Here is a 56,464-nt window from a genome sequence, read left to right as displayed (position 1 = left end):
TCAGCGCGATGAGGTGTTCGGCCGCGTGCAGGCTCGCAACCACACCGGCCTTGTCATCCGTGACGCCCGGGCCGCGGCCATGCCCGCGCTCGTCCACCCGGAAGGGGCGCGCGGCTGCGTCACCGATCTCAAACACCGTGTCCATGTGGGCAAAGAGGACAATGCGTTTCGTCCCCGTGCCTCGCCGCGTTGCGACGAGCGCGTCGCCCCACACTCCCGTCGGGTCGGAGTGGCGCACCACGCGGAACTCAAGCCGTGCGAGCCGGGCTTCCACCCAGTCCGCCACGCGCTTCACCCCTGCCGCATCGGTTGATCCCGAATCAATCCCGACGAGTTCGGCGAGGTCACGCTCGTAGTCCGGCTGCGCGGCGAGCGCTGACTCGGCGAAGCGTGCGGCGAGCGCGGCGGAAAGCTCAGGTGCGGAGGTGTTCATTGCAGATCTCGTTCCAAGTGCCGGGGAGGAGCCCCGGTCCGAGCGGATCGCTCAGACCTCAGGGGCGTGTGGGAGCAGACGGTGGTGGTGTCCCCCGGCCTGGCTCAACGATGAGGCGCTGCGGGGAACGTCACCGGCACGAGAACACTATCCCGAAAAGACGCATTTATGAAATGAATGTTGCAGTTCTTGCAGCGAATGCGAATTTATGAAATGATTTCGATCACTTCATCGACGAGGCCTCGGAAAGGGAAACCGTGAACACGCACGCTCCAGCTGATCCACACACGGCTCCCGATCTTCCAGGCAACGACGCATCCGGCACGCTCGTACTGATCGGCGGCGCACTCGACGAGAGCACGGAGATCCTGTCACGCATCGTGCGGCTCGCGGATACTCGCCGACAGAGCGGTTCCCCGCGGATCGCAATCTTCACCACCGCCTCCGAGCCTGCGGCGTCGTCGGCAGCGGCAGCGGACCCGAGTCTTGAGAACGACGAGGCTGACGGCCGGTACTACGTCGAGCTGTTTGCGCGCCATGGCGCGGTTGGCGTGCCCATTCCCGTGGGCGTGAACCCGACCCCGCCGTACCCGGGGGCACCCTACTTCGCGGATCGCGCGAACGATCCCGCTGTCGCGGAGCTGGTGCGAAGCGCCGACGGCGTATTTCTCGGTGGCGGCGATCAGAACCACTATGTGCGCGCGCTGTTCCGCGACGCGTCGGGCCATGGCGCCGCAGACGCGAAACGCACGGAGACCCCCGTCCTCGTTGCGCTCCGCGAGGTGCTCGCGCGAGGCGGAGTCGTTGCAGGAACCAGCGCGGGGCTCGCTGTGCAGCAGGGTGCACACATGGTGAGCGGGGGTGCCGACATCCACACCGCGTGGACGCACGGCGCAGCACCCGGTTCCGACCTCAGAATCGCGGGGTACGAGGCGCTGAGCTACGACCTCGCGGGCGGGCTTGCACTCTTCCCAGAGGCTCTGCTCGACTCGCATTTCGCTGAGTGGGGGCGCCCCGCACGCGCGATTCGACTTGCCTACGACACCGGGCAGCCCGTGTGCATCGGCGTCGACGAGCACACCGCGCTTGTCTACGATCGCGCGAGCCGCCAGTCCGAGGTCATCGGCGCACGGGGCGTCTCGTTCCTCAACCTCGAGGGCGCCACGGGCCGCGGCGACGCGGTGCAGGGCGTGCGCTGGAGCTACCTCGTTCCGGGCGACCAGCACGACTTCTCCACGAGTACGACGGCGCGCGGAGACCGTTCGGCTGAGCTCGAGCTCACCCCCACTCCGCACAACGCGCAAACCGACCTCTGGGCAGACGACGGAAGTCGCCCGCTCCTCGCGCTCGCTCAGCGCCTGCTCGCATCGCGAGCGCGCACCGCAACCGGCGAGAGCGCCCGCGACCGCACTCCTCTCTACCGCACCACCCTGCAACGTGATGCGCGGACAACCGCGCTTCCCACCGGCGGCTTCGCCGATCTCATCATCTCCATTACTCCCACCCACCCGACTCACTAGGAGCCATCAATGACCTCTCCAGCACCCTCTCCACGCCGCGCACGCGTCATGCGCCGCGTGGGTAGCGCAACCGCAGCGCTTGCGGTTGGCGCGCTTGTGCTTTCCGGCTGCGCTTCCGGCGATGCCGGCGGCGGGGACGAGGCGAAGAACATCGTCAACCTCGTCACCCCTGCACAGCCTGAAAGCCTTGATCCCCAGATCTCCACGGATTCGATCATGGGCGAGATCACCGGCCCGATCTTCGAGACGCTCGTCACCGCCGACGAGAACCTCCAGGTCCAGCCGATGCTCGCCGAGTCGTACGAGGTGAGCGACGACTCGCTTGAGTACACCTTCCATCTGCGGGAGGGCGTGAAGTTCCAAGACGGCAGCCACCTCGACGCAGACGACGTGGTCGCCTCCATGAATCGCTGGACGCGCGTGTCCGTTGCGGCCCAGGAAGCCTTCGCTGGCTCCGAATGGACGAAGGTCGATGACTCGACGGTCAAGCTCACCGTCACCTCCCCGAGCTTCCTGCATCTGCTCTACCTGTCGCAGGTGTCGACCGCGTACCCTGCAATCCTCCCGACCGAGGTACTCGATAAGGTCGGCGACGGCCCCATTGAGGCGGTCGAGGACATCGTAGGGACCGGCCCCTTCCAGCTCACCGAGTGGGACGCTGATCAGAAGATCGTCATCACAAAGTGGGACGACTACCAGTCGGTTGACGCACCGTCGAGCGGCCGAGCCGGCGCGAAGGATGCGACGCTCTCGGAGGTGGTCTTCAACTTCGTTCCTGACGCATCAACCCGCACGATGGGTCTGCAGTCCGGACAGTATGACGCGACGACGGAGCTGCCGTTCGATAGCCTCGATCAGTTCGCTGACGATGAGAACCTGACGCTCGACACATACATGGTCGGCCCGATCAACCTCGTGTACAGCGACGACGCATCGAGCCCGTTCTCGAAGGTGGAGAACCGCCAGGCGATCAACACCGGCCTCGACCGAGACCCGATCATGCTCGCCGCGGTGGGGTCGAAGGATCTCTACGATCTCGTGCACCACAACATGACGCTGGGCCAGAAGGCGATCTGGGATACCGAGGTCGGCAAGGCCGACTTCAACACGGCAGACGTCGCACAGGCAAAGAAGATGCTCGCTGCGGGCGGGTACACGGGCGAACCCGTCACGGTGCTCGCGAACAAGGACTACTCCGAGGCGTACAACTCGGCGGTCGTAGTGGTTGAGCAGCTGAAGGGCATGGGCGTCGACGCCACCCTCGACGCGTACGAGTGGGGCGCGTTCAGCGAGAAGTACCGCGAACGCCGCGACGAGTGGGATCTTGTCGTCTTCCCGTTCGGCACCGAGCTCGATCCGACCCAGACCATCGGCTTCCTCCCGACGCGCGCCGGCTACTTCGATGGGCCCGAGCTGCAGAAGCTGCTTGCGGACTTCCGTGGTGCCCCGACGCAGGCCGAGGCAAGCGCGCTGTTCAGTGACATGCAGCAGTGGATCGAAGATACCCGCCCCATGAGCCGCATCGGCGACGCACACAACGTGTACGCCGCGAACAAGGATCTGGATCTCGCTTGGTTCGACGGCCACTTCGTGTGGTGGAACGCCCACTGGAAGAACTAGCGGAGCGCTCTTCCGCTCACGTGTGGCCGCGTTCTCCAGAGCGTGGCCACACGCACCCCCACACCCCACCTCGACACCGAATCCGGAACACCGATGCTTCGATTCATTTTCCGCAGACTCCTCAGCCTCATTCCCGTGCTGTTCGTGGTGTCGGTGGTGATTTTCTCCCTCATCCACCTCACACCGGGTGACCCCGCCCGCCGAATTCTCGGCGAGAAAGCGTCCGATGAGCAGGTCGCCGCACTGCACGCCACCATGGGACTCGACCAGCCCATCGTTATGCAGTACCTCAAGTGGGTCGGCGGCGTGTTCACCGGCAACCTGGGTGACTCGTATTTCCTTCGCAAGAGCGTCGTCGAGGCGATCAGCGACAACGCCGTCCCCACCATTCAGCTCGCCCTCATCGCGATCATCGTCGCTGTCTTGCTCTCCGTGCCGTTCGGCACCATTGCCGCCCGGTACCGCGGAGGCAAGTTCGACAAGATGGTCACCGGCTTCACGCTGCTTGGCATGACCGTGCCCAGCTTCGTGCTCGCCATCGGCATGATGCTCCTCTTCGGCTTGACGCTGCGCTGGCTGCCCCTCTCCGGGTACGTGAATCCGTTTGAGAACTTCGGCGACGGCCTCAAAACGCTCCTCATGCCCGGCATCGCGCTAGGCGCGATCACCGCAGCGCTGATCACGCGCACCACGCGCGCAGCCGTGCTCGATGTGCTCAACGCCGACTACATTGACGCGGCCCGCTCGCGCGGCGTTGCCGAACGGCGGCTCCTCTTCAGCCACACGCTCAAGAACGCGAGCCTGCCGATCCTCACGATTGTGGGCCTGTCACTCGGCGGGCTCGTCACCGGCGCGGCGGTCACGGAAACCATCTTCAACATCCCCGGGCTCGGACAGTTGCTCGTCACCTCGATCTCGCGTCGCGACTATCCCGTAATCCAGGGCGTCATCTTGTTCATCACCCTGATCTACTTGCTCACCAACCTGCTGATCGATGTGCTCTACGGCATCGTCGATCCGCGAGTGCGCGTCGGAAAGGCCTGAGCGCATGACCGCAACCAGTCCCCAGAACCCGCCAGCCCCCAGCACGACCGTACTGTCGATGCAGCCGGAGCAACCCAAGAACTCGGTGTGGCACCGCGTGCTCGCCAACACGGGCTTCATGGTGGGGCTTCTCATCATCCTCGCGATCTTCCTCATCTCGTACGTGCTGCCGCCGCTGCTGCAGCTCGACCCCTACGCGGTCGATCCCGCGAACCGTTTGGCGAAGCCGTCGGCCGAGTACATTTTCGGCACGGACAACTTTGGCCGTGACCTCTTCGCGCGCATTATCTCGGGCGCCTCCACCTCGCTGCTCGTCGGCTTCGTCGTCGCACTCGTCAGCGGGGTGATCGGCACACTGATCGGCATCCTCGCCGTGTTCAACTCGGTGCTCGACGCGATCCTGATGCGCATCTGTGATGGCCTGATGGCCATCCCGGCAATCCTGCTCGCCGTCGCCCTTGCTGCCGCGCTCGGCCCCAGCGTCACCAACCTCGTCATCGCCCTCGCGATCGTCTACACGCCGGGAATCGCACGCCTCGTGCGCGCACGCGCACTCGCTGTGAGCTCGGAAACGTTCGTCACGGCGAGCACCATGCAGGGTGGCGGAATGTTCCATATCATGCTGCGCCACATCCTCCCGAACGTCATGTCCGTCCTCGTGGTCCAGGCCACGTTTACGTTCGCGGAGTCCGTCATCACCGAGGCCGCAATGAGCTTCCTCGGCGCTGGCGTCCCCGCGCCGCATGCCAGCTGGGGCAACATCCTCTACGACGGGAAGTCCGTCATCATGCAGGCCCCGCAGATGATCCTCATCACGGCCGCGTTCCTCGTGATCACGGTGCTCGCTTTGAACCTCATCGGTGATGGGCTGCGCGACCTCGTTGACCAGCGCTCACGTTCCGCGCTCGGACGCCCCGGTATCTTTGCCCGCATGGTCTCCGTGTTCGCACCGGGACGCATGAAGAAGGAGTTCCAGGCATGACCGCCTCGACCGCCCCCACCGCCGGCCCCGGAACCGGCGACGCATCCGCGCTTCCGCTCGAGATCGACCGCTTGACGCTGAACATTGACACCCCGCACGGCACCGTTCACGCGGTGAACAATGTGTCGCTCAGCGTGGAGCCCGGCGAGATCCTCGCGATCGTCGGCGAATCAGGATCCGGCAAGACCCTCACCGCACGCGCGGTGCTGGGCCTCTTCCCGCCGCGCACCCGCCGATCCGGTGTGGTGCTGCTTTCCGGCGCGGACGTGCTGACCGCTTCCCCCGCCGAGCTTCGTGAGCTGCGCGGCAACCAGGCCGCCATGATTTTTCAGGAGCCGTCCACGGCGTTGAACCCCGTGTTCTCCATCGGCTGGCAGCTCGAAGAAGGGCTGCGCGCGCACGGCATGTCCGATCGCACAGAACGGCGCACTCGCGCGATCGAGATGCTCCGCGCCGTCGGCATCCCCGAGCCCGAGCGCCGCCTGCATCACTACCCACATCAGTTCTCGGGTGGCCAGAAGCAGCGCATCGTCATCGCGATGGCGCTCGCCCTGCGCCCCAAAGTGATCATCGCCGACGAGCCCACCACGGCGCTCGACGTCACCGTGCAGGCCGAGATCCTCGACCTGCTGCGCGAGTGCCGCGATCAATTCGGCGCGTCCATTGTGCTGATCACCCACAACATGGGTGTGGTCGCTGACCTCGCCGATCGTGTGGCCGTGATGTACCGAGGCGACCTGGTTGAGGAAGCCCCGGTTGCCGAGCTCTTCGCGAATCCGCGCGAGGAATACACGCAGCAGCTCCTCGCCGCAGTGCCGCGCCTCGGCGCCGGAGGGCGCCTGACGGACAGTGTCCAGGAGCCATCGGCCGCACCAGCGGTGGCCGCAGCGGCAGAACCCGAGCAGGCGGTCACACTCTCATCAGTCGACGTCGTGTATACGAGCGGTTTCGGCACGCACCCCGTCCGCGCCGTGCGCGGGGTGGAGCTCACCATCGCCCGCGGAGAAGTGCTCGGCCTGGTCGGAGAATCCGGCTCGGGCAAATCGACAATTGGCCGCGCGATCGGGGGTCTCGAAACCATCGGTGCCGGATCGCTGCGGGTGTTCGGCGCCGAGCTGACCCAGCTGAAGCGTCGGGAGCTCCGCGCGCTGCGGCGCCGCATCGGCTTCGTATTCCAGGACCCAGCGGCCTCCTTCAACTCTTTCATGACCGTCGAACAGTGCATTGCTGAGCCGATGCGAATCCATCGGGTAGGCGGCGGCAAGCGAGCACACCGAGCCCGAGCAATCGAGTTGCTCGACGCCGTCGAGCTTCCTGCCTCGTACGCCGATCGCCATCCATTCGAGCTTTCGGGCGGCCAGCGCCAGCGCGTGGGCCTCGCGCGGGCGCTCGCTCTGGGGCCCGAGCTGGTCATCGCGGACGAGCCGACGAGCGCACTCGACGTGTCCGTGCAGGCAAAGGTGCTCGACATCTTCTCAGGGCTGCAGCGGGAGCTGGGCTTCGCGTCGCTGTTCATCAGCCACGACCTCGCCGTGGTCGAGATGCTCGCGCATCGCGTGGGTGTGCTGCGGCAGGGCGAGCTCGTGGAAATCGGCCCGACCGAGCGGGTGCTGCACGAGCCGCAGCACGAGTACACGCAGCGCCTCATCGCCGCGGTGCCCGTGCCCGACCCTGCCGTGCAGCGCCAGCGCCGCGCGGCAAGCGCCGATCCCGAGCATCCCATCCTGCTGACCGAGGAGCCCGCATGACCGCCCCGACCGCCCCGTCACACCCCCACCAGGTTCGAGCGGACCTCGTGCTGCTCGGCGGGCGGGTGCGCACCGGGCTGGGCCCGACTGCCGATCTCCCCGAGCTGCAGGCCGTGGCGGTGAACGGCCGGCGTATCGCAGCGGTCGGCACGCGCGCTGAGGCGCACACCTGGGACACGAGCGACGCCACGATCGTTGAGCTCGGTGACGCCACGATTACCGCCGGCTTTGTCGACGCCCACGTCCACCCGCTCTCGGGTGCCGAGTCGCGGCACCGCGCGCTCATGCTTCATGAGTGCGAGAGCGTCGCCGAGGTGGCCGAGCGGATTGCCGCGTTCGCCGCGGATCTGGGGCCCGACGAGTGGGTGCGCGGCTTCGGGCTGTCATTCGACCTGTTCGTTGGCGAGGAACTCACCAACGAACCCTTCGCCGAAGCGTTTGGCGGCCGTCCCGGCTACCTGCTGCTCTTCGACGGCCACTCGGTGATCGCCAGCCCGCGCGCACTCGAGCTCGCCGGCATCGACGGCCCCCGCGACTTCGGCAACAACTCCTCGATCGAGTGCGACGCGAACGGTGTGCCCACTGGCTACCTCATCGAGTCGGATGCCGAACTGCTCGTCACCGATCTCTACCCACGCATGCCATTCGCTGAGCGCGTCGCCGCGGTGGGCGACAAGCTCGCCGAGTTCGCTGCATCCGGCTACACCTCGCTCCACCAAATGAACATGGAGGAGGGCGACATCGAGGTGATGCGCGCGCTCGAGGATGCGGGCGATCTCCCCGTGCGCGTGAGGATCTCGCCGCTCTGGCGGGCGAGCGAGCCCTGGGCCGAAACGCTGCGGCGCATGATTGATCTGCAGGGCGTCGGCGGGCGACGCTGGCAGATCGAGGGCGTGAAGTTCATGCTCGATGGCAGCATCGACAACGGCTCCGCGTGGCTCTTCGAAGCCGATACCCGCGGCGGCGGGCTCGAGCCCTACTGGGTGCCCAGCGAGCTCTTCACGCAGACCATCCACGCGCTCGCGGCGAACGGGGTGCCGAGTGCGACGCACGCGATCGGCGACCGCGCAGTCGAGTTCGTGCTCGACACGGTTGCGTCGATCCCCGAGCAGCACCGCGGGGTGACGCACCGCATCGAACACATCGAAACCATCCCGGATCACCTCGTACCCCGCTTCGCTGAGCTGGGAGTGCCGGCGAGCATGCAGCCGATCCACGCGTTCGCCCAGCGCCCTGACGGCTGCGACATGTGGACGACGCTGCTGGGCCGCGGTTCGGAGCGCGCGGCCAACGGCTGGCGCGTCGCCGACCTGGACGCCGCCGGTGCGATCGTTGCGCTCGGTTCTGATTGGCCCGTTGAAGAGTTCGACGCGCGACGCGTGTTCGCCGCGAACGTGACGCGCCGCAGGCACGGCTCGGATCGGCCGGCCGTCGACGCACACCAGGCGCTCTCTCCCGAGCGCACGCTCGTGGCGATCACGCAGGGGCCGTGGGCTTCGATCGACCGCCCCAGCGACGGGGTCATTGCGGCGGGGGCGATTGCCGATCTCGCGGTGTTCCGAGATGACCCGCTCAGCGCCGCGCCCGAACGCTTCGCCGAGTCGGAGGTGCTGCTCACAGTGGTGAACGGCACCGTCTCGCACCGAGTACCGTAGCGAGCATGATCTCGCAGCTTCGCTCTGTCCGTTTCCTCGGGCAGGATGCCCCAGTCGACGTCGCGCTTGAGCACGGACGCATCGCCGGAGTGACGCCAGCGGGCACGACAGCCGAGGCCCCCGCGGGGATCGACGCCGACGGCCGATTTCTCACCTCGGGCCTGTGGGACGAGCACGTGCACTTCGGACAGTGGGCGCAGCAGTCGAGCCGCTTCGACCTGGGTGCCGCGGAGTCAGCGGCAGAGGCGCTCGAGCTCCTCGCAACTGGGCTGCGCGCGGACGAGGCTGCGCGCGCAGCGGCGGACGTCTCTTCGGCGCCCGAGTTCGTGGCCGTACGGGCGCGAGCCGGCGCGTGGACCACAGGAATCACCCGCGCGGCGCTCGACGCGCTCGCGGGCGAGCGACCACTCGTAGTGATCAGCGCGGACCTGCACGGAATTTGGTTGAACTCGGCCGCGCTCGCCGCGCGCGGGCTGCCCGTCGAGGGCGACGGACACATCGTCGAGGACGAGTGCTTCGCCCTGCTGCGCGCGATTGACTCGCTCGCGCCGACCGAACTCGACGAACTTGTTGCCCGCGCGGGCCGTGCAGCGGCCGCGCGCGGTGTGGTGGGCATCGTGGACCTTGAGATGCGCTGGTGCATCGACGATTGGCTGCGTCGGGAGGCCGCCGGCTTCGATCTCCTCCGCGTTGAGGCGGGTATCTACCCGAACCAGCTCGAGCGTGCGATCCACGCGGGGTACCGCTCCGGTGATGCGCTCGGCAGCGCTGGGCGACTGACCGTTGGCCCGCTCAAGATGATCACCGACGGCTCGCTCGGCACGGGCACCGCCTGGTGCTGCGACCCGTACCCGTCGGGCGACCACGGGCGTTCGCTCGTCGCCGCCGACGAACTGCTCGCCATGATGCGCCGTGCCACCGCGGCGGGGCTGGGCCTCACCCTGCACGCCATCGGAGATCGCGCCGTCGCCCAGGTGCTCGACGCATACGAGGCGCTGGGCCGTGGGGGCCGCATGGAGCATGCGCAGCTGCTCCGCACGGCGGACATCGCGCGCTTCGCGGAGCTCGGCATCACCGCGAGCGTGCAGCCCGAACACCTCGTCGACGACCGCGAGGCAACGGAGTTGCAGTGGCCGGGCCGAGCCGAGCGTACGTTCCCCTTGGCTTCGCTGCACGCGACGGGTGCGCACCTCGTGTTCGGCTCGGATGCCCCCGTGGCGCCGCTCGATCCGTGGCGTTGGATCCAGGCGGCGGTGACCCGTGCCCGGCCGGGCGAGACACCGTGGACGCCGGCCGAGCGGCTCCCCGCCACCGTCGCACTCGCGGCGTCGATGCGGGGCGCGCTGCGCCCGGCGGTAGGCGATCCTGCCGACCTGGTGCTGCTCGACACGGACCCGCTGCGCAGCGATCCCGATCTGCTGTCCGAAACGCACGTGGCTGCGACCCTTCTGGGTGGCACGCTGACGCACCGCGCGCCGGAGCTCACGCAGCGCTAGCCCCAACGCCCGACGGACGCGGGCGGGCTAGTCGGTGACCAACGCCGCCGCGATCAGCTCCGCGATGAGCCCCGGGTAGCTCAGGCCACGCGCCGCATACATGCGCGGCACCTGGGACTGCTCGGTCATGCCGGGCGCCGTGTTCACCTCGTTCAGCACCAGCCCGTCGGCCGTGTGGAAGAAGTCAAAGCGCACCACCCCGCGGCAGCCGAGCGCGTCGTAGAGCTGTGTCGCCGCCTGCTGCAGCGCGGCCTCCTCGGGCTCGTCGAGCGGCGCGGGCACCGTGAACTCGGCGCTGCCGTCGTACTTCTCAGCCCGATCGAACACTCCGCCGGGCACCACGCCAATCTCAAGCGTTGCCCCCACGCGGAGCTCACCGGTGCGGTCGCGGAACACCGCAATGTCGATCTCGCGGCCGTGCACGTACTGCTCAATGAGCACGGGCTCCCCGAAATCGCGCGCCCCCTCGACCGCGTCGGCCAGCCCCGCGCGATCCGGCACCACGAACACACCGTTGCTTGACCCGCCGTTCGCCGGCTTCACCACGAACGGCGGCTCGAGGTCGCGGGCGGTCTGCGGGACCGCCCCTGCGGCGAGCGCTGCATCGCGTGTGGGGGCGAGCATGCCCGGCGCGACGCCGATTCCGAGCTCTGCCGCGAGGTGTTTGGTGGCTTGCTTGTCCATCGCGAGCGCTCCCGCGCGCACGGGCGACCCGGCGTCGGGCACGCCGCAGAGCTGCAAGAAACCAGCGATCGTGCCATCCTCACCGTTCACGCCGTGCAGCACGGGGAAGGCGACGTCGCACGCTGTGAGCTGCTGCACGACCTCGTGTGCGGGGAGCGGCCGGCCGGCGTCGTCGCACCAGGAACCCTCGGCGGTGACGGTGAGCGGCACGGGGATCAGTTCCAGTTCGCGCACCGCGCGCGCAACCGCGGCAGCAGAGGCGAGCGAGACGCTGTGCTCGTCGTTCGCGCCGCCCCCGATGACGGCGATGCGCGCGGGCTGTGGCCGGGTGCGGCCATCACGCGGGCGTCGCAGGGGTGCGGGGGTGAGCGGCTGGGTCATTGCGTGAGTCTCCTCAGAGTTGCGGGATGTTGACGGTGTCGCGGGTGCGGGCGTCGCTGACGGCGTTGGCGGTATCGAGGGTGCGGCTGATGCGTGACGCGCGGCTGCCGAGGCGGGTGACGATCTCGTGTTCGATGGTGTGCGACCACTCGGCCCACTCGGCGACCGTGGGCTCACCGGTGTCGCCCGGCCCGAAGAGCGTGACGGCCTCGTTCGGCTCGAGCACATCGTCGCCGGTGTCGACTACCACCATGTCCATAGAGATGCGGCCGACGAGCGGCCGGCGACGGCCGCGGACGAGTACCTCGGCCTTGCCCGAGGCCTCGCGCGGCAGGCCATCCCCATAGCCGACGGGGAGCAGGGCGAGGTGCGTCCGCCGCTCGGCGACAAAGTCGAGGCCGTACCCTACACCGGTGCCGGCACCCACCTCGCGCACGGACACCACCCGGGAGCGGAGCGTGAGCGCGGGGCGGAGCGCCGTGGTGCTGCGCGATGGATCAATCCCGAAGAGCCCCGCACCGATACGCGACACGTCAAAGCGCGGCACTGCTCCCGTGAGCGTCGCCGCGGTGGCAGCGAGGTGCAGTGCACTGGGTGAGAGGCCTCGTCGTCCCGCGGTACGCGCAGCGTTCTCGAACACGAGACGCTCGCGGATGTTTTGCGGGTGCTCGGGATCATCCGCGCACGACAGGTGCCCCATGATGCCCGTGACCCGAATCGCCCCGATCGCCTCGTACTCGCGCGCGAGCGTGCACAGCGCCGACCACTCACGCGGCGGACAGCCGTCGCGCGCCATGCCCACATCGGCGTGCAGGTGGACGCTGGCCCGTGTGCCCAGCCGGGCCGCAGCTGCACCGATGGCATGCAGGTGTTCGGCGCTTGGCACCGCGAGCTCAATCCGAGCGTGAATCGCCGCCTCGAAGTCGGCATCGGGCGTGTTCAGCCAGCTGAGCAGCGGCGCATCGACGCCGCCCTCGCGCAGGGCCAGCGCCTCGGGCAGTGCTGCGACGCCGATCGAGCACGCGCCTGCTTCGAGCACGGAACGCGCGATCGCGCCGTGGCCGAACGCGTCCGCTTTGAGGACGGCCATCACGCGGCCGCCGGTGAGCGCCGCAAAGGTGGCCGTGTTCTCTCGGATCGCGGCGTCGTGCACGATGAGTTCGGAGCCAGTGGGGTGCATGCGGATCAGTTTTCCAACGGCCGTGTTGCCACCCCGTATGCGGTTTTGCATACGCTCGCGATATGCGGCGGGCGGTCAGCAGCGCGAAGCTAGGCTGCCCGCATGACGACCTATCTCCTCGCGGGCGGGGGCACCGCCGGGCATGTGAACCCGCTTCTCGCCACCGCCGACCGCTTGCGCACGCGCGCCGCCACCATCGTGGTGCTCGGCACCGCCGAGGGGCTCGAGTCGCGGCTGGTGCCCGAGCGTGGCTACGCGCTTGAGACGATCCCGCGTGTGCCGTTTCCACGCCGCCCGAACGTCGCCGCACTGCAGTTCCCCGTCCGATTCCGCCGCGCAGTGACGCGCACGCGCGAGCTGCTGCGGGAGCGCAAGGTCGACGTGGTGCTCGGTTTCGGCGGCTACGCGGCGATGCCCGCCTACGTTGCTGCGCGCCGCGAGCGGATCCCGTTCGTGCTCCACGAGGCCAACGCGCGGCCCGGCCTCGCGAATGTGTGGGGTGCGCGCCACGCGGCGGCGGTCGGAACCGTCTTTCCGGACACTCCGCTGCGCGGTGCCCGCGTCGTGGGGATGCCGCTCCGCGCGGAGATCGAGACCCTGGATCGCGGGGCGGAGCGGGCGGCGGCGGCCCGACACTTCGGGCTCGATCCGGATCGCCCAGTGTTGCTCGTGTTCGGCGGCTCCGCGGGCGCGCGCCGCATCAACGAGGCGCTCGCGGACACCTGGCCCGAGGTGATCGCTGCGGGCTGGCAACTCCTCCACGTGACGGGCAACGCGCGCGCCGAAGAGGTCGACGCGAGCGGTTCCCCGGACCGCGTAGTCATCCCGTATGCGGATCGGATGGATCTCGCCTACGCGGTCGCTGACCTTGTCGTGTGCCGCTCGGGTTCGGCGACCGTGAGCGAGCTCAGCGCGCTCGGGATCCCTGCCGTGTACGTGCCCTACGCCGTGGGCAACGGCGAGCAGGCGCTGAACGCCCGCGGCGTGGTGGCGGCAGGCGGGGCACGCCTGATCGATGACCGCGAGTTCACCGCGCGCGCGGTCACGGAACGCGTACTGCCCCTGCTCGGTGACCCCGCGGAGCGTGCCCGAATGGCGGCCTCCGCCGCAGCGTTCGGCACCCGAGACGGCACTGATCGCCTGCTCGCACTCGTCGAACAGGCGATCAGCGCCTCAGCCTAGGCAGGCTCAGGGGACGAGGACTGCGCGCCCCGCGATGCGACCGTGGTGCAGGTCATCGAATGCCTGCACCGCGTCATCGAGGCCGTAGCGCACCACCTCGACGCCGATCTTGCCCGCCTGCGCGAGCGCCACCACCTGACGCATGTCGGCGCGGGTTCCGCCGTAGGCACGCTCGATGTTCACACCCCACGGCAGCGCGCTGTTGCCCGCGGTGTAGGTGAACGACCCCCCGCCGAGACCGACGAAGCGGATCGCGCCGCCGCCGCGCACCACCGCGAGCGCGAGGTCGACCGTCGGCTGCACGCCAACGAAGTCGAACACCACGTCAGCGCCCACCCCGCCGGTCTCGGCGAGGATTCGCGCCGCAGCCTCGCCATCGCTCGGAATCGCGAGGTCCGCGCCGTGCGCTTCGGCGAACGCGAGCTTCTCGGGATCGGTGTCGAGCGCAATGATGCGGGCGCCCGAGGTCGCCGCGAGGATCTGCAGCGCCATGTGGCCGAGCCCGCCCAGCCCGATCGTCACCACGGTGGCGTCGCCCGAAAGCCGATCGCGCACCGTGTTGATCGCGTGCATCGGGGTAAGCGCCGCGTCCGCGAGCGGCGCAGCCGCGACGGGGTCGAGCTCACCGATCGGGTCGAGGTGGTGCGCGCGCACCGCGATGTAGTCGGCCATGCCGCCCGGGCTCCCGATCCCGGGCGAGAGGGGCGCGAGCGAACCGCGAGGTGCAACCACCTCGCACTGGTTGTCGCGACCGGCGAGGCACTCGCGGCACTGCCCGCATGACAGGATCAGCGCGACGATGGCGCGCTGCCCCACTTCCCATCCCGTGACGTTCGCGCCGAGCTGCTCGATCGTGCCCGCAACCTCGTGGCCCAGTGTGCTGCCGATCAGCGGGTTCTCGTCGCCCATGCCGATGATGGAGATGTCCGAGTGGCAGACGCCGGCGCCACCAACGCGCAGCAGCACCTGATCCGGCTCGATTTCGGGAGTGGGCTTCTCCCGCACCTCAACGGTGTTGTTCTTGACATAGGTGACTGCTCGCATCGGTTCTCCTCCTGCGGCGACGGAAGGCCGCGACACTTGGGGCGTCGGAACGGCGTCCTCACGATCCAGGCTACTGGCGAGCGCTGCGAAAACTCTAGACTGTGTCCATGACCGACGACGCCGTCCGCCCCACGGCCGCGCCCCAGACCACACCATCGCTGCGGCAGCGCCCACCGTTCGTTGCCGTGCTGCGGCGGCTCCCGTTCACGGTTGCCCTCCTCGCCGCGCTGCTCGCGGTCGGCGCCGCCACCGGCACGCTACTCAGCCCCGTGGTCGACAAGCCCTGGTACGACCAGATTGCCACCGGCATTCCCGCGTTTGCGGAGGGACGCTGGTGGACCCTCGCGACCTCGCCGTTCTTCGTCGACCACCCGCTGGTCTACCTCACGCTGTTGCCGCTCGTCGTTGGCGGTGTCGGCTGGGCGGAGTGGCGCTTCGGGTGGCTCCGCACGCTGGGGCTCTTCGCGGCCGGCCACGTGGTCGGCGTGCTCGGCGCTGCGGGGCTCCTCATGCTCGTCGCGCAGACCGGCTGGCCCTGGGCCGTTGAGATCGCAAAGCACTCCGACGTCGGCCCCTCGTGCGGTGCGCTCGCCGCGCTCGTATTCGCGATCGCGACGCTCCCCGCCCCGTGGCGCCTGCGCGCCCGCATCGCGGTGGTGATCTGGGTGGGGATCTCGCTGCTGTACCTCGGCCAGCTGCATGATGTCGAGCACGCCGTCGCGATGATCGCGGCCCTCGCGGTGAGCGGGTGGCTCCCCGCGTTCCGCCGCCCCGCGGGCCGGCCGAGCGAGCGCGAGTGGCGCCTCATCGCGTTCTCGGGCCTCATCGCGATCGGTGTGATCCAGGTGATCGACCTCATCGTCCCGTACGACGGCCCACTCGGACAGAACCAGCCGATCGCCTCGTTCGTCGACGTCGCGATCGACGTGGTGGTCATCGCGATCATCGCGAACGGAGTGCGCCAGGGCGTGCGGCTGGCGTGGATCGGCGCGATCATCCTCGCGGTGTTCAACATCGCGGTCGCGGCGCTGGCGTTGGCCGCACTGAAGCTCTTCGTCGCCCTCGAGCTCATCGACTCGGTGGGCGAGTATCTCGGCGGGCTCATCGCGCCCGCCGCACTGTGGGCCGCGTTCCTCGTGGTGATCATCATCGGCCGCGGCGCATTCCGGGTACCGCTGCGTCGTTCGCGACGCACGCTCGCGGCCGAGCACCTCACCACCGAGCAGGCGACCGAGCGCCTGCAGCGCTTCGGCGGCGGCACGATCTCGTGGATGACCACCTGGCGCGGCAACCGGCACATCGCCGCGGGCACGGGCGCGATCACGTTCCAGCCGCACGCGGGCGTGGCCATCATGCTCGGGGACCCGATCGTGGCGGCCGGCGAGCAGCCTGCGGCCTTCGCGGAGTTTGAACGGGTCTCGCAGCGCGCCGGGCTCATCCCTTGCGCCTTCTCCGTGAGCGAGGCGGGCGAGCGTGCAAAGCCCGCTGGGTGGCGCTCGGTGGTGATCGCCGAGGACACGATCGTCGACCTCCCCGGGCTCGCCTTCACGGGCAAGGCCTGGGGCGCGGTGCGCACGGCGATCAACCGCGCGAATCGCGAGGGCATCTCGTTTCGCATGGTGCGGCTCGCCGCCGAGCCCTGGAACGTGCTCGCACAGGTGCGCGCCATTTCCGAGCAGTGGACGGGCGACAAGGGGCTGCCAGAGATGCGGTTCACGCTCGGGACGGTCGACGAGGCGCTCGATCCCGCCGTGTACGTCGGCATCGCGGTCGACGCAGACGGGAGCCTGCACGGCATCACGTCGTGGCTGCCCGTGCACGGACCCGCGGACCCGGCGACGGGTGAGCCCCGCGTAGTCGGCTGGACCCTCGACCTCATGCGGCGCCGCGATGGCGGGTTCGGGCCGGTCATGGAGTTCTTGATCGCATCGGCCGCACAGCACTTCTCTGAGGCGGGCTTCGAATTCCTCTCGCTCTCCGGCGCGCCACTCGTGCGCTCGGCAGCGGCCGCAGCCGGGCCGGTCGACCAGGTGCTCGACCAGGTGGGGGCACTCATCGAGCCGCTGTACGGCTTCAAGTCGCTGCACCGCTTCAAGCAGAAGTTCAACCCCCGTGCGGCGCCGCTGCACCTCCTCTTTCGCGACGAGGGGGACCTCCCGCGGATCGGGATCGCGCTCACGCGCGCGTACCTCGCCGACGCGTCGCTGCGCGATCTGCTCGCGTCGACGGCCGCCGCGAAACCGGCTCCGGCTGCGGCCGGGGAGGGCGCCCAATGAGCGCCGCACCTCCGCACGAGCGCGGGCCGCGCCGATCTTTCGGCCGCACGCTCGGCACGACGCTCAGCGTGGGCGGCGAGATCCTCGGCATCGGCGCCCAGATTGTACTGATCTGGCTCGGCTGGCTGCTCCTGTGGGGGCCCGAGGACGGCTTCGACCTCGGGGCGATGCTCACCTGGTGTCTGGTGGCCACGCTGTACCTGTCGTTCACCATCTTCGCCCTCAACATTCTGGTGCGGGTCGGTGACCCGAACCCGGCAGCAACCCGAGTGCTCGTTGGCCACCCGCTCACCCGGGCGCTCTCGACGCTCATCTCACTCGGTGCGAGCGCGGTGGGGCTGAGCGTCGCCATCGACCTCATCACGAGCATCGGGCAGGATCAGCACGAGCCGGTGAGCGAGTTCATCGCGGTGTGGGCGATGCTGCTCTCGTGGGCGATGTTCAACTGGGGCTATGCACGCGTGTATTTCTCCCGCTACCACCGTGCAGCGTCTCCTCCACTCGAGTTTCCGGGGACGCCCGACCCACGCCTCGTCGACTTCGTGTACCTCGCGTTCACCAACGCCACCACGTTCGCCGTCTCCGATGTGAAGGTGGTGGATTCGCGCATGCGCTGGACCATCGTCTGGCACACCACACTCGCGTTCTTCTTCAACGCGCTCATCATCGTGCTCACGATGAACGTGATCGCGAACGGCAAGCTCTTCGCCCAGCTCTTCGCGTAGCGCCTCGCGGTGACGCCCGCGCAGATATTCCCGAAAACACCCGGTTCCGCCACCGGCGGACAGGCGGACCCCGCACTGGTCACGCACCACGCAACGGGGTACGATGAGTCCCGTGTTCCGGGGTCGGTGTGATTCCGAACCGGCGGTGACAGTCCGCGAGCTCCACTCCGTGGGGTTGACTTGGTGAAATTCCGAGACCGACGGTGATGGACGGGGGTTCCCGTTCGAGTCCGGATGAGAGGAACGCGCAGTCGCGGCGACCCCGCGACCCCGCGCGCACCCGGTACGCAGGAAGTAGCGGACGGGATGCTGGAGCAGGAGCTCATTGAGGCGGGGATGCGACGCGCACTCGCCATCGCGACCCGCGGCCCTGCGCTCGACGCAAATCCTCGCGTCGGCTGCGTTCTGCTCGGACCGGACGGTCGCATCGTCGCTGAGGGCTGGCACCGCGGCGCAGGCACCCCGCACGCGGAGGTGGACGCGCTGGCGCACCTCCCCGCGGAATGGCAAGGCCGGATCTCGGAGCTCACCGCCGTCGTGACGCTCGAGCCGTGCAACCACACGGGACGCACGGGACCGTGCGCCGTCGCGCTCGCGGAGGCTGGAATCGGCGCCGTGGCGTACGCGCTCGGCGATCCCGGTCAGGCGTCTTCGGGTGGCGCGGCAACGCTGCGCGCCGCTGGCACTGAGGTGCGCGGCGGTGTGCTCGCCGGAGAGGCACGTACGCTGCTTGCCGATTGGCTCGGCCGCCACGCAACGCAGGCCGCCGCAGCTCAGACGGACACCGCCGCCGAAACGCCGCTGCCGCGCCCGCGGGTGACCGTGAAGTGGGCGCAGACACTCGATGGTCGCGCCGCAGCCGCCGACGGCAGCAGCCAGTGGATCACGGGGGTCGACGCGCGCGGCGACGTGCACCGCCGACGCGCCGAGGCAGACGCGATCCTGGTCGGCACCGGCACGCTGCTCGCCGACGATCCGGCGCTCACCGCGCGTGCCGAAACCGGTGGCCTGCTCGTTCCTGCGGCAGAGCAGCCCGTGCCCATCATCGTTGGCCATCGTGAGATCCCGGCGAACGCACGGGTGCGCGAGCACCCGGCCCTGGCCGCCCGCGGGCTCGCGGCCCCGATTCGCGTCTCGGGCGATGATCTTCCCGCCGAGCTTGCGGAGCTGCACGCAGCAGGAATCCAGCACATCTTCGTGGAGGGCGGGCCGCGCGTCGCGAGCGCGCTCATCGCTGCCGGGCTCGTCGACGAGGTGCTCGTGTACCTCGCACCGGCGCTGCTCGGTGGGCCACGCCTCGCGATCGGCGATCTCGGTATCTCGTCGATAACCGGCATCACCCGTCTTCGCGTCACACACATCGCGCAGCTCGGCGCAGATCTACTCGTCAAGGCCGCCATCCAGCCGGCCGGGGAAGGAAACTGATGTTCACAGGACTCATCGAGGAGATCGGGGAGATCGTCGCGGTCGCCCCCGTCGGCGATTCGCTGCGCCTCACGATCGCGGGCCCGCTCGTCACGAGTGACGCCGAACACGGCGCGTCCATCGCGGTATCCGGCGTGTGCCTCACCGTGATCGAGCAGGGATCCGCCGCCGATGGCCGCGGCACTTTCACCGCCGATGTGATGGCTCAGTCCATCAAGATGTCGACGCTCGGCGAGCTCGCCGCAGGCAGCGCCGTCAACCTTGAGCGCGCGGTGCGCGTCGATACCCGTCTCGGCGGTCACATCGTCCAGGGGCACGTCGACGGGACCGCCGAGCTCATCTCGTCCACCCCCGCGGAGACCTGGCGAGTGCTGCGATTCAGTCTCTCCCCCGAGCTCGCACCGCTGCTCGTCGACAAGGGTTCGGTGACGCTCTCGGGCGTCTCCCTCACCGTGTCCGCGATCTCTGCACCAGAGGCCACGGACGCGTGGTTCGAAGTGTCCCTCATCCCCGAGACGCTCGCAGCGACCACGCTCGGTGCGCTGGCCCCGGGCGACCGCGTCAACGTCGAAACCGACATCCTCGCGCGCCACGTCGCGCGCATGCTGCGCCTGGGCGTTGTGCCCGCAGCCCCTCAGACCCCCGCGGCCGCTGCCGTCGCCACCACCATCGAAGGATCACACGCATGAGCACCACCGACACCGCAGCGTCTCGCACCCCGGGCATCGCCAGCATCGAGGACGCCATCGCGGCCATCGCCGCGGGCCGTCCCGTCATCGTCGCGGACAACGAGAACCGCGAGAACGAGGGCGACGTCATCATCTCGGCCGAGCTCGCGACGCAGGAGTGGATCGCTTGGACCGTGCGCTGGTCGTCCGGCCTGCTCTGCGCACCGATGACCAACGCGGTGGCCGATCAGCTCGATCTGCCCATGATGGTGGAGCGCAATGAGGATGCCCGCGGCACCGCGTACACGGTCACCGTCGACGCCACCGAGGGCATCACCACCGGCATCAGCGCGAGCGACCGCATGACCACGCTCAAGGCGCTCGCGAACGCCGACGCCGTGCCCGGCGACGTGCGCCGGCCGGGTCACATTCTGCCGCTGCGCGCGGTCGACGGCGGCGTGCGCGCCCGCGATGGGCACACCGAGGCGGCCGTTGAGCTCATGCAGCTCGCAGGCCTGCGCCCGGTCGCCGCGATCGCCGAGATCGTGGCGGAGGATGGCGAGATGATGCGCCTGCCCGGCCTCATCGAACTCGGCGCACGCGAGGGCGTGCTCGTCATCACGATCGAACAGCTCATCGCCTACCTGAACGAGCACGATCCGGCCGGCGCCCCGACGGGTGCGACGCGCAACCGCAGCGTCAGTCTCCGCGCGAACACGCTGCTGCCCACCGAGCGTGGCGATTTCCGCGCACTCGCGTACCGCGACCGCCGCGCCGGCATCGACCACATCGCGCTCGTTGCGCCGACCCCGGACGGGGCGATGCCCACGGGCGAGACGCTCGTGCGCGTGCACTCGGAGTGCATCACCGGCGAAGCCTTCGGCTCCCTCAAGTGCGAGTGCGGGCCGCAGCTCGATGCCGCGCTCGATCGCATCCATGAGCGCGGTGGCGTGGTCGTGTACCTGCGCGGGCACGAGGGCCGCGGCATCGGCCTGGCGAACAAGCTGCGCGCCTACCAGCTGCAGGAGCAGGGGGTCGACACGCTCGACGCCAACCTGCAGCTCGGGCTCCCCGCGGACAACCGCGACTACACCGCGGCAGCGGAGATCCTCGCCGATCTCGGCATCGACCGAGTGCGCTTGCTCACGAACAACCCTGACAAGGTGGCACAGCTCGAGGCGCACGGCATCGACGTGGTTGAGCGGGTGCCGCTCGTCGTCGGCGTCACCGAGCAGAACGTCGGCTACCTGAACGCGAAGCGCGACCGGATGGGCCACCAGCTGCCCGACCAGGTGAGCTAGCCCCGACGCACACGATCACCCCGACCGAAAGGAATCCCCATGAGTGGAGCGGGAGCCCCCAACCTCACTGTCGACGCAGCCGGACTGCGCGTCGCCATCATTGCCGGCAGCTGGCACGAAGAGATCATGTCGTCGCTCGTCGTGGGCGCGGCGGAGACGCTCACCGCGTCTGGCGCGGAGCACAGCCTGTTCCGTGTTGCCGGCGCATTTGAGCTGCCGCTCGCCGCGCAGGTTGCGCTCGCGCCGGTCGCCGAGGGCGGCGGCGGTTTCGACGCAGCCGTGTGCCTCGGCGTCATCATCCGCGGCGGCACCCCGCACTTCGACTACGTGTGTAACGCGGTGACCGATGGCCTGACGCGCGTGCAGCTCGACGCGGGCCGCCCCGTTGGCTTCGGCGTACTCACCACTGACACGGAGCAGCAGGCGCTCGACCGCTCGGGCCATCCCGGCGCTCCCGAGTCGAAGGGACAGGAGGCCGCCGAGGCGGCCCTGCACCTCGCCATCACGGCGAAGCAGATTCGCGAGGAGGGCCCCACCCTCCGCCTCGTTCCAGAGCACTAACCGCGGGCACTGGGCGGCGACCTGCCACGGTCGCCGCCCAGGCGCGCTCGGTAGAGTTGAGCGTATGTCCGGGCTCCCTGATTCCTCCTCGTCGGACCGCAGGGCGTCGCGTCGCCGCGGCCCCGCACGGTCCGCAGATTCGACGCCGCGCGGCCCCCGCGCCTCGCTGAAACAGCTGATCCCGTATCTCTTCGAGCAGCGCCGCCTGCTCACCATCGCACTCGTGCTCGGGCTCATCAGCGCCGCCGCCTCCCTCGTGCAGCCGCTCCTCCTCGGCCAGGTGATCGGCCGCGTCGAGGCGGGCCAGGCGCTCGGCTGGCTGCTCGTGGTGCTCTGCGCGGTTGTGGTGGTCGGCGCCGTACTCAGCGGCCTCCAGCACTACGTGCTGCAGCGCATGGGCGAGGGCGTGGTGCTGACGAGTCGCCGACGCCTCATCGCGAAGATTCTGCACTTGCCCATCTCGCAGTTCGATCAGCGCCGCACGGGCGACCTCGTCTCGCGCATCGGCAGCGATACGACGCTGCTGCGCGCCGTCCTGACGCAGGGCTTTGTCGAGGCGATCAGCGGCATCCTCGTGTTTATTGGCGCACTGATCGGCATGCTCATCATCGATCCTGTGCTGTTCGGGATCACCTTCGGCGTGATTCTTGTCGCCCTCGTTGTGGTGGTGCTCGTGGGCAGCCGTATCCGCCCCGCCGTCGCGCGTGCACAGGAGAAGGTGGGCGATCTCGCGGCGCAGGTCGATCGCACCGTCTCGTCGATCCGCACGATTCGCGCGGCCGGCGCCGCGGAGCGCGAAGAACGCGCCACCGTGCGCGACGCGGAAGAAGCGTACGGCCTGGGTGTGAAGGTCGCGAAGATCTCGGCGTTCATCGTGCCAGTCTCGTTCCTTGCGATGCAGCTCTCGTTCCTCGTGGTGCTCGGTCTCGGCGGCTACCGCGTCGCCACGGGGGCGATCACCATCGCGCAGCTCGTCACCTTCATCATCTTCCTGTTCCTCATGATCATGCCGCTCGGCCAGGCGTTTGGCGCGATCACCGCGGTGAACCAGGCACTCGGCGCGCTGGGCCGCATCCAGGAGATCACCTCACTCCCCACGGAAACCGCGCACGATGCCGAGCTGTCTCCGCTCGGCCGCATCGTGCCGCTTGCGCAGGCGAGCGTGGCGGGCGAAGCGGCGATCCGCTTCGCGGACGTGCACTTCACCTACCGCTCCGCAGCGCCCGAACGGGCGGATGCGCGGTCGCTCGTGCGCAGCACTCGTGGTGCACGCGACGTTCCCCCAGCGGAAATCGTTGCCACTCCCGTGCTCCACGGTGTGGACTTCGAGGTGGCGCGCGGCACACGCGTGGCGCTCGTCGGCCCCTCCGGCGCGGGCAAGTCGACAATCCTCGGGCTGATCGAGCGTTTCTACGATCCGGATCAGGGCTCGGTCTCACTCTTCGGCGCAGACCTGCGCGTGCTCGACCGCACGGAGCTGCGCGCCCAGCTCGGCTACGTTGAGCAGGACGCACCCGTGCTCGCGGGAACGCTGCGTGACAACCTGCGCCTGGGTGCGCCGGACGCGAGCGACGCGGCCTGCGCGCGCGTGCTGCAGGCGGTCAACCTGGGCGGGCTGCTCGGCCGGGCCGCCGGCGGGGCGGCAAGCTCGGGCAACACCTCGGCGCCGAGTGAGCAGAGCCCTGCAGAGCTCGCCGCGGCGCTCGATTTGCAGGTCGGTGAGAGCGGCATCATGCTCTCCGGCGGCGAGAAGCAGCGGCTGGCAATCGCTCGTGCCCTCCTCTCCGCTCCGCCCGTGCTGTTGCTCGACGAGTCGACCGCGAGCCTCGATGGCGTAAACGAGCGGCTGATGCGCGATGCCCTCGACTCGGTCGCGACGGGGCGCACGCTCATCGTCATCGCGCACCGCTTGTCGACCGTCGTCGACTCCGACAAGATCATCGTGCTCGATGGCGGCCGCGTGCTGGGCGAGGGCACGCACGAGGAGCTCGTTGCGTCGACACCGCTGTACCGCGAGCTCGCACGACACCAACTATTGGTGCCCGAAACGCAGGAGTAGAACGGCCCCGCGCTGCTAGGATTTGGGCGTGTCAGATGCTTCCAAAGATGCACGCAGCGCTCCTGCAGTTGAGGGACTCGCGGCCCGCTCAATCACTGAATATGGAACTCGCGAAATCTCGGAAACCGGGGTTCGCGGGGTGGGTGGCGCGCACGGCGTGAACGCGCACGTGCGCGCCTTCGGTGCGCTGCTTGTTATCGAAGCATGGGGCACCGCATCGGAGATCGAGCGTCGCCCGCTGCGACCCGGTTTCCCCACGATGGACGTCATCTTCGTCGAGCAGGGCGAGTTCGAGTACCTCGACGGCAGCGCGTGGCGCGTCTCGCGCGGGCCGCTCATGATCGCGCCGAGCGGTCTCCCCCACCGCGTCCGCTTCACCACCGATTGGCGTTTCATCGTCGCCCGCGTGCCGCGCGAGGCGCTGCTCCCCTACGTGCCGATGCTCTCTGACCAGGTGAACATCGCCACGGAGCTGCGTATGACCGAGCGCGCAATGCAAGCGCTCCTCACCGACCTCGTGCGCAACCCGGATCCGGCCACGGAGGCGGACAGCCAGACCATCGACCGGCAGGTGCTCGACATGGCCGGTACGCTCGTGCTGGGCAGGCAGCAGCCCGACATTGGCATCGGCAGCCCCCGCAACAGCCTCCGCAGCCGCGCGCTCTCCGCAATCGCCGAGCGCAGCGGCGAAGTGCAGCTCACGCCCAACGAGCTTGCCGACGACCTCAGCATCTCGCTTCGCCGACTGCAGGGCGTGTTCGCCGAAGCCGGCAGCTCCGTCGCGGGCGAGATTCGCCGCGAGCGGGCTCGCGTAGCACGCTCGCTCCTGCAAGATGCGCGCTACGACGAACTCAGCACCACCGAGATCGCCGAGCGCGCGGGCTTCGGCTCGAGCACGAGCATGCGCCGCGCGCTCGAGGACCTGTACGGTCTCGGGCCACGCGATCTGCGCACGGGGCGCGCCGCGGCCTAACTCTGTCAACCGGCTCTCCCTCATCACAGGTATGCCGTTCGCCGGCGCCGAGCGGGCGCGCTCCAGCATTCTCAGGTCGGATCAGGTTGAACTCAAGCAGGCTGTGCAGCCGGTGGCGCCTCGAGCCCGAGTGCGACTTCGACGTATGCACGAACATCGGCGCGAGACTCTCTGCGTAGAGCTTGTTCTCCGAGCAACACAGAGAGATCGTTGGCCTGTTCGAGCGCGACAATCGTGCGGGCAATCACCAGTGGGGAAATGCGGGGAGCGAACTCGCCCTGATCTGTTCCCAGCTCGATGAGCCGCTGGTAGAGCATGATCTGACGACCAGATGACTCGCGATGAGCTGGCTGAAAGTCCGGGTGCTCCGCAAGCGTGCCAAGGTTCTCGTAGAGGTGCCTGCGCCGGATGCTGATCTCATCAGGCACGCCGGCATTGACCATCGCGTAAATCCGCTCAGTGGCGCTCGCTGTCCTGTTGAGAATCGACTGCCTCCGTGCGCCATACTGCTCAAGCGCTGCAGACACAGCCGCCATTTGCAGCTCTCGCATGGATTCGAAGTAGTAGAGCACATTGCCCGGAGTCATACCCGCTTCAGCGGCTACTGCCCGCAAAGTGGGTTCCTTCGGTGCCGCATGCACAACTCGCCAATATGCCTGAAGGATCTCCTCCTTGCGCTCCAGGCGCCGGCGTACTGTCGCATTCACGCGCTCAGTCTAGCCCTACCGGGTCTTCTCCTCTTTCTTCTGGCGGCGCCTGCTGCCACACGACGAGATTCTTGAACGTTGGTCAAAACTATGTTAATTTGAACGCCGATCAAAGATGATCGCTGCGGTGCCTCGCAGCCATTCCACTGGAGGAAAGACAGCCATGGCTTCAATAAGGAAAGTTTTCATCAGCGGCGCCGTCGGGCTTTTCGCACTCGCGCTCACGGGCTGCGCGGGAGACAGCTCCGAATCTACGGGCGAGGTCAACACCATCAGGCTGGGCGTAGTGCCCGCTGAAACGGTTGAGGCCACACTGAGCAGCTACTCCACCTTCGTGTCTCTGTTCGAGGAAGAGACCGGCTACACGATCGATTTCTTTGAGGCCACCAATGTCGCCCCGGTCATTGAAGCGACCATCGCCGGCGATCTCGATCTTGTGATGCTTGGCCCCTTCGCTCAGCTGATGGCGCGCGACAATGGCGCGGAGATCACAACTATTGGCCCCCTCCTCGACAGCCCGTGGTCCCAAGACAACACATCCCTCGGGCTCGCTCTGGCCGACAGCGGGCTCTCGTCGATCGAGGATCTCAAGGGAAAGGATGTGTGCTTCATCGACCCCGCGTCAGCCACCGGGTATCTCTTCCCCGCCGCAGCATTCCTTGAAGCTGGCCTCAATCCCGAGACGGATATCAACCCTCTGTTCATTGGCGACCACACCTCCGCAGTTCAGGCGATGGCCGCAGGCGAGTGCGCAGCCGCGTTTACCCACGGCACCAACCTCGAATATGTCGACAGTCCGGGCACATTCACAAAGATCTTCGACCAAGTCGTCCCCGCTCCCGGCCTCTCGGTGTCCACGAGGCTCCCCGAGAACGTACAGAAGAGAGTGACTGACGCCGTGCTCAAGATCAACGGCGATCTCGCGCTGGAACGCGATGTGTGCCCCGCAGAGATGACCATCAACGACGATGAGCGCGGCACCTACTGTCACGCCATCGACGTATTCTGGGGCGTCGTTCCCCGGGATGATTCCTACTGGGACTCCCTCCGCGAAGTTTGCGAGAAGACCCGGGCTCCGGCGTGCGAGGCATGATCGTGTCGCGTCAGAGAGAGCACGGGCTCGCCAGTCTCGCCCGTCGCGCCGCAGAGAGCGTCTCCGCCGATATTGCTGAGAACTACCTTTCCGACATTCTCGTCGAGCACAAGACCTCACGGCTCGATCCCGTGACAGAAATCGACCGACGATCTGAGAGGCGGATCAAGCAGATACTTCTTGAAGCGATGCCGGGGTCCGAAATCATTGGCGAAGAATTCGGCCGCTCAGCGGGCGAAACGGGCTGCGTAAGCTGGCACATCGACCCTATCGATGGGACGCTGAACTACGTCAGCGGGATCCCTTACTTCGCCACTTCAATCGGAGCAGAAGTCGACGGAAGAATCGTCGCTGGCGCAGTACACGACCCACTGCGCCGGGAGACGTTCTGGGCGACTCCTCACGAATCATGGGTGAATGATGAGCCGCTGCCTCGAGCAGGCTCGGCCCCCGCGCCTCCCGGGGTGAACACACATTGGCCCTACTACGGGCTCGAGCCGAAGGAGGCCCAGCACGCTGCACTCGCACGGACGCTTCGCTCGCACGGTGTAGTGCGAGGCCGTGGTTCCTTCGCGCTGCACATTGCGCACGTCGCCGCAGGCCGAGCATCCGTTGCGCTGGAAATCCGCGCGACCGATCCGTGGGACACTGCCGGGGCGATCGCAGTAGCGCAGGGCACAGGATGTGCAATCCGCACGCTCGAGCCGGGCCCCGAAGGCTTCGGCTCGTGGGCGAGTCCCACGTTCATCGTGGCCAGGGACCCAGAAGTTGCGGACGCCCTCAGCCGCGAAATTACCGAGCTGCTCAGACCTCAGTGAGTATCGGCCCCTGAAGTTCATCGAAACAATGGAGTTGCAGATGTCAGAAACCGATGTCCGCGCGGTAGAGCTGCGCGGGATTACCAAACAATTTAACAACGGTGCAGTCACCGCTCTCGACAAGATTGACCTAGAGGTGCCGAGCTGGCAGAAACTTGTGCTCCTCGGCCTGTCCGGGTCCGGGAAGTCAACCACGCTTCGTCTTCTCAACCGGCTCCATGAGCCAAGCGCGGGAGAGGTCCGCGTACTCGGCCAGGACGTCATGGCGATGTCGCAGCGAGAGCTTCGGAGATTTCGACAGCGAGTCGCTTTCGTGTTCCAACACTTCAACCTCGTGGGGCGACTGAGCGCAATCGAGAATGTGCTTGCCGGCCGACTCGGCTCTCTTCGTGGCCCGCGATCTGGTGTCATGATGTATCCGAATCGGATGCGCATCGAGGCCCTTGAGCAGTTAGATCGTGTCGGTCTCGCAGACAAAGCCTTCCAACGAGCAGGAACGCTGTCGGGTGGGCAGCAACAGCGAGTCGGGATCGCTCGGGCGCTCTTCCAAAGGCCGAGCTTGGTGCTCGCTGACGAGCCCGTGGCGTCACTCGACCCAGAGTCCTCTCGCCAGGTCATGGACATCTTGCGTGCGGCCTGCGAGGAAGACGGGTTGACCGTCATCTGTAGCCTGCACCAGGTCGATCTCGCCATTGATTGGGCTGACCGCGTCGTTGGCCTCAGGAACGGGCAGATTGTGTTCGATCGGATGGCGAAAGACATGTCGATCGCAGATGCCTCGACAATTTACTTGCCCGAGGCGGGGAGCGCGCAGTGACCCACCAAGTAACTCGTCAGGGAGTTTCCGAGACGCCCACAGTGGTGCGTCCCCCACGGAGTGCACTGCAGATCAGGCTCCGCGCAGTCGCGCTCATCCTTGCTGCGCTCTTCGCGCTCGCGCTCTGGCAAACAGGCTTCACTCCGTGGAACGTGCTTGGGAGACTCGAGTCGGTCGCTAGCCTCATGAGCCGGATGCTCCCCCCGAGCTTCTCGGATGGCGGGCGCTATATCCAGGCTGTGGCAGAGACGCTCTGGATGGTACTCGGCGGCACTGCGATCGCACTGGTCATCGCAGTGCCACTGTCAGCACTCGCTGCGCGGAACCTCACGACTGGACGAGCGGCGTTCACCATAAGCCGCTTTCTGATCACGCTCACCCGTTCCGTTCCTTCCCTCGTACTCGCACTCCTCTTCGTCCGCGCAATCGGAGTAGGTCCGATGGCGGGCGTGCTCGCGATGGGTATCAGTTCAATCGGCATGGTCGCGAAGTTCTTCGCGGATCGCATCGAAGAGATCGACATGGGCATCGTCGAGGCCCACCGCGCATCCGGGGCCACTCGTCTCCAGGTCTTCGTCTCAGCGGTGTTGCCGCAGGTGGTGACGAACTGGATCTCACTTGGCCTCTACCGCTTCGATATCAACCTCCGCAACTCAGTCATCCTGGGCTTCGTCGGCGCTGGCGGCATTGGCTTCGAACTCCAACGCGTGCTTGGGCAAATGGCATACAAACGAGTGCTTGCGATCTCGATCCTCATCTTCATACTGATCCTCGCAATCGAGCAGGTCTCAGCGCTCGCACGCCGCGCAGTTCTCGGCGCAGAGAGCGACCCGGGTCGGAACCCCTTCTCCCTGCGGGGGCGATCACGCGCGAATCGTACCGCGAGGAGCGATCAGCCCACCCACCCGACCAGCGCGATCACGCTACCGCACCGATCTTCCTTTCACGTGCACACGTCATCACGAGAGGCCCGCATCCACGCCGGGTGGAGCTTCGAGCGAGTCACGAGGTGGACACTGGGGTGGGGCTCAATAGCGCTCGTCCTCCTCAGCTTCGTGGTTCTCGGGATCAACCCCACGGCCGTCGGCGAGGCCGTCGTGAGCATCCTTCCGTATCTCGCGAACCTGTTCCCGCCCGATTTCGTTACGAACATTGCCGCCCACGGGGCCCTCATGTTTGAGACACTCTGGATGGCACTGGCAGCCACGGGGCTCGGCATGGTGCTTGCTATCCCTGTGGGAGTCATCGCAGCACGAAACGCGACGTTCCATCCCGGAGCTGCGCGAGTCTCTCGCCTGCTGACCGTGCTCGTACGAGGAATCCCCGACCTCATGTTGGCCATCCTGCTCGTGGTCGCGGTTGGCCTTGGCCCTCTGGCGGGTGTGCTTGCCCTCACAATCGGCTCAATCGGCTTCACGGGGAAGCTCATCGCCGACGCGATCGAAGACACGGACCTCTCAAAGCAGAACGAGGCAATGCACGCCGTCGGTGCAACTTGGCTGCAACGCACGATCGCGTCGACCCTTCCGACCGCATTCCCAGCAGTGGTCGGAGTGGGGCTCTTCACCTTCGACGTCTACGTTCGCTCCGCCACGGTCATGGGCATTGTCGGAGCTGGTGGAATCGGGCTTGCTCTCGATGCCTCGATCCGCGGCCGTCAGCTGGGTCAGACGTCTGCGCTGATCATCATGATCTTCGCCGTCGTATACCTTACCGAATGGTTCTCAGGGTGGCTGCGAAAGCACATCATTCAGTAGCAAATGGTGAACGGGCGAGCTTCGGGTCAAGCGACAGAATGCGCCGTGGCCTAACGCGGCTCGGGGCGCGGGTCCGGCGCGAGCAGGCGATCGATGTTCGGGGCGATGAGCGGGCGAGCAAGCCGCGACACCCACGCGCCGGAGAGCACGAGCGCGATCGCCACCCCGATCGCGACGAGGAGCAGGACGCCGGGCCACCCGAGCCCACCGATCCAGTCAATCGCCCCCGTCTCGCGCATCGCGTAGACGATGGGGCCGTGTAACAGGTAGACCGCCATCGTGCGCGTGCCCCACACGGTCGCACGACCGTGGCCACGCGGCACGACAACAAGCAGCGCAAACGTCATTGCCGCGGCGATGACGAGAAGCCCCACCGTCACGAGCGTGCCGCTCACAGCCGTTGCGCTCCACGACTCGGGCTGCCAGTCACTCACCGGCGGCGTCTCGAAGAGCCACTCGTAGTCGTCCCGCCACGTGAGCCAGCGGTCGATCCGCCACTCGTATCGCAGCTGTGGCACGAGCGCGAAGCAGAGCGCCACGATCCCGAGCAGCGACCAGGCGCCGGCCCGCAGCGCACGGGAGGGAGCCATGAACCACTCGCCGTCGAGCCAGCCGCGATCCCGAATGAGCCAGCCGGCCACAAAGAACGGGAGGAACGTGAGCGTGCGCGCGGCCGAGAACTCAGTATCGATCGCGGGGATGAGCCCCGAGCCGAGCGCGATCACGATCGACACGATAAGTGGATGCTTCAGGCGCGCAAAGAACGGCAGCAGGATACGCATCGTGACGAGCGAGACGAGAAACCAGAGGGTCCAGGCCGGGCTCACGAGGAACGCGCTCCCTGGGGTCCGCCCCTCGACAAAAAATCGGATGACTGCCCAGATGCCCTCCCACAGGCCCCACGTGACGAGCAGCTGCAGCGTGGAGCGCACCATCTTGCGGTCCGTCACGGGTCGCGCGAAGAGTCCGGAGAGCAAGATCATCGCGGGCATATGGAACAGGTAGATGTACGCGTAGATACCGAAACTGAGCGCGGTGTCCGTGCGCACGGTCGAGATTGCGTGCCCCACCACTACGAGCACAATGAGCACAAAGCGCGCGTTATCCCAGAGCGCGATGCGGGGCTTCGGCGACGTGGTCACGTCTGTAGCCTAACCGGGCGAACGGAGAATTCTCGGGAACGATACGGGGTTGCAGAAACGCAAAACGGCCCCGGTGTGCACCGGGGCCGTACTGGAGCCGCCTACCAGAATCGAACTGGTGACCTATTCATTACGAGTGAATCGCTCTACCGACTGAGCTAAGGCGGCCTGGCGCGGGATTGCTCTCGCGCACAAGCAATTACTTTAGCATGAGGAACCCCCTGCTCCGCACACCGACGGCGCTTCCCGCCTGCAGGCCGGGCGCGCCGCCGCGCGCGGCTCAGCCAACTACACCGTACAGTGCGGGTCTGCCGCCGGCACGGTGCCGTCGAGGAAGTAGGCGTCGACCACCTCGCCAACGCAGGAGCTCGTCGTGTAGGCGGTGTGCCCCTCTCCGACGTAGGTGACGAGCGTGCCGCTCTCGAGCTGCGTGGCGAGCGACTCGGCCCAGCGATAGGGCGTGGCCGGGTCGCCTGTGGTGCCGACGACGAGGATGGGGTCCGCGCCCGCGGCGGTCACTGGGGTGCGCTCGGCAACCCCCGGGACGGGCCACTCCGCGCAGCTGATGTCACCGTACCCCTGGTAGCGACCGATCGTCGGGGCGATCTGCGCGAGCTCTGCCGCATCGTCACGCATGCGCTGCACATCGAGCTCGTTCGGGTAGTCGAGGCAGTTGATCGCGGAGAACGCCTCCGTCGAGTTGCTCTGGTACTCCCCATCCTGCCGGTCGTTGTAGGCGTCGGCGAGGATCAGTGCCATCTCAGGGTCGTCAACAGCGAGCGATGTGAAGAGCTGGTCGAGGTAGCCCCACATCTCCTGCGAGTACAGCGGGAAGACGATCGCGGTGAGCGCGACCCCCGAGGAGACCGTGCGCCCGTCCTTGCCGGTGAGCGAGTTCGCGTCGACGCGATCCAAGAGCGCACCGATCTGCGCCATCGCCTCGTCCACCGAGCCGGTGAGCGGGCAACCGCGGCGCTGCAGGCAGTCGGTTGTGTACGCGCGCAGCGCGTTCTCGAAGCCGATCGTCTGCTCGCGCACCACGTCTCGCATGGTGGCCTCGGGGTCCATCGCACCGTCGAGCACCAGCCGCCCCACGCGCTCCGGGTACGCATCCGCGTAGCGTGCACCGATATAGGTGCCGTAGGAGAAGCCCAGGTAGTTCAGCTTCGCGTCGCCCACGATGCCGCGCAGCATGTCAAGATCCTGCACGGTGTCGCTCGTTGCGACGTGCGCGAGCAGGTCTCCGTTCCGCTCCTCGCACGCCTGCGCGAATTCCTTCGCCTGCGCGCGTGCCACATCGATCCAGGCGTCGCTGCCGCGCTCGAGATCCGCGGTCTCGGCGTCGTCACCGTAGAGGTACTCGTCCATCCCCTTCGTGTCGAGGCACTCCACGGGAGCAGAGTTCCCCACACCGCGCGGATCCCACCCAATCACGTCGTATGCCGCGCGCACGTCGGCGGACACGGCGTGCTCCACCGCGTTCGCCACGTACTCGGCGCCCGAGGCACCAGGGCCGCCCGGGTTCACAAACAGCGTGCCCAGCTTCTTCACGCCGCCCGTCGCCTCGCTCTTCACGAGCCGCAGCGTGATCGCCTCCCCCTCGGGCTCGCTCCAGTCAAGCGGCGCGTACACATCAGCGCACCGCATGCCGCTCGCGCAGGGCTGCCACTCGGGCTCCTGCTCCTGGAAGCTCTGCGCATCACCCACGGGCTTCGTCGGCAGCTTGGGATCGCTTCCGCCGCCAGCTCCGCCGAGCCCAGGGATGAGGGAACAGCCAGCGAGCAGCGCGGCAGCCGCGAGCGCAGCCCCACCGAGGGTCAGCCTGCGCCACACGCTGCGGCGATCGTCGGGTGCGGCCATTATGCGTCCTCCACTGCGATGATTCCGGCGAACAGTGCCTCGAGTACGAGCCCGGGGGTGATGCCACGACCCAGCCGCTCGCGCGCGGTCTCGACTGCGGCCACCACGGCGAGTGCCCGCTCGGGCCCCCATCGTCCGGCCCGATCCGCGATCTGCGCAAGCTGCTCCCGGTTGATGACCTCGATGCCGGGATCCGCCACCGGCTGCTCCGCGTCGCGATCGACGATGAGCGAGTACAGCAAGATGTCGCGCGTCACCGAGAGCAGGTCGGTGAGAATCCGATCGATGCCGTCGCGCAGGCTGCGCGTGGCCCGCCGCTTCTGGTCTTCTTCGAGGGCGCGGATCTGTGCGCGCATCTGCGGCGGGATCGCAGCGCCCGGCGCGAGGCCGAGGCTGCGCAGCGCGTCCTCTCGTTCGCGCGCGTCGCGTTCCTCGGTCAGCGCGGTGGCGTCGGCTTCTGCGACCTTCATGAGCGCTGCCGCGGCGCGCATCGCGTCGCCGAGAGTCGCGATGCCCAGCGCAAGCGCCACGCTTCGATCGCGCCGCGCCATCGCGTCAGGGTCTGAGGCGAGCCGGCGCGCCATGCCGATGTGGCTTTGCGCCAGGCGCGCTGCGCGCTCGGCCGCTGCCGCGTCAATGCCGTCGCGCTCGTGCAGGAGGCGCGCGATGTCGTCAGGGCTCGGGGTTGCCAGGCGCAGCGAACGGGTGCGAGACCGGATGGTGGGAAGCAAGTCGGCCTCACTCGGGGCGCACAGAATCCACACGGTGCGCTCCGGCGGCTCTTCAAGCGCCTTCAGCAGCACGTTCGAGGTGCGCTCCGGCATACGGTCCGCATCTTCGATCACGATCACGCGGTAGCGTCCCTCGGCGGGTGCGTAGTGCGCGGTCGTGACGATCTCGCGGGCCGCGCGAATGTCGATCAGCAGCTTCTGGGTGGTGAGCACACCGAGGTCCGGGTGCGTCCTGGCGCGCACCTGCTCGAAGACGTGCGCCCGCTCACTCTCCTGCCGCGCAATCAACGCGGCAGCGAAGCGGAACGCAAGGTTCGAGCGGCCCGAGCCTGGCGGGCCGGTGATGAGCCAGGCGTGCGCGACCACCGCGTCCGGCTCGCTGGCGCGCTGCAGTGTGCCAACGGCCTCGCTCTGACCGACGATCTCTGCCCAGTACTCCACCCCAAGAGCGTACCGCGAGCCCCTGACAGGGACGGGCGCTCCCGGTGCAGACGGAGCGCCGAAGCGGAGCTCCGCGGCCGCGCTCAGCCCGCGAGGTCGACGAACTCGGCAGGCCCGCGATCCATCGTTGCGGCCCCGGCGCTGAGCTCAGCCGAAAGCTCCGCGAGCGGCGCGATCTCGTTCTCCGCGATGTGGAAGCGCTGGGCAATGTGATCGGAATAGTCTGCGCCACCCACCCCGTACCCGCGGCGGCGCGCCTCGGCCTCGATCTGCGCGGCCACGTCGTAGGCGCAGTGGACGGTCACCTCGTGGCGAATCGCGCGCTGCACGCGCCGGGCACGGAGCATCGCCTCTGCGACCGCGGCACGGTACGCGCGGGTGAGCCCGCCTGCCCCAAGGAGCACGCCACCGAAGTAGCGCGTCACCACCGCAACCACGTCGCTCACGCCGGCGGAGGTGAGCGCGTCGAGCATGGGTGCCCCGGCGGTGCCGCTCGGCTCGCCGTCGTCGTTCGAACGCTGAATCCGCGCTTCGGGTCCGATCACGAATGCCGAGCAGTGGTGGCGTGCGCGCGGGTGTTCGGCACGCACGCGCGCGATCACCGCGCGCGCCTCCTCCTCCGAGGCGACCCGCTCCAGCCGGGTGAGGAAGCGCGATCGCGAGATCTCGAGCTCGGTGTCGACGGCCTCGCCAATCGTCTCGTACTCCATGACCCCTCCCCGGGCATTTGCGGCGGCCCGGTTCCCGGGCGAAGCCCACCGAGTCTCGGTACCATCGAGTCTATGGCTGGCGAGAGTGTACGGATAGACGCGTGGGTGTGGGGTGTGCGCCTCGCAAAGACGCGCAGCCAGGCCACCGCCGCGTGCCGTGCAGGTCATGTTCGCGTGAATGACGCCACCGCGAAGGCCGCGCAGCCCGTCCGCCTCGACGACGTGGTGCGGGTACGCCTGCACGGCTTCGAACGCATCTACCGGGTCACCGGACTGCCCGTGCGCCGCGGCAGCGCGGAGGAGGCCGCGAAACACTTCGAGGACCTCACGCCGCCCGCCCCGCCCCGGGTGGAGCGCCCCGCCGCGGTTGTTCGGGATCCTGGCGCGGGCCGCCCCACGAAGCGCGATCGGCGCGAGCTCGATCGGCTGCGCGGCCGGTGAGCACGGCAGTCGCACCCTCGCTCGTCGAGGCGGAGTGGCGCGCGCTCGAGCGGGCCCATGAGGAACGCGCGGATGCGCTCACCGCGGGGCATCGATCCCGCACACAACTGCGCGAGAAGCACCCGATCGAAGACTTTCTGTGGACGTACTACTCGGTGAAGCCGGGCGAGCTGCGGCGCTGGCATCCGGGTGCAGGTGTTCGGCTCGCGGGCGCCGGCGCGGCCCGCTCGGAGTGGCGGTACTACCGCGCGGCCGGAGCTGATTCCGCCGACGCGCTCGTCGATCTGCCCACGTTCTTCGCGCGCCGCGGCGGCACCGTGGACTTCGTCGAGCAGCTGCTCGCAGCCACACTCGAGCACACCCCCAAGTACGGCTGCTTCGGATTGCACGAGTGGGCGATGGTCTACCGACTCACCCCCGAACAATTGCGGCACAGCGCCCTGCCCCTGCGTATCGGCCACGCCGCGACCGACGCCGTGGTTGAGTCGCACCAGATTGGCTGCACCCACTTCGATGCCTACCGTTTCTTCACGCCCGAGGCGGCGCCGCTGAACTCGCTGCGGCCCACTCGCGAGACGCAGCCCGCGCTCGAGCAGTCCGGCTGCCTGCACGCGGGCATGGACGTGTACAAGTGGGCCTCAAAGCTTGGCCCGATCGTGCCGGGCGATCTCTTGCTCGACACGTTCGTGCTCGCCCGCGACATCCGCGAGGTCGATATGCGGGCCTCCCCCTACGACGTCACGGGGTATGCGGGGGCTGACGGCACGCCGCTTGCGCCGATCCCCATCGAGACCAGCGCGGGGAAGCGTGAATACGCGGCGCTGCAACGAGGTTTTGCGGCGCGCGGAAATGCGCTGCGGGAGCGCGTGCTCGCGGCGATTGCCCGGGCTCGGTCTGCGGGGTCGCGGCGCTACTCTGCGGAGTGAGCGGCGGACTCGGCGAGCCTCGGGGCGCGGGCGACACGCTCAGCCGAGCGGCGCGGCCCGCGGATCGCCCGCAGCGCGCCCAAGATCGCCACGAGGTCGACCAGCTCCTGCATCCACGCTCCCACGAGCGCCGGCAGGAAGCCGAAGGCAGCGACGAGCATCAGCACCACGCTGAACGCAATGCCTAGCCAGATGCTCTGCACCGCGATGCGCACCGTGTCGCGCCCAATGCGCACCGCGTCAGCCACCCCGGCGATCCGGTCGAAGCGGTTCACCACGTCGGCCGACTCGCTCGCGGCCGTCGAACCGCGCGCACCCATCGCGAAGCCCACGTCGGCCGCCGCAAGCACGGGCGCATCGTTCAGCCCGTCGCCCGTCATCAGCAGCGGGCGCGTCTCCACCCCGGCGATGATGCGCACCTTGTCGGCGGGGGTGCACTCCGCGTGCACCTCACCGATGCGCAGCTGCGCCGCGAGCGGGTTCGCTGTCGCCGCGACATCGCCCGTCACCATGAGCATGTGTTCGACGCCCAGCTCGCGCAGCTCGGCCACCGTGTCGATCGCGTCATCGCGCAGGCGATCCCGCATCACGAGCGTGCCGGCGAAGCGCTCATCGAGCGACACGTAGATCGCAAGTTCACCCGGCTCGAGCCCCACGTGCCGCAGCGCCGGCGCGGCTTCGGCCACCCACGCGGGCTTGCCGACGCGCACAAGCCCGGCGGCCACACGTGCCTCGACGCCATTGGTGGCGTATTCTTCCGCCGACTCGACAGCAACGAGCTCGATGCCGCGCTCCTTCGCCGCGCCCACGACGGCGCTCGCGAGGACGTGCGAGGAGAACACCTCGGCGGAGGCGGCGAGCTGCAGCACCTCGTCCTCGGTGAAGCCCTCCTGCGCAACGATGCGCCGCGGCTCGGGTTTGCCGGTGGTGAGCGTGCCCGTCTTGTCGAACGCGGCCGAGCGCACCTGGGCGAGCTGCTCAAGCGTGCCGCCGCCCTTCACGATGAGCCCAGACTTCGCAGCGCGGCTCATGCCGCCGAGGAACGCGACGGGCGCCGCAATGAGCAGCGGGCACGGCGTCGCCACGACGAGCACCTCGGCAAAACGCACGGCGTCACCGCTCACGGCCCAGGCGATCCCGGCGATTGCGAGCGAGAAGAGGGTGAATGGCACGGCGTAGCGATCGGCCATGCGCACGGTCTTCGCCTTGCTGCCCTGGGCGTCCTCGACGAGGCGCACAATCTGCTGGTACTGGCTGTCGCTCGCAAGCGCGGTGGCGCGCATGCGCACGGCGACCGGCCCGTTGACCACGCCGGAGGAGACCTTCTCTCCCGCAGCCCGCTCAACAGGCAGGCTCTCGCCGGTGAGCGACGACTCGTCGAAGGAGGCACCGTGCTCGAGCAGGATCGCATCGACCGGCACGAGGGTTCCGGGACGCACGAGCAGAGTGTCGCCGACCATGATCTCGTGCACGTCGACGTCCTCGGTGCGATCGGCACCATCTTCGTCGAGCTGCCCGGTGAGCACGCGGGTCGCGCGGCTGGGCGCCCGCTCGAGCAGTGCGGTGAGCTCGCGCTTCGATCGGTTCTCGGCGTAGTCTTCGAGTGCCTCGCCGCCCGTCAGCATGAGCACGACGACGAGCGCGGCCCAGGGCTCCCCCACCAGCACTGCGGCGACGATCGCGGTGACCGCGAGGATGTCGAGGCCGGCGTGGCCGCGCAGCAGCTGCCGCACCATCTCGACGGCCTGCCACGCGGCAATGAGCAGCGCGTAGCCGCCCACGAGCCACGGCGCCGCGTCGCGACCCGGGGTCGCGAGGAGCAGGAGGCCGACCACACCGACGACGAGCGTGGCAGCAACGGCGGGGTACGCGCGCGCGGCGCTCCGCAACTTCTTCATCTCTCCATTGTCTCCCAGAGCAGGCATTCCCGCACCACAGCGTAGGCATACCTCACCCCTCAAAAACGCGACAGCGCCCACCCGAAACCGGGTGGGCGCTGCGTGCTTCGATCGGGATCTGACCCGACGCGTTAGCGCTCGGAGGCGATCTGCGTGTGGTGCTGAATCACCTCGGCGACAACGAAGTTGAACCACTTCTCGGCGAACTCGGGATCGAGGTGCGCGTCCTCCGCGAGGCTGCGCAGGCGAGCGATCTGCCGCGCTTCACGCGACGGATCGGACGCCGGCATCTCGTTCTCGGCCTTTAGCAGGCCCACCTCCTGCGTGCATCGGAAGCGCTCCGCAAGCATGTGCACGAGCGCTGCATCGATATTGTCGATGCTGGAGCGCAGGCGGTCGAGGCGTTCGACAGGGGTCGGTTCAGTCATCGCGATCCCTTAATCGAGCAGATCGTGCAGTTCGACGACCTGCTCGCGCTCGGGGCCAACGCCCACCGCGGAGAAGCGCGCGCCGCTCATCGCCTCGAGGGCAACGATGTAGTCCTGCGCGTTCTTCGGCAGCTCATCGAAGCTGCGGCAGCCCGTGATGTCTTCGTCCCAGCCCGGGAACTCCTGGTACACCGGCACGGCGTGGTGGAAGTCGGATTGGTTGACCGGCATCTCATCGTGGCGCACGCCGTTCACGTCGTAGGCGACGCAGACGGGGATCGTCTTCAGGCCGGACAGCACGTCGAGCTTCGTCAGCACGAAGTCGGTGACTCCGTTGATGCGCGCCGCGTAGCGAGCCATCGGTGCGTCGTACCAGCCACAGCGGCGCGCGCGGCCGGTGGTCACACCGAACTCGCCGCCCTTCGTCTGCAGGAACTCGCCCATCTCGTCGAACAGCTCGGTCGGGAACGGGCCCGATCCCACGCGAGTCGTGTACGCCTTGATGACCGCGATGATGCGGTCGATCTTGTGCGGGGGCACGCCGGAGCCGGTGGCCGCGCCGCCCGAGGTCGCGTTCGAGCTCGTCACGAATGGGTACGTGCCGTGGTCGATGTCGAGCATCGTGGCCTGGCCGGCCTCGTACAGCACCGTCTTGTCGTCGGCGAGAGCGTTGTGAAGCAGCAGTCCGGTGTCGCACACCATCGGCTCGAGCAGCTCGCGGTAACTCAGCAGGTCGGCGACCACCTCGTCGGCGTTGATCGCGCGACGGTTGTAGATCTTGACGAGCACCTGGTTCTTGAACTCGAGTGCCGCTTCGACCTTCTGGCGGAGGATGCCCTCGTCGAAGATGTCCTGGATGCGGATGCCGACGCGGTTGATCTTGTCCGCGTAGGCGGGCCCGATGCCGCGGCCGGTGGTGCCGATCTGGCGCTTGCCAAGGAAGCGCTCGGTCACCTTGTCGAGGGTGCGGTGGTACTCGGTGATGACGTGCGCGTTGGCGCTCACCTTCAGCTTCGAGACGTCGACGCCGCGCTCCTTGAGCGCATCGAGCTCGAGCTTCAGCACGGCGAGGTCGACCACCACGCCGTTCGCGATGACCGGCACAACGCCGGGCGTGAGGATGCCCGACGGGAGCAGGTGCAGCGCGTACTTCTGGTCTCCGATCACGACAGTGTGACCGGCGTTGTTGCCGCCGTTGAACTTGACGACGTAGTCGACGCGGCTTCCGAGGAGATCGGTCGCGCGTCCCTTGCCCTCATCGCCCCACTGGGCACCGGTGATGAGCACTGCGGGCATTTCAGCCCCTTCCTTCGCACTAGGCAGATACCGCCCCAGTCTACCCGTGACCAGGGTCAGGGCCGCCGCGCTTGCCCTTTTCCGCATTTTCAACAGGGCTTTTCGGTCGGTACACGCGCTCGTTAGCCTGTGCAGAGCGGCCGCGTCGCGGCCCCGAGAGGAGCACCATGCCACACCCTCCGCGCCGGCTCGTCATCGGCGGTGCCTCTGGCTTCCTCGGCACCCGGCTCTCGGCAGAGCTCGCGGCGGATGGCTGGCGCGTCTCGACGATTGGCCGCGCGGGTGCCGACGCGAGCTGGGATGACCCTGCGGCGATCCGTGCCCTCGTCGACGGCGCCGACGCCGTGATCGGGCTCGCCGGGAAAAGCGTGGATTGCCGCTACACGGACGCGAACCGCGACGAGATCCTCCGCTCCCGCCTTGACACCACCCGCGCGCTGTCTGACGCGATTGCGGCGAGCGCGCAGCCACCCGCGGTGTGGCTCAATGCGAGCACCACCACGATTTACCGGCACGCGATGGACCGACCGCAGACGGAAGCCGACGGCGAGCTCGGCACTGGCTTCTCCGTGGACGTTGCGCGGTCGTGGGAGCGGGAGTTCCTGGCCGCGGACCTCCCCGGCACGCGCCGCGTTGCACTTCGCACCTCCATCGTGCTGGGCGATGGGCCCGCAACGCGCCTCCTCTTCCGGCTTGCCCGCCTCAGGCTCGGCGGCCCGCAGATCGACGGCCCGTGGTTTCCGCACCGACGCTATCGCGGCTTCGGCACGCACCCCACCGCCGCGGAGCGGCCCCTCTGGCGCCCCACTCGCGGCCGCCAGCGCTTCACCTGGGTGCACGTCGACGACTTCGTGGGAATCGTGCGCTTCGCACTCGCGTCGCCTGACATCAGCGGCCCCATCAATGTCGCGGCACCGGGTGTGAGCGACAACCGCACACTGATGCGCATTCTGCGCCGCACCGTCGGGGCGACTGTCGGACTGCCTGCCTTCCGGTGGATGCTCGAACCCGCGACGTGGGTGCTGCGCACGGAGACCGAGATGGTCTTGAAGAGCCGGTGGGCGCCGCCCGCGGCGCTCCTCGCCGCCGGCTACGAGTTCGCCTGGCCAGAGCTCGAGCCCGCGCTGCGCGACGTCGACGCTCGCCTGCGCAGTTCACAGCTGCGCGGGTACGCTGGAGAGTGAAGGGGGCCGTCCCCTGAAGGGACTCATGCCTACTCACCACCCCACCATGCCCGCTGAACGACCCCAGTCACGCGGCTTCTTCGGCCACCCGTGGGGGCTCGCGAACCTCGCGGGCGTCGAGATGTGGGAACGCTTCAGCTTCTACGGCATGCAGGCGCTTCTCGCCTACTACCTGTACTACTCCGTCACCGACGGCGGGCTGGGCCTTTCGCAGGCCGCGGCCACCTCGATTGTGGGCGCGTACGGCGGGCTTGTCTACCTCTCCGCGGTGCTCGGCGGCTGGGTCGCCGACCGCGTGCTCGGCGCGGAGCGGACACTCCTCGCGGCGGCCTGCCTCATCATGGCCGGGCACATCGCGCTCGCGCTGCTGCCGGGGGTCGCGGGGCTCGCGGTCGGCCTCGTGTGCGTAGCACTCGGCTCGGGATCGCTGAAGACCACCACGTCGACCGTGCTCGGTGACCTGTACGAGAAGACCGACCAACGACGCGATGCCGCCTTCTCGATCTACTACATGGGCGTCAATATCGGCGGCTTGCTCGGCCCGCTCGCCACGAGCGCGCTCTGGGGCTGGCAGGGCTTCCACTGGGGCTTCGGCCTCGCTGCGATCGGCATGGCTGCTGGCCTGATCCAGTACATCGCGCTGCGCCGCCACACGCGCAGTGCCGCCAGTTCGGCTCCGGCGAACCCGCTCTCCTCCAGCGAGCAGCGCCGCTGGCTGCTCATCTTTGGTGCGGCGATCGCCGTGATCGCCGCCGCGGTGCTCGCTGGCTGGGTCACCGCAGAGAACCTCTCCGACATCGTCGTGGTGCTCATCGTCATCGCCGTGATCACGCTCTTCATCGTGATCCTCTCGAGCCGTGCCATCTCTCCGATCGAGCGCCGGCAGGTCACGTCCTTCATCCCGCTGTTCCTCGCCTCGGCCGTCTTCTGGACGCTGTTCCAGCAGCAGTTCACGGTGCTCGCGATCTACGCCGATCAGCGCCTCAACCGCACCGTGTTCGGCTGGGAGATGCCGCCGAGCATGGTGCAGTCGATCAACCCGGTGTTCATCATCGTGCTCGCGGGCGTCTTCGCGGCGATGTGGGTGAAGCTCGGTGACCGTCAGCCGAGCACGCCCGTGAAGTTCTCGCTCGGTGCGGGCATCATGGGCCTCGCCTTCCTGTGCTTCATCCCGCTCGCGGGCAGCGCGAACGGCACGATCCCGCTCATCGCGTTCGCCGGAATCCTACTGCTCTTCACAATCGCAGAGCTGTGCCTGTCGCCGGTCGGCCAGTCGCTCGCGACAAAGCTCGCGCCGCGCGCGTTCCACTCGCAAATGGTGGCGTTGTTCTTCCTGTCCATCTCGCTCGGCTCTGCGGCGTCCGGCTCGCTCTCCGCGTTCTACGATCCGAGCAATGAGGTGCCGTACTTCCTCACGATCGGTGGCGCATCGATCGTGGTCGGCATCGCACTCTTCCTCGCGCGAAAGCCGATTCTCCGCCTGATGGAGGGGGTACGGTAGCGCCGCACCCGGCGCGAGCCGCTACGCCTCGATTGCGGCGATGGCCTCCGGGTCTGCGCCATCGAGGAACTCGGTGAGGCGCGTCACCTCGGCCTCCTCGCCGATCGCGGCGGCGCCCCGGCGCAGCGCGTAGAGCGCGCGCAGCACGCCACGGTTCGGCTCGTGCGACCACGGCACGGGGCCGGCCCCGCGCCAGCCCGACTTGCGGAGCGCGTCGAGCCCGCGGTGGTACCCCACGCGCGCAAACGCATACGCTTCGATCTCGCGCCCTGCGGCGGCTGCCTCATCCGCGAGCACCGCCCACGCGAGCGGCGACTCGGGGTGCGCACGCACCACCTGCTCGGGATCGATACCAGCAGCAAGCGCGTCTGCCGCGACATCCGTGGCCAAGCGAGTGGGTTCAGGTCCGAGGAGGTTCTCACCGATCATGCCGCCAGTGTAGCGACCGGCCCTTCGAGTGGGATCCGCACCTCCACACGGAACTCCTCAGTGCCGGGCCCCGCGCCCTCCGTGCTCGGAGCCGACGCGACTGTGAGCGCCCCGCCATGAGTCTGGGCGACGGCAGACGCGATCGCGAGGCCGAGGCCGCTGCCTGAGCCGGTCCGCACGCGCCCGCCACCACGAACAAACGGCTGATGGAGCCGTTCAAGGGTTTCAGCGGGCAGGGGCTCTGCCGCGTTGCGGACAGCAAGCACAGACTCTGCACTGTCAGCTCGCCACTCGAGAGCGACGCGGCTGCCTGCAGCGGCGTGCCGGGCCGCGTTCTCGACGAGGTTGTCGAGAAGTCGCGTGAACATCGCCGGGTTGACCCACACGGTGTGTGCGTCAATGTCGAGGTCGACAGTGAGCCCGCGCTCCTCGAGTCGCGCTGCGGTGTGGTCGAGCGCGGCCGCCGCGAGCTCGCGAGCCGTGCGCGGTTCGACGGCGAGCGATCCCGAGCTACCGTTCCCGCCGAATCCGCCGGCCGCTGCGAGTCCGACCTGAGCTCTCGTCAGGTCGAGGAGTGCCTCGCCCGTCTCGATGCTCCGCGCATTCACTTCTCGGAGCCGCTCTGCCGCGAGCCGGTACTCGGCCAAGGTCGGCTCGGGCCCGTCGAGCAGCACATCAAGCATCGCCTTCTGTGTGGCGAGTGGGGTGCGCAGCTCGTGCGAGGCGTTTGCGGCGAACAACTGCTGCGCTGTGAACGCGGATTCGAGCCGCTCGAGCATGTCATCGAGAGTGTCCGACAGATCGGTGAGCTCGTCGCGTGGGCCGCGGAGAGCAACGCGACGGTCGAGTCTGCCGGGGGTCGCGGCCCGGGCCGCGGCATTGATGTCGTGCAGCGGTGAGAGCACCCGGCCGGCGAGCACCCAGGCGGCGACGGCGCCAAGCGCGACAATCACGAGGAGCGCGATGATCGACGACCAGAGCAGCGTCTGGAAGACGTCGGTCACGTCCCGAATCTCGAGAACTGGGGCGGCGAGCGACAGCGCATCAGAGTTCTCAAGCGGCCCCGCAAGCTCGGCCGCGTCATCTCCATACGGGGAGGTGGGCGCGACCGAATCGACGCCGAGGTCGAGGGTCTCCGCCGGCATCGCCGGGGCTGACTGGATTGCCCACACCGGCCCATATTGCATGAACAGGTTCAGACCAACAACGAGCACGCCACCACCGAGTGCGATGAGCAACGCGACACTGAGCGTGATGCGCGCCCGGATAGTGAGGCGGAACCGGCCGCGATCCTGACCGCGGCTCTGGGCAGCATCCGCGCTACGCATCGCCGCCGCCGACAGCGGGTCCGAGCGCGGGTTCCGGCCCGACGATCCGGTAGCCAACTCCCGGAACCGTTTGGATGATGCGGGGCTCGCCGAGCCGCTTGCGCAGCGTCGACATGGTCACGCGGATGGCGTTCGTGAACGGGTCGGCGTTCTCGTCCCACGCGCGCTCGAGCAGCTGCTCCGCGCTGAGGACGCCGCCGCCGGCTTCCAGCAGCGTGCGCAGCAGTGCGAACTCCTTGCGGCTCACGTGCACATACCTGCCATCGCGAAACACCTCGCGGCGGAACGGGTCGAGGCGCACTCCGTGGGCCTCGAGCACGGGCGGCAGGGGCGGCGCGTTTCGCCGGTGCAGCGCCTGGAGCCGCACGAGCAGCTCGGGAAAATCGAACGGCTTGACGAGGTAGTCATCGGCGCCCAGCGCAAACCCCTCGACCTTTTCGTCGAGCAGCCCGGCAGCGGTGAGCATGAGCACCCGAGTGCCCGGCACATTCGCGACAATCCATGCGCACACCTCGTCGCCGTGCAGGCCGGGGAGGTCGCGGTCGAGCAGCACAACGTCGTACTCGGTGTGCCCGAGCTGTTCAATCGCCGCGTGCCCGTCGAGCACGATGTCGGCGGCGATCGACGAACGCCGGAGCACCGTCTGGGCGGCCTCAGCGAGGTATGCCTCGTCCTCGACGATCAGTACGCGCATGATGCTCCTCCTTGCGATGGCCCGCCCAGTCAAGCACGCGCGACATTAAGAAAAGGTCTGCAATTTCGCAGACGCTCTGCTGAGCCCGTGTGCCCTGGACTGGGTGCGGGTCGCATTCGCGACCGCACACCGTATCGAGGAGTCACCATGAATCATCACACACCCCTTCGCCGCATCGCGCTCATCGCGCTCCCCACGGCGGCCCTGCTGCTCGCGGGGTGCACAAGCAGCGCACCCGCAGCGGGTGGTCTGGATTCCGGTAAGTCCGAGACGGGTTCCTCCGCAGCGGGAGCGGGGCCCGAGGACTTTCAAACCTGGCATGTGAAGTACGCCGAGTGCATGCAGGGCGAGGGCATCGACTACCCGACGCCGAGCTCAGACCCGAACGCCGCCGCTGAGGCACTCAACATCGACGAGCTCGGCGGAATGGATGTGTTCGAGGCTGCGAACAAGACCTGCGAGGCGAAGGTCGGCCAACCGCCGGCCCCAGTGGGGCCCGATGGCAAGCCGATGACCGAGGAGGCGATGCGTGAAGAGACGCTGAAGCTCACCCAGTGCCTCCGTGAGCACGGCGCTGACGTCGAAGATCCGCAGCCGGGTGTCGGGCTCACCCTCACCGAGGAGATCTCGCCGGAGGCGCTCGAGGCGTGCGGCATTTCCGGTGTCCCGGCGAACGCGGGTTAAGCGATGAGAAAGCTCTGGGTGGCGGTCGCCACCACCGTCGCGGTCGCGGGGCTCGCAGCCACGGGACTCGTGCTCATGCGTCCAGCGGCCCCGCCGCCCGTCGAGAAGCATGCGCCCGGCACCACAGTGAAAGTCGCGCAGGGCGACCTCTCCGAACGCACGCTCGTGCAGGGGACGCTCGGCTACGCGGGTGAACGTGCAGTCTCGGGCGGCGCCGGCACGCTCACCTCACGGGCGAAGCCGGGCTCAACCGTCGACCTCGGGGGCGAGCTCTTCGCCATCGACAACTCCCCCGTCGCTCTGTTTCGGGGGCCGCTGCCGCAATGGCGGTCGTTCGAGCTCGGCATGACGGACGGCCCCGACGTGCAGCAGCTCGAGGCTTCACTCGGCGAGCTCGGCTATTTCTGGGGCGGCGCCGACGAGATCTTCGATGACAACACGCGGATCGGGATCCGGCTCTGGCAGGAAGCGACGGGCAGACCCCTCACCGGCGAGATCGGCCTCGGTGAGATCCTCTTCGCACCCGGCCCGCTGAGGGTCGCCTCCGCCGAGCTCGAGCCGGGGGCGACGACCGCCCCGGGCACCCCGATTCTGCGGGTGTCTGAGCTCGGCAAGAGCGTGACAGCTGAGCTCAAACTCGCGCAGCAACGCCTCGCTGTTGTCGGCGCAAAGGTTGAGGTTGAGCTGCCGGGCGGTGCGAAGTCCCCCGGCACCGTCACTGCGGTCGAGCCGCCGCGCACTCCTGAGAAGTCCGGCGAGGGAGCACCCGAGGCACCCGCCACGGTACCCGTGACCGTCACGCTCGACACGCCAAAGGATGCCGCAGACATCGACCGCGCGTCCGTGCGCATCGCGTTCACGAGTGAGACCCGCGAGAACGTGCTCTCCGTTCCTGTCGGCGCGCTCCTCGCGCTGCCCGGTGGTGGATATGGCCTGGAGGTCGTCGGCCGCGACGGCACGAAAACGACACAGGTGCCCGTCGAGACAGGCATGTTCGCGGGCGGCATGGTTGAGGTGTCCGGCAAGGGCATCACCGCGGGCACCGAGGTGGTGACGGCAGCCGCATGATCGAGCTCACGGATATTACCCGCAGCTTCGGCACCCCTCCGGTTGAGGTGCTCCGCGGAGTGAATCTCTCGGTCGCGGCGGGCGAGTTTGTCGGCGTCGTCGGCCCGTCTGGCTCGGGCAAATCAACCCTCCTCAATATCCTCGGCACGCTCGACAGACCAACGAGCGGGCGCGTTGTACTCGCGGGTGACGACGTGTCGCAGCTCAGCGACAACGCCCTCTCCGATGTGCGGTGCCACAGGATCGGTTTTGTGTTCCAGCAGTTCCACCTCTCGGACGGCAGATCGGCGCTCGACAACGTTGGCGATGGGCTGCTCTACCGCGGGTGCTCGCGTCAGACGAGGCGGCGGGAGGCGACGGCCGCGCTCGAACGGGTCGGCCTCGGCCACCGGCTGCGTCATCACCCGAGTCAGCTCTCGGGCGGCGAACGTCAGCGCGTCGCCATCGCGCGCGCGACGGTTGGGCGCCCGGCGATCCTGCTCGCCGACGAACCGACCGGCAACCTCGATCAGGCCTCAGGAGCAAGCGTGATGGAGTTGCTCGGCGAACTCAATCGGGAGGGAACGACGATAGTGATGATCACCCATGACCGCGAGCTCGCGGCGGGCCTGCCGCGCAGCGTCCGCGTAACCGACGGCGTGATCCACGATCAGCCGGCGCATCATCACGCGGGGGCAGTCGCATGAGCCGGGCATCGGTGGAGCGATCACGTTTGCGCACCATCGACCTTGCCGCGCTCAGCACGGCAGGGTTGCGCGCCCGACCGCTACGCGCGGTCCTTTCGGCCCTCGGCATCGCGATCGGCATCGCGGCAATGGTTGCCGTGCTCGGCATTTCAGCGTCGAGCCAGGCGAAACTCTCGCAGCAACTCGACGCGCTCGGCACCAACCTGCTCACCGTCGAGGCCGGTCAGGATCTCTTCGGCGGCGAAGCCTCACTTCCGAAGGACAGCACCGGCAGGATCACGCGCGTCGCTGGCGCCCAGAGCGCAGCGGGTGTGGGCGCGCTCTCGGGTGTCCGGATCTATCGCAGCGAGCTCATTCCGGAGGCGCAGAGTGGCGGGCTCGCCGTGCGGGCGGCAGACACGAGCCTCGCCGAGGTGCTCAATCTCTCCGTGCGCTCGGGTGCCTGGCTCACCGAGGCCACGGGGGCCTACCCGGCGGTCGTGCTCGGCGATCGGGCGGCCCGGCAACTCGGCACCGAACGGGCCGGCTCCCTCGTGTGGCTGGGCGGCCAGCAGTTCTCAGTCGTCGGCATTCTCGACCCGGTCGAACTCGCACCCGAGCTCGACACCTCGGCCCTCGTGGGCAAGCGGGTCGCGCTCGACCGGCTCGACTTCGACGGCTCGCCGACGCGGATGTACCTGCGCGCGGCCGAGAAGACGCTTGCCGAAACGCGCGCGCTCTTGCCGCAGACGCTCTCGCCGGAGCAACCTGAAACGATCACGGTGTCCCGCCCCTCCGATGCGCTCGCGGCGAAGGCGGCAACGGATGAGACGTTCACGGGTCTCCTGCTCGGGCTCGGTTCGCTCGGGCTCCTCGTTGGGGGCATCGGCGTCGCGAACACAATGATCATCTCGGTCATCGAACGCCGGCGCGAGATCGGCCTGCGCCGTGCGATCGGCGCACGGCGCTCGCACATCAGGCGGCAGTTCCTTGGCGAGGCCCTGGTGTTGTCTGCCCTCGGCGGAGTCGGAGGCACCGGAATCGGCGCAGCAGCAACGGCGGTCTTCGCTCAGACGGGTGGGCTGCCGTACACCCTCCCACCCTTTGTGCCGATCTCAGCGATTGCGGCAACACTGCTCGTGGGCGCGGTTGCTGGCATCGCTCCCGCCTGGCGCGCGGCGCGCGTTCCGCCAACGGTCGCGCTGAGCGGTTAGCCAGGGGACGGGGCCGCGCCTACGCTGCGAGGCGCGATCCCGTCCATCGTGGCGAAAGGTCGCTGCTCCTCCGGAGCATACGCATCGCCCTGCCTGGCCTAGCGGAAGTTGACGAACTGCAGCGCAACCTCGATGTCGGCACCCTTCAGGAGCGCCATCGTGGCCTGCAGGTCGTCGCGGCTCTTCGAGGAGACGCGCAGCTCGTCGCCCTGGATCTGCGACTTGACGCTCTTGGGGCCCTCGTCGCGAATGAGCTTGTTCAGCTTCTTGGCGGTGGGCTGGTCGATGCCCTCCTTGAGCTTCGACTCGATGCGGTACTCCTTGCCGCTCGCAAAGGGCTCGCCCGTGTCGAGCGCCTTCAGCGAGAGCGAGCGCTTGATGAACTTCGACTGGAGCACGTCGAGCACGGCGAGCGCGCGCTCCTCCGTGTTCGCCTTGATGAGAATCGTCTCACCGGACAGGGTCACGTCAGCACCCACGCCCTTGAAGTCGTAGCGCTGCTCGACCTCCTTACGGGCCTGGTTCACCGCATTCTCGACCTCCATCGAGTCGATCTTGCTCACCACGTCAAACGAAGAATCAGCCATGCCATAAGCCTAGCGGGCCGCACGTGGAAACAGTTTGCAATACCTGGAATAAGAAAAGCGAATGAGTTGCTACACTCTCCGTTGGCCCGGCGCACTTGCGCCACCATTGCACGAAAAGGATTTCTCCGCCCATGGCTTCTCCCGCAGTTTCCGCACCACCGACACGCCGCGCGCTTCCCCGCTGGATGACCTCGTTCGGCTGGCAGATTCTCGCCGCACTCGTGCTGGGCCTCGTGCTCGGCGGCATCGCGAAGGCGATCGGACCGGACGCTGCGGAGAATCCGAACGGACTGCACGCGACCCTCGCGACGATTGGCGGAAGCTACGTCTCGCTGCTGCGCGCGGCCGTGGTGCCGCTCATCTTCACGGCGATCGTGTCGAGCATCGTGGGCCTGCGCAAGGTCACGAATGCGGCGCGGCTCGCGGGGCAGACACTGCTCTGGTTCGCAATCACCGCACTCATCGCGGTCTCGATCGGGATCGTGCTGGGCGTCGTCCTGCGTCCCGGCGCCGTCGCCTCACAGACTGATCTCCAGACGGGAGACCCGTACACCGTGGGCACCTGGTGGAACTTCCTCACCGGGCTCGTGCCCGGCAACTTCCTCGGCCTCACGGTGGGCGGCTCCGTCGATCTCGAGACCGGCGCTCTCAGCGCGAACCCGAGCTTCAACGTGCTGCAAGTGATCGTCGTGTCTGCCGCGGTCGGCATCGCCGCGCTGAAGATCGGCGAGAAGGCCGAGCCGTTCATCACGCTCACGGAGTCGGCGCTCGCCGTCATCCAGAAGGTGCTGTGGTGGATCATCCGCATCGCACCGCTCGGCACGGTCGGCCTGATCGGCAATGCGGTCGCCGAGTACGGCTGGAGCACGATGGGCTCGCTCACCGCGTTCGTCGGAGTGCTCTACCTGGGCCTCGCGCTCGTGCTGTTCGTGGTCTACCCGCTCCTGGTCCGCGCGCACGGGCTGTCGGTCAAGCAGTACTTCTCGGGCGTGTGGCCCGCCGTGCAGCTGGGCTTCGTGAGCCGCTCGTCGATCGGCACGCTGCCGCTCACGCAGCGCGTCACCGAGCGCAACCTCGGCGTGCCGCGCGGCTACGCGTCTTTCGCCGTGCCGCTCGGCGCGACAACGAAGATGGACGGCTGCGCCGCGATCTACCCGGCAGTCGCCGCGATCTTCATCGCGCAGTTCTTTGGCATTGAGCTGACCATCGTGCAGTACCTGCTCATCGTGCTCGTCTCGGTGGTCGGCTCGGCGGCGACCGCCGGCACCACGGGCGCAACGGTGATGCTGACGCTCACGCTGTCGACGCTCGGGCTGCCGCTCGAGGGCGTTGGCCTGTTGCTCGCCGTCGATCCGATCATCGACATGGGCCGCACCGCGGTGAACGTTGCTGGCCAGGCGCTCGTGCCCGCGATCGTGTCGAAGCGCGAGGGCATCCTCGATGAGGAGCTCTACAACGCGCCGCGTCGCGGCCAGGCGTTCGACAACGAGGACGTGGACTCGGCAGCGGGCCCCACCCCCGCGGCGCAGCTCGCGTAACCACTCCATCAACGCACTCAAGCGAGGGCGATCCGGTTCACTCCGGGTCGCCCTCGCCTGTTGTCCTGTGCCGCGACTCGGCTTAGCGCACGGAAGCTCGGCGCATCGCGAACCAGGTCCCCACGAGCGCAACCACGATCGCGATGACCGCGCCGAGCGCAACCCCGCCGCGGGTGATCCCCGTGAAGATCTCGCCCAAGTTTGGTGCGAGAATGAGCACCGTCAGCGCGAGCGCGAGGCCGAGCGCAAGACCCAAGATCCCGGGGCCCTTCGCCCCGAAGCGCACCCAGATCGCGCCGAAGAGCCCACCCACTGTGAGGCAGAACAGCACCCCGAGGAAACCGCTCACCGCGAGGATCAGGGGGTTGCCGGCGCCCACCGCGTACACGTCGAGCACGTACGCGTTCGAGAACCAGTGCCCGGTGGCGAGCTCGAGGCCGAGGAGCGCCACGAGCAGCAGCGCAACGTAGGCGGCCTGCAGCACATTCGAGATCATCGTGCCGAGGATGAAGTTGCGGCGCGTGGTGCCGAGGGCCAGCGCGAAGGGGTAGGTCGTCGCGACGGCCTGCACGCCGTAGTAGATGAGGAAGCCGGGGAGCGACCACACCACACCCATGTTCATACGCGCGCCATCAATGTACTCGGCACTGCCGCTGGCCATGCCGGTGGCGCGCTGAATCGCGAGCGCGATGATGATCGACACAAGGAGCACGATCACCAGGATGATCGCCGGGGTGCCGAGATAGTTGCTGAGCCTGTTGAGGTGCAGCCGGGTGACCTTCAGTGTGCGATTCATGAGCGGTTCCCTTCCAGGCTGGGCGTGCGGGCGGCGTCGGCCGCGAGGTCATCGTTCACGCCGTAGGCGGCAACGAGGTCCTGCAGCGAGACGGGGGTGATTTCAAGACCGGCATCCGTCGCCGCGGCGCGCGCCTCGGGCGTGAGCGCCTCGTCGATCACCGCGGACGCAAGCCCGCCGATACCACGGCGCGAGAGCACCGGTCGGCCGACGAGGAACCCGTCGAGCGCGGACGCCTTCCCGGCGAGCTGATACGCGCCGCCGCGCAGCTCCTCAACGTCCTCATGGCGCACGACGCGGCCCTGGTCGAGCACGATGACGCGCTCGAGCAGCCGATCCATCTCGTCGATGAGATGCGTAGAGAGGATGATGGTGCGCGGATGCGCCACGTAGTCGCCCAGCAGCTCGTCGTAGAAGATGGCGCGCGCCGTTGCGTCGAGTCCAAGGTAGGGCTCGTCGAAGAAGGTGATCGGCGCGCGGGAGGCGAGGCCCAGCACGATGCCGAGCGCGGAGAGCTGACCGCGCGAGAACTTCTTCACCACGGGCTTCGTGGGAATGCGGAACTGCTCGATGAGCCGGTCGGCGAGCTCCTGCGACCAGTTCGGGTAGAAGATCGCTGCGGCGCGAATCGCGTGCTTCAGTTTGTAGTCGTCGGGGTAGCGCTGGTTGTCACGCACGAAGCACATCTGCTCGATGGTTTCCGCCCGCTCGAAGGGGTCGTGGCCCGCGACGCGGAGGCTGCCCGAGCTCGGGCGATCCTGCGCGGTGAGGAGCGACATGAGCGTCGTCTTCCCGGCGCCGTTTCTGCCGAGCAGCCCAGTGATGGTGTTCGCTCGGATGTCGAGCGTGACCCCGTCGAGCGCCACGGCGCCGCGGTAGCGACGCGTGAGCTCGCGGGTCTCGATGGCGATGTCGGTCATGAGTTCGGCTCCTCCTTCTCGGAGATGATGCGGATCAGGTCTGTGGTGGTGAGGCCGAGCGAGCGGGCCTCCTCAAGCAGCGGGTCGACGTAGCGCTCGGTGAAGTCGCGCTGGCGCTCCGCCTGGATCTGGGCGCGCGCGCCGGGGGTGACGAACATGCCGATGCCGCGTCGCTTCTCGAGCACGCCCTGGTCCACCAGAACACCGAGCGCTTTCCCCGCTGTCGCGGGGTTGATGCGCAGGTGCGCGGCCAGCTCGTTCGTGGATGGCACCTGCTCCCCTGCGGCGTACACCCCGCGCAGCACCTCGTCGGCGATGCGGTCGGCCAGCTGCAGAAAGATCGGTCGAGTGTCGTCGAACACGTCCACCCCTTCCTTGGTTCATTACTTCACTAATGAACCTACGCACCATATTCCAGGTTGTCAAGAATCTCGCTTCATCAGATGATGGTGTGGGTGGGCTTACTTCACACGTTTCGTTGCGGCGGGCCCACACCCCGCCCCCAGCAAGGAAGTGCCGCATGCCCGCTCAGAACATCACCGTCTCCCACGCCGACACCGGACTCGTCACCGCCGAGGTGACACGAGCCGAACGGATCTCGCCCAGCTTCGTTCGCGTGACCGTGAGCGGGGCCGACGTGCGCGCGTGGCGCGGCCTCGGCTTCGACCAGTGGTTCCGTCTCGCCATCCCCGTGGCAGGCGACGCAACCCGGTTCGATCGGATGTCCGAGCGCTTCGACATGCGCGGCTACCTCCGCTACCTCACCCTCCCGAAGGCCACACGCCCCGCGATCCGCAACTACACCGTGCGCGAGTTCCGGGCGGAACTTGGTGAGATCGACATCGACTTCGTGGTGCACGGCGGCGGACACGACGATGAGCACGGCGGCACCGACGCCGGGGTGGCTGGGCCGTGGGCGACCGGACTCCCCGTTGGCGCACGCGTCGCACTGATTGACCAGGGCTGCGGCTTCGCGGCGACGAGCGAGGCGGCTCCGCACGTGCTGCTCGCGGGCGACGAGAGCGCGCTTCCCGCCGTGGCAGGGATCCTCCGCGATCTCCCCGCCGAGGCAACCGGCGACGCGATCATCGAGGTGCCCGAGGCGGCAGACCGGCAGGAGCTCGTGCATCCCGCCGGCGTTCGCGTGCACTGGCTCAACCGGGCAAACAACCCCGCCGCTCGACCCGGCACCGCGGCGCTCGACGCGCTCCGCGCGCTCTCGCGTGAACCCGGCACCCGGATCCCCAGCCGCGCGTTCGTTGCCGGCGAGCAGCAGCTTGCGAGCGGCGGCCGCAAGCACCTCGTGAGCACGCTGGGCGTCCCCAAGGAGGCGGTCACCTTCTGCGGCTACTGGCGGCAGAAGTAACGCCTGATCACACTCCCCAAAACTCGCGGCGCGGGCTATCGTGAGGGCAGGGCGACTCCGTCCGGGGCGTCCTCCCGGCACGCGAAGGAGCCACCGTGACCTCAGCAGACCGTTCCGTCCCCCTGCACCCCATGCACCGGCGCCCGGGTGATCCCGCCACGGTGGCGCGTCACCGCATCCCCGAGCAGGGCATGGATCCGCTCACCGCGTTTCACGCGGTTCGCGACGAGACGATGCTCGACGGGAATGCCCGGCTGAACCTCGCGACGTTCGTCACGACGTGGATGGAGGAGGAAGCCTCCGAGCTCTACCGCGAAGCGTTCGACAAAAACATGATCGACAAGGACGAGTATCCGCAGACCGCCGCGATTGAGCAGCGCTGCCAGCGGATCATCGCGGACCTATGGCACGCACCCAACCCCGACGCGGCGCCCGCGACCTCGACGGTGGGCTCGAGCGAGGCGTGCATGCTCGCGGGGATCGCGCTGAAGCGCAGGTGGCAGCATCGACGTGAGGCCGCAGGCGCTGAACCCGCGCGCCCCAACCTCGTGATGTCGAGCGCGGTGCAGGTCTGTTGGGAGAAGTTCTGCAACTACTTCGAGGTGGAGCCGCGGTACGTTCCCGTGAGCGACGAGCACCCGATGCTCAGCGGGGCGGCACTCGACGCGGTGGTCGACGAGCACACCATCGGGGTGGTGGGCATTCTCGGCGTTACCTACACCGGAGCCTATGAGCCGATCGCGGAGCTCGCTGCAGCGCTCGACGCGATCGAGCGGGATCGGGGACTCGACATCCCGATCCACGTTGACGCCGCCTCAGGGGGCATGGTGGCGCCGTTCATCCAGCCTGAGCTGGAGTGGGACTTCCGGCTGCCGCGCGTCGCCTCCATCAATACCTCGGGCCACAAGTACGGGCTCGTGTATCCGGGGCTCGGCTGGGTCGTGTGGCGGGACGCCGCGGCGCTGCCCGAGTCCATGATCTTCCGGGTGAGCTACCTGGGCGGCGAGACGCCGACGCTGGCACTCAACTTCTCGCGCCCGGGCGCGCAGGTCCTGCTGCAGTTCTACCTCTTCCTCCGGCTCGGCCGCGAGGGCTACGCCGAGGTGCAGTCGGAGTCGCAGCGGATCGCTGTGCACCTGTCGAGCGTGATCGGCGCGATGCCCGCCTTCGAGTTGGTGAGCGATGGCACCACGATTCCCGTGTTCGCGTGGCGGCTCCGCGCGGGGCACACGGATAACTGGACCCTCTTCGACCTGTCGGACCGACTGCGCATGCGCGGCTGGCTGGTGCCCGCCTACCCAATGCCTGACAACCTTGCCGAGCAGATTGTGCAGCGCATCGTGGTGCGCAACGGACTCACGATGGACCTCGCGGATGCGCTCCTCGACGCGATTCGAGAGGAGACCGCCTACCTGGAGTCGCTGACGAGCCCGCTGCCGCACCCAACCGCGCACCCGGCGTTCTCCCACTGACCTCCTACGCCCCCTGAATCGGGGTCACTAGGGCAGGGTGTTGCACGTGGGCGGATGGCGACACCCTGCCCTAGTGACCCCGATTCAGGGGGCGGCGGGGAGCCAGGCCGTGGCGCGCAGGCCGCCCTCCGGCTGCGGGGTGAGCACCAGGGCTCCGTCATGCACGCGCACGATGCTCTCCACAATCGCGAGGCCGAGCCCCACCCCCGCGGAGTTGCGGCGGGTGCGCGTGGCACCCCGCTGAAACGGCTCGGTCAGCGTGCGCACGAGCTCAGCGTCAAGCACGGGGCCCGTGTTCGACACGCTCACTTCGACGACGCCCTCGCCCTGCCGCGTCTCGATCCGCACGGTGCCCGCGGCGGGCAGGTTGTAGACGATCCCGTTGTGCACAAGGTTCGTGATGAGCTGCAGGAGCAGCGCGGGTGAGCCGCTCGCGAACACCGCTGGGCCGTCCACTTCGAGCGCCACCCCGTGACGTTCGGCAAGGGGCAGGAGCGTCTCGATGGCCTCTTCAGCGAGCAGTGAGAGGTCGACGCGCTCGGGCGTGAAGGATCGCTGACCGCTCCGGCTCAGGAGGAGCAGCGCTTCAGTGAGCTCGATTGCGCGCTCGTTCACGGTCGACAAGCGGTCGATCAGCGCTGCCGGATCGAGTTCGGGATCGCGCCGGGCAACCTCAAGCGTGGTGCGGGTGATCGCCAGCGGAGTGCGGAGCTCGTGCGAGGCGTTCGCCGCGAAGCGCTGATGTTCGCCGACGTTTGCCTGCAGTTGCGCGAGCATCGCGTCGAAGCTGTCGGCGAGCTCACGAAACTCGTCGCCCGGCCCCTCGAGCCGCACCCGCGCACCGAGATCACCCGCCCCTGCGGCACGCGCGACGGCGGTGATCTTCGCGAGCGGTGCGAGCATGCGCCCGGCAAGCAGCCAGCCGCCGACGACGGCGACGACCAGCAGGAAGACGAGGGCCCACGCTGCTGCCGGCAGGAATGCACGCACGAGGTC

51 protein-coding genes, 1 tRNA gene and 1 riboswitch (2 of these 53 running past the window's edge) are annotated in these 56,464 nt (G+C 68.2%); of the genes, 31 read left to right on the top strand and 21 right to left on the bottom strand.

Annotated features, from left to right (window positions below):
• A protein-coding gene (locus ACR81A_RS01060) for a M20 family metallopeptidase (protein ID WP_440312301.1) crosses the window boundary here: on the bottom strand, window positions 1–433 show its 5' end (the start). The gene continues 770 nt to the left of window position 1, outside the view; the window shows 433 of its 1,203 coding nt (coding positions 1–433); the start codon lies at window positions 431–433; its stop codon lies off the left edge, out of view.
• A gap of 257 nt (window positions 434–690) precedes the next feature.
• Between ACR81A_RS01060 and ACR81A_RS01055 the strand changes: the two genes are divergently transcribed.
• From ACR81A_RS01055 to ACR81A_RS01025, 7 genes are all read left to right on the top strand, one after another.
• The gene (locus tag ACR81A_RS01055) at window positions 691–1,953 is read left to right on the top strand and encodes a cyanophycinase (RefSeq protein ID WP_440312300.1); all 1,263 of its coding nucleotides are present in this window, start codon (window positions 691–693) and stop codon (window positions 1,951–1,953) included.
• A gap of 9 nt (window positions 1,954–1,962) precedes the next feature.
• Window positions 1,963–3,573 carry an ABC transporter substrate-binding protein gene (locus tag ACR81A_RS01050; RefSeq protein ID WP_440312299.1) on the top strand — a complete coding sequence of 537 codons (1,611 nt, stop codon included), beginning with the start codon at window positions 1,963–1,965 and terminating at the stop codon, window positions 3,571–3,573.
• Between the two features lie 93 nt (window positions 3,574–3,666).
• Window positions 3,667–4,617, top strand: a complete 951-nt coding sequence (locus ACR81A_RS01045) for an ABC transporter permease (RefSeq protein WP_202382497.1) — start codon at window positions 3,667–3,669, stop codon at window positions 4,615–4,617.
• Between the two features lie 4 nt (window positions 4,618–4,621).
• Window positions 4,622–5,599: an ABC transporter permease gene (locus tag ACR81A_RS01040; protein WP_440312298.1), complete on the top strand. Its 978-nt coding sequence runs from the start codon at window positions 4,622–4,624 to the stop codon at window positions 5,597–5,599.
• Window positions 5,596–7,347 carry a dipeptide ABC transporter ATP-binding protein gene (locus tag ACR81A_RS01035; protein ID WP_440312297.1) on the top strand — a complete coding sequence of 584 codons (1,752 nt, stop codon included), beginning with the start codon at window positions 5,596–5,598 and terminating at the stop codon, window positions 7,345–7,347. Before ACR81A_RS01040 ends, ACR81A_RS01035 begins: the two co-directional genes overlap by 4 nt.
• A complete protein-coding gene (locus ACR81A_RS01030; RefSeq protein ID WP_440312296.1) occupies window positions 7,344–9,002 on the top strand; it encodes an amidohydrolase in 1,659 nt (552 codons plus the stop codon). Before ACR81A_RS01035 ends, ACR81A_RS01030 begins: the two co-directional genes overlap by 4 nt.
• A gap of 5 nt (window positions 9,003–9,007) precedes the next feature.
• Window positions 9,008–10,498, top strand: a complete 1,491-nt coding sequence (locus ACR81A_RS01025) for an amidohydrolase (RefSeq protein WP_440312295.1) — start codon at window positions 9,008–9,010, stop codon at window positions 10,496–10,498.
• Between the two features lie 27 nt (window positions 10,499–10,525).
• On the opposite strand, the gene ACR81A_RS01020 is transcribed toward ACR81A_RS01025, so the two are convergent.
• Together ACR81A_RS01020 and alr are read right to left on the bottom strand one after the other, a co-directional pair.
• A complete protein-coding gene (locus tag ACR81A_RS01020) occupies window positions 10,526–11,563 on the bottom strand; it encodes a D-alanine--D-alanine ligase (protein ID WP_440312294.1) in 1,038 nt (345 codons plus the stop codon).
• 13 nt (window positions 11,564–11,576) lie between these two features.
• Window positions 11,577–12,743 carry an alanine racemase gene (gene alr / locus ACR81A_RS01015; protein WP_440312293.1) on the bottom strand — a complete coding sequence of 389 codons (1,167 nt, stop codon included), beginning with the start codon at window positions 12,741–12,743 and terminating at the stop codon, window positions 11,577–11,579.
• Window positions 12,744–12,845: 102 nt separating this feature from the next.
• Between alr and murG the strand changes: the two genes are divergently transcribed.
• A complete protein-coding gene (murG, locus tag ACR81A_RS01010; protein ID WP_440312292.1) occupies window positions 12,846–13,925 on the top strand; it encodes an undecaprenyldiphospho-muramoylpentapeptide beta-N-acetylglucosaminyltransferase in 1,080 nt (359 codons plus the stop codon).
• A gap of 6 nt (window positions 13,926–13,931) precedes the next feature.
• On the opposite strand, the gene ACR81A_RS01005 is transcribed toward murG, so the two are convergent.
• Window positions 13,932–14,969 (bottom strand): alcohol dehydrogenase catalytic domain-containing protein, encoded by a 1,038-nt coding sequence (locus ACR81A_RS01005; RefSeq protein ID WP_440312291.1) that lies wholly within the window; start codon window positions 14,967–14,969, stop codon window positions 13,932–13,934.
• A 107-nt stretch (window positions 14,970–15,076) separates the two neighbouring features.
• Between ACR81A_RS01005 and ACR81A_RS01000 the strand changes: the two genes are divergently transcribed.
• From ACR81A_RS01000 to ACR81A_RS00965, 8 genes are all read left to right on the top strand, one after another.
• Window positions 15,077–17,245: a bifunctional lysylphosphatidylglycerol flippase/synthetase MprF gene (locus ACR81A_RS01000; RefSeq protein WP_440312290.1), complete on the top strand. Its 2,169-nt coding sequence runs from the start codon at window positions 15,077–15,079 to the stop codon at window positions 17,243–17,245.
• Window positions 17,242–17,970, top strand: coding sequence for a DUF1345 domain-containing protein (locus ACR81A_RS00995; RefSeq protein ID WP_440312289.1), 729 nt, complete (start codon window positions 17,242–17,244; stop codon window positions 17,968–17,970). The genes ACR81A_RS01000 and ACR81A_RS00995 overlap by 4 nt, the downstream gene beginning before the upstream one ends.
• Before the next feature lie 109 nt (window positions 17,971–18,079).
• A riboswitch (FMN riboswitch) is annotated at window positions 18,080–18,220 on the top strand.
• A 56-nt stretch (window positions 18,221–18,276) separates the two neighbouring features.
• Window positions 18,277–19,395: a bifunctional diaminohydroxyphosphoribosylaminopyrimidine deaminase/5-amino-6-(5-phosphoribosylamino)uracil reductase RibD gene (gene ribD / locus ACR81A_RS00990; protein WP_440312288.1), complete on the top strand. Its 1,119-nt coding sequence runs from the start codon at window positions 18,277–18,279 to the stop codon at window positions 19,393–19,395.
• Window positions 19,395–20,084: a riboflavin synthase gene (locus ACR81A_RS00985; RefSeq protein ID WP_440312287.1), complete on the top strand. Its 690-nt coding sequence runs from the start codon at window positions 19,395–19,397 to the stop codon at window positions 20,082–20,084. The genes ribD and ACR81A_RS00985 overlap by 1 nt, the downstream gene beginning before the upstream one ends.
• Complete coding sequence (ribA, locus tag ACR81A_RS00980) at window positions 20,081–21,364, top strand: GTP cyclohydrolase II (RefSeq protein ID WP_202382510.1); 1,284 nt, start codon at window positions 20,081–20,083, stop codon at window positions 21,362–21,364. Before ACR81A_RS00985 ends, ribA begins: the two co-directional genes overlap by 4 nt.
• Before the next feature lie 39 nt (window positions 21,365–21,403).
• On the top strand, window positions 21,404–21,925 hold the full coding sequence (gene ribH / locus ACR81A_RS00975) for a 6,7-dimethyl-8-ribityllumazine synthase (protein ID WP_440312286.1): 522 nt from the start codon (window positions 21,404–21,406) through the stop codon (window positions 21,923–21,925).
• Window positions 21,926–21,989: 64 nt separating this feature from the next.
• A complete protein-coding gene (locus tag ACR81A_RS00970; protein WP_440312285.1) occupies window positions 21,990–23,984 on the top strand; it encodes an ABC transporter ATP-binding protein in 1,995 nt (664 codons plus the stop codon).
• A 28-nt stretch (window positions 23,985–24,012) separates the two neighbouring features.
• Window positions 24,013–24,957, top strand: a complete 945-nt coding sequence (locus ACR81A_RS00965; protein WP_440312284.1) for a helix-turn-helix domain-containing protein — start codon at window positions 24,013–24,015, stop codon at window positions 24,955–24,957.
• A 92-nt stretch (window positions 24,958–25,049) separates the two neighbouring features.
• Here the strand turns inward: ACR81A_RS00965 and ACR81A_RS00960 are convergent, their stop codons facing one another.
• Complete coding sequence (locus ACR81A_RS00960; RefSeq protein ID WP_440312283.1) at window positions 25,050–25,664, bottom strand: hypothetical protein; 615 nt, start codon at window positions 25,662–25,664, stop codon at window positions 25,050–25,052.
• Between the two features lie 163 nt (window positions 25,665–25,827).
• Between ACR81A_RS00960 and phnD the strand changes: the two genes are divergently transcribed.
• Genes phnD through phnE form a run of 4 tightly spaced genes read left to right on the top strand, consistent with a single transcriptional unit; the run spans window position 25,828 to window position 30,149 of the window.
• The gene (gene phnD, locus ACR81A_RS00955) at window positions 25,828–26,757 is read left to right on the top strand and encodes a phosphate/phosphite/phosphonate ABC transporter substrate-binding protein (RefSeq protein ID WP_440312282.1); all 930 of its coding nucleotides are present in this window, start codon (window positions 25,828–25,830) and stop codon (window positions 26,755–26,757) included.
• A gap of 2 nt (window positions 26,758–26,759) precedes the next feature.
• Window positions 26,760–27,575, top strand: coding sequence for an inositol monophosphatase family protein (locus tag ACR81A_RS00950; protein ID WP_440312281.1), 816 nt, complete (start codon window positions 26,760–26,762; stop codon window positions 27,573–27,575).
• Window positions 27,576–27,615: 40 nt separating this feature from the next.
• Window positions 27,616–28,392 (top strand): phosphonate ABC transporter ATP-binding protein, encoded by a 777-nt coding sequence (gene phnC, locus ACR81A_RS00945; protein ID WP_440312280.1) that lies wholly within the window; start codon window positions 27,616–27,618, stop codon window positions 28,390–28,392.
• Window positions 28,389–30,149 carry a phosphonate ABC transporter, permease protein PhnE gene (gene phnE, locus ACR81A_RS00940; RefSeq protein WP_440312279.1) on the top strand — a complete coding sequence of 587 codons (1,761 nt, stop codon included), beginning with the start codon at window positions 28,389–28,391 and terminating at the stop codon, window positions 30,147–30,149. The genes phnC and phnE overlap by 4 nt, the downstream gene beginning before the upstream one ends.
• A 50-nt stretch (window positions 30,150–30,199) precedes the next feature.
• Here phnE and ACR81A_RS00935 read toward each other — a convergent pair whose 3' ends face one another.
• From ACR81A_RS00935 to ACR81A_RS00915, 5 genes are all read right to left on the bottom strand, one after another.
• Window positions 30,200–31,291, bottom strand: coding sequence for an acyltransferase family protein (locus ACR81A_RS00935; RefSeq protein ID WP_440312278.1), 1,092 nt, complete (start codon window positions 31,289–31,291; stop codon window positions 30,200–30,202).
• A gap of 92 nt (window positions 31,292–31,383) precedes the next feature.
• Window positions 31,384–31,459: transfer RNA gene (locus tag ACR81A_RS00930), tRNA-Thr, on the bottom strand.
• A gap of 120 nt (window positions 31,460–31,579) precedes the next feature.
• Window positions 31,580–33,151, bottom strand: a complete 1,572-nt coding sequence (locus tag ACR81A_RS00925) for an alpha/beta hydrolase (RefSeq protein ID WP_440312277.1) — start codon at window positions 33,149–33,151, stop codon at window positions 31,580–31,582.
• Window positions 33,151–34,323 carry a DNA polymerase III subunit delta' gene (locus tag ACR81A_RS00920; protein WP_440312276.1) on the bottom strand — a complete coding sequence of 391 codons (1,173 nt, stop codon included), beginning with the start codon at window positions 34,321–34,323 and terminating at the stop codon, window positions 33,151–33,153. Before ACR81A_RS00920 ends, ACR81A_RS00925 begins: the two co-directional genes overlap by 1 nt.
• Window positions 34,324–34,406: 83 nt before the next feature.
• Window positions 34,407–35,033: a YigZ family protein gene (locus tag ACR81A_RS00915; protein ID WP_202382517.1), complete on the bottom strand. Its 627-nt coding sequence runs from the start codon at window positions 35,031–35,033 to the stop codon at window positions 34,407–34,409.
• Window positions 35,034–35,105: 72 nt separating this feature from the next.
• Between ACR81A_RS00915 and ACR81A_RS00910 the strand changes: the two genes are divergently transcribed.
• Window positions 35,106–35,474: an RNA-binding S4 domain-containing protein gene (locus ACR81A_RS00910; RefSeq protein ID WP_202382518.1), complete on the top strand. Its 369-nt coding sequence runs from the start codon at window positions 35,106–35,108 to the stop codon at window positions 35,472–35,474.
• On the top strand, window positions 35,471–36,400 hold the full coding sequence (locus ACR81A_RS00905; RefSeq protein WP_440312275.1) for a 3-methyladenine DNA glycosylase: 930 nt from the start codon (window positions 35,471–35,473) through the stop codon (window positions 36,398–36,400). Before ACR81A_RS00910 ends, ACR81A_RS00905 begins: the two co-directional genes overlap by 4 nt.
• Here the strand turns inward: ACR81A_RS00905 and ACR81A_RS00900 are convergent.
• From ACR81A_RS00900 to ACR81A_RS00890, 3 genes are all read right to left on the bottom strand, one after another.
• Window positions 36,385–38,298, bottom strand: a complete 1,914-nt coding sequence (locus ACR81A_RS00900; protein WP_440312274.1) for a heavy metal translocating P-type ATPase — start codon at window positions 38,296–38,298, stop codon at window positions 36,385–36,387. The two genes, ACR81A_RS00905 and ACR81A_RS00900, sit on opposite strands and share 16 nt — an antisense overlap.
• Before the next feature lie 131 nt (window positions 38,299–38,429).
• Window positions 38,430–38,726, bottom strand: coding sequence for a chorismate mutase (locus tag ACR81A_RS00895; RefSeq protein WP_440312273.1), 297 nt, complete (start codon window positions 38,724–38,726; stop codon window positions 38,430–38,432).
• Window positions 38,727–38,735: 9 nt separating this feature from the next.
• Window positions 38,736–40,022 carry an adenylosuccinate synthase gene (locus ACR81A_RS00890; protein ID WP_202382522.1) on the bottom strand — a complete coding sequence of 429 codons (1,287 nt, stop codon included), beginning with the start codon at window positions 40,020–40,022 and terminating at the stop codon, window positions 38,736–38,738.
• A gap of 167 nt (window positions 40,023–40,189) precedes the next feature.
• Between ACR81A_RS00890 and ACR81A_RS00885 the strand changes: the two genes are divergently transcribed.
• A complete protein-coding gene (locus ACR81A_RS00885; protein WP_440312272.1) occupies window positions 40,190–41,206 on the top strand; it encodes an epimerase in 1,017 nt (338 codons plus the stop codon).
• A gap of 25 nt (window positions 41,207–41,231) precedes the next feature.
• Entirely contained in the window at window positions 41,232–42,707 is a 1,476-nt protein-coding gene (locus ACR81A_RS00880; RefSeq protein ID WP_440312271.1) for a peptide MFS transporter, read from the top strand.
• A gap of 21 nt (window positions 42,708–42,728) precedes the next feature.
• On the opposite strand, the gene ACR81A_RS00875 is transcribed toward ACR81A_RS00880, so the two are convergent.
• Genes ACR81A_RS00875 through ACR81A_RS00865 form a run of 3 tightly spaced genes read right to left on the bottom strand, consistent with a single transcriptional unit; the run spans window position 42,729 to window position 45,158 of the window.
• The gene (locus ACR81A_RS00875) at window positions 42,729–43,136 is read right to left on the bottom strand and encodes a DUF3151 domain-containing protein (RefSeq protein WP_440312270.1); all 408 of its coding nucleotides are present in this window, start codon (window positions 43,134–43,136) and stop codon (window positions 42,729–42,731) included.
• A complete protein-coding gene (locus ACR81A_RS00870) occupies window positions 43,133–44,464 on the bottom strand; it encodes a sensor histidine kinase (protein WP_440312269.1) in 1,332 nt (443 codons plus the stop codon). The genes ACR81A_RS00875 and ACR81A_RS00870 overlap by 4 nt, the downstream gene beginning before the upstream one ends.
• The gene (locus ACR81A_RS00865; protein ID WP_440312268.1) at window positions 44,457–45,158 is read right to left on the bottom strand and encodes a response regulator transcription factor; all 702 of its coding nucleotides are present in this window, start codon (window positions 45,156–45,158) and stop codon (window positions 44,457–44,459) included. The genes ACR81A_RS00870 and ACR81A_RS00865 overlap by 8 nt, the downstream gene beginning before the upstream one ends.
• Window positions 45,159–45,305: 147 nt before the next feature.
• Here ACR81A_RS00865 and ACR81A_RS00860 point away from each other — a divergent pair, with 147 nt between their 5' ends.
• The 4 genes from ACR81A_RS00860 to ACR81A_RS00845 are packed head-to-tail and all read left to right on the top strand — an operon-like array spanning window position 45,306 to window position 48,789.
• Window positions 45,306–45,842 (top strand): hypothetical protein, encoded by a 537-nt coding sequence (locus tag ACR81A_RS00860; protein WP_440312267.1) that lies wholly within the window; start codon window positions 45,306–45,308, stop codon window positions 45,840–45,842.
• 3 nt (window positions 45,843–45,845) lie between these two features.
• A complete protein-coding gene (locus tag ACR81A_RS00855; RefSeq protein WP_440312266.1) occupies window positions 45,846–46,910 on the top strand; it encodes a peptidoglycan-binding protein in 1,065 nt (354 codons plus the stop codon).
• A complete protein-coding gene (locus tag ACR81A_RS00850) occupies window positions 46,907–47,596 on the top strand; it encodes an ABC transporter ATP-binding protein (RefSeq protein ID WP_440312265.1) in 690 nt (229 codons plus the stop codon). The genes ACR81A_RS00855 and ACR81A_RS00850 overlap by 4 nt, the downstream gene beginning before the upstream one ends.
• On the top strand, window positions 47,593–48,789 hold the full coding sequence (locus ACR81A_RS00845; RefSeq protein WP_440312264.1) for an ABC transporter permease: 1,197 nt from the start codon (window positions 47,593–47,595) through the stop codon (window positions 48,787–48,789). Before ACR81A_RS00850 ends, ACR81A_RS00845 begins: the two co-directional genes overlap by 4 nt.
• A 98-nt stretch (window positions 48,790–48,887) precedes the next feature.
• On the opposite strand, the gene ACR81A_RS00840 is transcribed toward ACR81A_RS00845, so the two are convergent.
• Window positions 48,888–49,376 (bottom strand): YajQ family cyclic di-GMP-binding protein, encoded by a 489-nt coding sequence (locus ACR81A_RS00840; RefSeq protein WP_202382532.1) that lies wholly within the window; start codon window positions 49,374–49,376, stop codon window positions 48,888–48,890.
• A 131-nt stretch (window positions 49,377–49,507) separates the two neighbouring features.
• Between ACR81A_RS00840 and ACR81A_RS00835 the strand changes: the two genes are divergently transcribed.
• Complete coding sequence (locus ACR81A_RS00835) at window positions 49,508–50,914, top strand: dicarboxylate/amino acid:cation symporter (RefSeq protein ID WP_440312263.1); 1,407 nt, start codon at window positions 49,508–49,510, stop codon at window positions 50,912–50,914.
• Window positions 50,915–50,996: 82 nt separating this feature from the next.
• Here ACR81A_RS00835 and ACR81A_RS00830 read toward each other — a convergent pair whose 3' ends face one another.
• From ACR81A_RS00830 to ACR81A_RS00820, 3 genes are read right to left on the bottom strand one after another with little or no spacing between them, the layout of a single operon-like run.
• Window positions 50,997–51,710 (bottom strand): hypothetical protein, encoded by a 714-nt coding sequence (locus ACR81A_RS00830; protein WP_440312262.1) that lies wholly within the window; start codon window positions 51,708–51,710, stop codon window positions 50,997–50,999.
• Window positions 51,707–52,630 carry an ABC transporter ATP-binding protein gene (locus ACR81A_RS00825; RefSeq protein WP_440312261.1) on the bottom strand — a complete coding sequence of 308 codons (924 nt, stop codon included), beginning with the start codon at window positions 52,628–52,630 and terminating at the stop codon, window positions 51,707–51,709. The genes ACR81A_RS00830 and ACR81A_RS00825 overlap by 4 nt, the downstream gene beginning before the upstream one ends.
• The gene (locus ACR81A_RS00820; protein WP_202382536.1) at window positions 52,627–52,992 is read right to left on the bottom strand and encodes a GntR family transcriptional regulator; all 366 of its coding nucleotides are present in this window, start codon (window positions 52,990–52,992) and stop codon (window positions 52,627–52,629) included. Before ACR81A_RS00820 ends, ACR81A_RS00825 begins: the two co-directional genes overlap by 4 nt.
• A gap of 158 nt (window positions 52,993–53,150) precedes the next feature.
• On the opposite strand from ACR81A_RS00820, the gene ACR81A_RS00815 reads away from it, so the two are divergent.
• Entirely contained in the window at window positions 53,151–53,996 is an 846-nt protein-coding gene (locus ACR81A_RS00815) for a siderophore-interacting protein (RefSeq protein ID WP_440312260.1), read from the top strand.
• 131 nt (window positions 53,997–54,127) lie between these two features.
• Window positions 54,128–55,468 carry a glutamate decarboxylase gene (locus tag ACR81A_RS00810; RefSeq protein ID WP_440313116.1) on the top strand — a complete coding sequence of 447 codons (1,341 nt, stop codon included), beginning with the start codon at window positions 54,128–54,130 and terminating at the stop codon, window positions 55,466–55,468.
• An 84-nt stretch (window positions 55,469–55,552) separates the two neighbouring features.
• Here the strand turns inward: ACR81A_RS00810 and ACR81A_RS00805 are convergent, their stop codons facing one another.
• On the bottom strand, window positions 55,553–56,464 hold the 3' portion of the coding sequence (locus ACR81A_RS00805; RefSeq protein ID WP_440312259.1) for a sensor histidine kinase. Its footprint extends 168 nt past the window's final position; only the last 912 of its 1,080 coding nucleotides appear in the window; its start codon lies beyond the right edge, outside the window; it ends in the stop codon at window positions 55,553–55,555.

The sequence above is a fragment of the Leucobacter chromiireducens genome (assembly GCF_051993095.1).
GTDB lineage: Bacteria > Actinomycetota > Actinomycetes > Actinomycetales > Microbacteriaceae > Leucobacter > Leucobacter chromiireducens.
This window is presented reverse-complemented; position numbering and strand designations above follow the sequence as displayed.

Coding starts and splice junctions, on each gene's coding strand:
- alr (WP_440312293.1), bottom strand. CDS start 12,743: ATGCACCCCACTGGCTCCGAACTCATCGTGCACGACGCCGCGATCCGA.
- ACR81A_RS01045 (WP_202382497.1), top strand. CDS start 3,667: ATGCTTCGATTCATTTTCCGCAGACTCCTCAGCCTCATTCCCGTGCTG.
- ACR81A_RS00910 (WP_202382518.1), top strand. CDS start 35,106: ATGGCTGGCGAGAGTGTACGGATAGACGCGTGGGTGTGGGGTGTGCGC.
- ACR81A_RS00900 (WP_440312274.1), bottom strand. CDS start 38,298: ATGAAGAAGTTGCGGAGCGCCGCGCGCGCGTACCCCGCCGTTGCTGCC.
- ACR81A_RS00815 (WP_440312260.1), top strand. CDS start 53,151: ATGCCCGCTCAGAACATCACCGTCTCCCACGCCGACACCGGACTCGTC.
- ACR81A_RS00830 (WP_440312262.1), bottom strand. CDS start 51,710: ATGAATCGCACACTGAAGGTCACCCGGCTGCACCTCAACAGGCTCAGC.
- ribH (WP_440312286.1), top strand. CDS start 21,404: ATGAGTGGAGCGGGAGCCCCCAACCTCACTGTCGACGCAGCCGGACTG.
- murG (WP_440312292.1), top strand. CDS start 12,846: ATGACGACCTATCTCCTCGCGGGCGGGGGCACCGCCGGGCATGTGAAC.
- ACR81A_RS01030 (WP_440312296.1), top strand. CDS start 7,344: ATGACCGCCCCGACCGCCCCGTCACACCCCCACCAGGTTCGAGCGGAC.
- ACR81A_RS01005 (WP_440312291.1), bottom strand. CDS start 14,969: ATGCGAGCAGTCACCTATGTCAAGAACAACACCGTTGAGGTGCGGGAG.
- phnD (WP_440312282.1), top strand. CDS start 25,828: ATGGCTTCAATAAGGAAAGTTTTCATCAGCGGCGCCGTCGGGCTTTTC.
- ACR81A_RS00865 (WP_440312268.1), bottom strand. CDS start 45,158: ATGCGCGTACTGATCGTCGAGGACGAGGCATACCTCGCTGAGGCCGCC.
- ACR81A_RS00810 (WP_440313116.1), top strand. CDS start 54,128: ATGCACCGGCGCCCGGGTGATCCCGCCACGGTGGCGCGTCACCGCATC.
- ACR81A_RS01040 (WP_440312298.1), top strand. CDS start 4,622: ATGACCGCAACCAGTCCCCAGAACCCGCCAGCCCCCAGCACGACCGTA.
- ACR81A_RS00885 (WP_440312272.1), top strand. CDS start 40,190: ATGCCACACCCTCCGCGCCGGCTCGTCATCGGCGGTGCCTCTGGCTTC.
- ACR81A_RS01020 (WP_440312294.1), bottom strand. CDS start 11,563: ATGACCCAGCCGCTCACCCCCGCACCCCTGCGACGCCCGCGTGATGGC.
- ACR81A_RS00880 (WP_440312271.1), top strand. CDS start 41,232: ATGCCTACTCACCACCCCACCATGCCCGCTGAACGACCCCAGTCACGC.
- ACR81A_RS00835 (WP_440312263.1), top strand. CDS start 49,508: ATGGCTTCTCCCGCAGTTTCCGCACCACCGACACGCCGCGCGCTTCCC.
- ribA (WP_202382510.1), top strand. CDS start 20,081: ATGAGCACCACCGACACCGCAGCGTCTCGCACCCCGGGCATCGCCAGC.
- ACR81A_RS01000 (WP_440312290.1), top strand. CDS start 15,077: ATGACCGACGACGCCGTCCGCCCCACGGCCGCGCCCCAGACCACACCA.
- ACR81A_RS00870 (WP_440312269.1), bottom strand. CDS start 44,464: ATGCGTAGCGCGGATGCTGCCCAGAGCCGCGGTCAGGATCGCGGCCGG.
- ACR81A_RS00985 (WP_440312287.1), top strand. CDS start 19,395: ATGTTCACAGGACTCATCGAGGAGATCGGGGAGATCGTCGCGGTCGCC.
- ribD (WP_440312288.1), top strand. CDS start 18,277: ATGCTGGAGCAGGAGCTCATTGAGGCGGGGATGCGACGCGCACTCGCC.
- ACR81A_RS00860 (WP_440312267.1), top strand. CDS start 45,306: ATGAATCATCACACACCCCTTCGCCGCATCGCGCTCATCGCGCTCCCC.
- ACR81A_RS01050 (WP_440312299.1), top strand. CDS start 1,963: ATGACCTCTCCAGCACCCTCTCCACGCCGCGCACGCGTCATGCGCCGC.
- ACR81A_RS00855 (WP_440312266.1), top strand. CDS start 45,846: ATGAGAAAGCTCTGGGTGGCGGTCGCCACCACCGTCGCGGTCGCGGGG.
- ACR81A_RS00995 (WP_440312289.1), top strand. CDS start 17,242: ATGAGCGCCGCACCTCCGCACGAGCGCGGGCCGCGCCGATCTTTCGGC.
- ACR81A_RS00890 (WP_202382522.1), bottom strand. CDS start 40,022: ATGCCCGCAGTGCTCATCACCGGTGCCCAGTGGGGCGATGAGGGCAAG.
- ACR81A_RS00925 (WP_440312277.1), bottom strand. CDS start 33,151: ATGGCCGCACCCGACGATCGCCGCAGCGTGTGGCGCAGGCTGACCCTC.
- phnC (WP_440312280.1), top strand. CDS start 27,616: ATGTCAGAAACCGATGTCCGCGCGGTAGAGCTGCGCGGGATTACCAAA.
- ACR81A_RS01025 (WP_440312295.1), top strand. CDS start 9,008: ATGATCTCGCAGCTTCGCTCTGTCCGTTTCCTCGGGCAGGATGCCCCA.
- ACR81A_RS00875 (WP_440312270.1), bottom strand. CDS start 43,136: ATGATCGGTGAGAACCTCCTCGGACCTGAACCCACTCGCTTGGCCACG.
- ACR81A_RS00850 (WP_440312265.1), top strand. CDS start 46,907: ATGATCGAGCTCACGGATATTACCCGCAGCTTCGGCACCCCTCCGGTT.
- ACR81A_RS00895 (WP_440312273.1), bottom strand. CDS start 38,726: ATGACTGAACCGACCCCTGTCGAACGCCTCGACCGCCTGCGCTCCAGC.
- ACR81A_RS00970 (WP_440312285.1), top strand. CDS start 21,990: ATGTCCGGGCTCCCTGATTCCTCCTCGTCGGACCGCAGGGCGTCGCGT.
- ACR81A_RS00845 (WP_440312264.1), top strand. CDS start 47,593: ATGAGCCGGGCATCGGTGGAGCGATCACGTTTGCGCACCATCGACCTT.
- ACR81A_RS01035 (WP_440312297.1), top strand. CDS start 5,596: ATGACCGCCTCGACCGCCCCCACCGCCGGCCCCGGAACCGGCGACGCA.
- ACR81A_RS00825 (WP_440312261.1), bottom strand. CDS start 52,630: ATGACCGACATCGCCATCGAGACCCGCGAGCTCACGCGTCGCTACCGC.
- ACR81A_RS00840 (WP_202382532.1), bottom strand. CDS start 49,376: ATGGCTGATTCTTCGTTTGACGTGGTGAGCAAGATCGACTCGATGGAG.
- ACR81A_RS00915 (WP_202382517.1), bottom strand. CDS start 35,033: ATGGAGTACGAGACGATTGGCGAGGCCGTCGACACCGAGCTCGAGATC.